Origin of the sequence: Deinococcus sp. Leaf326, assembly GCF_001424185.1 — a bacterium.
Lineage (GTDB): Bacteria > Deinococcota > Deinococci > Deinococcales > Deinococcaceae > Deinococcus.
Genome location: NZ_LMOM01000022.1, coordinates 1 through 49,136 on the forward strand (window position 1 = coordinate 1; position 49,136 = coordinate 49,136).

Here is a 49,136-nt window from a genome sequence, read left to right on the forward strand (position 1 = left end):
GGGAAGAGCAGTGGCTTGATCGGTGGTCATGCGTCAGCTTGCCAGACACGTGTGAAAACCGTCTACAGCGCCAAAATCCGTGTTTAAGTAGTGCTAGGAGGCTAATCGGCTCCAAAAAGAAGACCGTTCAGGATTGAACGAATAAGTTTTTTGTCGAAAATCATACTTTCATCGGTTGCTTCTATGGAAGAGTCTTGGTCCATTTCAATGCCTCTTGGCTCTTTACTCATCTCTAAATCTTTGTCATGATGGGTTTATCTCTATGCCTTCTCTGCTTCTTCCCCTGTCCAGTTCCCCAGTGCCGACCCAGCAGGCCTGCTTCGTCATGGTGGACTTGGTGGGAAGCACAGGGCTAGCCCAGCGCCTGCCGGTCGGGCATTACGCCGCCCTCATGACCGAGTTCGTGCAGCTGTTGTTCCTGAGCTTCGAGGCCCACGGCGGGCACATCCTGCAGCACCAAGGCGACGCCGTCCTGGCGTTCTGGCCCGAGGACCAGGCGGAGTCGGCGGTGCTCGCGGCGCTTGACGCCCACGACCGCGCTGCGCGGCTCAGTCTGGCCGGGCTGCTCGGTCTCTCGCTGCGGCTGCGCGGCGCCGTGACCTCCGGCGAGGTCGTCACCGGGCCGATCAGCGGTCAGCTCACCGCCTACGGCCTGCCGGTCAATTTTGCCCGTCGCCTGTGCGGCGCCGCCGAGCCGGGTCAGACGCTCGTATGTGACACCGTGAAGTCGGGCTGCGCCGGTACCCCGAGGCTGGACTTCACGGCACTGGACGGGCCGCTGGAACTGCGCGATTTCGGCAGTATCTGTGAGGTGTACGGAGTCCGGCGCGTACAGCGCGATAAGCAGATGAAAGTCGGCTAAGCCAGACCGACCGTCTTCTCATGAGAACGCTCTCTAGACTGACGGCATGGAACGCAAGCCGCTGGTCCTCGTCATTGAAGATGAAAAAGACATTGCCCGCTTCATAGAACTCGAACTTGCGGCCGAGGGCTACGCCACCGAGGTGGCCTTCGACGGCGTGACCGGCCTGTCCAAGTTCCGGGAAGTCAATCCCGATCTCGTCATCCTCGACCTCATGCTGCCGGTTCTCGACGGCCTGGAGGTCGCGCGGCGCATCCGCAAGACGAGCAACACTCCCATCATCATCCTGACGGCCAAGGACGGCATTCAGGACAAGGTCGAGGGCCTCGACTCGGGCGCCGACGACTACCTCATCAAACCCTTTTCCATCGAGGAACTGCTGGCCCGCGTGCGCGCCCACCTGCGCCGCGTGAACCCGGCCGTGACCGGTGAGGTGCGCGTCGCCGACCTCGTCATGAACCTCGACGGCCGCGAGATCTTCCGGGGCGGGCGCCGCGTGGAGCTCAGCGCCAAGGAGTTCGAACTGCTCGAACTGCTCGCGCGCAACCCCGGCAAGGTCTTCTCGCGCTTCGAGATCGAGGAGAAGGTCTGGCCCGAATACACGGGGGGCAGCAACGTCGTGGACGTGTATATCGGCTACCTGCGCCGTAAGCTCGAGGAGGGCGGAGAGCGCCGGCTGATCCACACCGTGCGCGGCGTCGGCTACGTGCTGCGCGAGGAGTGAGGACGCCCCCTCACCGCGCCCTGCTCTAGACTGCCGGGCGTGAAGGCATGGCACACAGGCAATGACCGGCGAGACGCCCGTGCGGGGAGGGGATGCACCTGACCCTGCGCTGGCGTCTCACGCTGCTGTATACGGCGCTGCTGGCCTTCTTGCTGGGGTTGGTGGCGGTGGCGGCCCTCCTACTCATGCAGCGCAGCCTGCTGGGCAACGTGGATTCGGCCATCTCGGACTCCTACCGGCAGTTCACCAGCCTCGTCAATCAGCTCGGGCTGGACAATCCCCAGTCGGCCAGCCAGCGCGATGTGGACGGGCTCCTGCCGCGCGCGCGGGTGCTGTTTCCCAACGACGTCATCCAGATCGAGGACCTCGTGTTCTACGACCGCGACTGGCTCATTCAGGCGCTCGGGCCGGCCGGCACCGCCGAGCAGCGCCGGGAGAACCTCACCTATGTGCGCCGCCTCATGGACAGCCGCCGGCAGGTCGTGGCCGGGCTGCTGCCCACCCAGCCGCTGCGGCTGAGCGATGCCGAACTCACGCAGCTCGTCGAGTCGCCGGGCGGGCGCATCACCCTGACCCGCGAGATCCAGAATGCCTTCGGCGCGCAGGCAGACACGCCGACGACCTACCGCGTGCAGGTGACGCTGGGGCCGGTGCAGCTCGACCTCTCGCCGACCGACCCGCTCGCCCTGAACGCGCCGCCGCCCAGTTTCGCCATCACCTACGTGGGCCGCAGCCTCGCGGGCGTTCACGATACGGTCAGTACCCTCCAGAGCGTCCTGGCCCTGCTGTTCGTGACGGGGCTGCTCATGGCGGGGGTAGGGGCCTACGTACTGGCGGGACAGGCGCTGCGCCCGCTGCGGCAGGTGCGCCAGGCGGCCGAGCGCATCGGCGGGCAGACCCTGACCGAGCGCGTGCCGGTGCCGCAGACCCACGACGAGGTCGAGGCGCTCGCCGGGTCGCTCAATGCGATGCTCGACCGTCTGGAAAGCAGTTTCGAGGCCCAGCGCCGCTTCACGAGCGACGCCAGCCACGAGCTGCGCACGCCGGTCACGGCCATCAGTGGGCACGCGAGCTACCTGCTGCGCCGCACGCAGCCGACCGGGCAGCAGCGCGAGAGCCTGGGCATCATCGTGCGCGAGTCCGAAAGGTTGACCAACCTCATCGCCAGCCTGCTGCAACTCGCGCGCTCGGACAGCGGCGTGGTGAACCTCACGCGCCAGCCGGTGTTCTCGGGTCTGTTTCTGGGTGAGGTGGCGCGCGAACTCGCTCCGCTGGCGAGCGGCCAGAACACGGCCCTTACGGCGGCCGGTCCCGACATCCCCTTCGAGGGAGACCCCGACCGGCTCAAGCAGGTCATCATCAATCTCGTGGGCAACGCCCTGAAGGCGGGCGCGCAGAACGTCACCATGTCGAGCAGTGCCGAGGAAGATGGACGCGAGGTGCGTCTGAGCGTGCGCGACGACGGCCCCGGTATTCCCGCTGAGCATCTGGCGCGGCTGTTCGACCGCTTCTACCGCGTCGAGGACAGCCGCAGCCGGGACCAGGGCGGCGCGGGCCTGGGCCTGAGTATCGCCCGCAGCATCGTGGACGCCCACGGCGGCCGCATCTGGCTCGAGAGCGAGGTCGGCCGGGGCACCACGGCCCACGTACAGTTGCCGGTGGGCAACGTGCCGGTGCTGGACGACGACGACGTGCCGTGAAATCACTTGGGGGTTGACCGGAACACCTGACTGCCGGCTCCCTACCCCAGCATCAGCGCGTTGAGTTCCTCCATGAGCGACTCGCCCTCGGTCGTCGTGCGGGCGACCACGAAGATGGTGTCCTCGCCGGCGATGGTCCCCACGATGTCGTCGCGCTGCCAGCGGTCGAGCAGCAGGGCGACCCCGCTGGCGTGGCCCTCGGCGGTGCGGATCACCAGCAGGTTCTCGCCCCGGTCCACGTCCTGCACGAAGTTCTGAAACAGGCGGGTCAGTTGTTCCTCGACGTTGGCGTGCGCGCCGTACTGCGCCAGGGCGTAGCGGTGGCGGCCCTTGCCGATGGGCAACCGGACCAGCCGCAGTTCGTTGATGTCGCGGCTCACGGTCGCCTGCGTCACCTGAATGCCCTCGGCCCGCAGCAGACCCACCAGGTCGGCCTGTGTCGAGACGCTCTCGCGCATGATGATGTCCTGTATCCGTTTCTGGCGCTGGTCCTTGCTGAGCATCGCGCCATGTTATGTATAGAGAGTGAATAAAGCAAACGCCCCGGCCGGCGGAGCCGGGGCTGTGCTGGCCGGTCAGTCCCGTAGGCGCCGCGCCTCACCGAGCAGGCGGCGGGCGACTTCACGCTTGCTCGTGCGTGGCCAGGCCTCGTGGGTGCCGTCGGGGCGCACGAGCGTGACCTCGTTGTCGTCGCCGCCGAACCCCGTTCCCTCGCGGGTGGGGTAGTTCAGCAGGATGAAGTCGGCGTTCTTGCGCGCGGCCTTGGCGGCGGCCCGTTCGATCCCGGCGTGGGTTTCCATCGCAAAGCCGACGAGCAGGCGGTTGCCCTTTTCCCGGCCGAGCTCGGCCAGGATGTCGGGGTTCGGCGTGAGGTGGACCGTCACGTCGCCGGCCACCTTGGCCTGTTTCTCATGGGCCTGTTCGGCAGCGCGGTAGTCGGCCACTGCCGCGGTCATGACCACGAGGTCGGCGCCGCGCGCGGCCTCCAGTACGGCCGTCCTCAGCTCCAGCGCCGACTCGATGGCCACGGTCCGCACCCCGGCGGGCGGCGGCAGATTGACCGGGCCGCTGACCAGGGTCACGTCGGCGCCCCGGTCACGGGCCTCCTCGGCGACCGCGTAGCCCATCTTGCCGCTGCTGGGGTTGCTGATAAAGCGCACCGGGTCGAGGTACTCACGCGTCGGCCCGGCCGAGATGACCACCCGCCAGCCCGCGAGGTCCTGCGCCCTGAGCGGCGCGGCAGGGGAGAGCAGGGCCAGCGCCGCCGCCGCGATGTCCTCCGGCTCGGCCATGCGGCCCACGCCCCGGCCCTCGCCCAGCGTACCGAAGGCCCCGGTTTCCGGCCCCAAAAAGGTGTGGCCCCAGCCGCGCAGCGCCGCCGCATTGGCCTGCACGGCGGGATGGCGCCACATCCGCTCGTTCATGGCGGGCACCCACAGGACCGGCCCGGTGACGCTCAAGAGGGTCGCGGCGGCGAGGTCGCCCGCATGGCCCCCGGCGGCGCGCGCCAGCAGGTCAGCCGAGGCTCCCACGACCACCACAGCGTCCGCGCGGGCCAGCGTGAGGTGCTGGGCGTCGGGACGCGCCGCGAACCAGGTCGCCTCGGTCGCCACGGCGCCCCCCGCCGCCGTGGCGAGGCTCAGTTCGGTGATGAACTCCAGCGCGGCCGGCGTGGCGACGACCTGCACCTGCGCCCCGCGCTCACGCAGCCGCCGGAGCACCGAGGGAGCCTTGACGGCCGCCATGCTGCCCCCCACGATCACCAAGACCGTCGGGGCGGCCTCGGCCGGGGCGTGGGGGCCGGAATCGGGCAAAGACATGGCCGGAGTCTAGCGGGCGACCCGGCCAGGGTGGAGCCGCCCGGCGGGCCGGGGCCGGGTCAGTGGGTCAGGACGGGCCGGAAGAAGGCGCAACGTCCGGCGTATGAAGGTCCAGGGTGTGCGGGTCGAGCGTCTGCGGCCCGGCGCGCACGGCTCCGTGGGGCGAGACGGCCAGCACGCGGCGCTCGGCGAGTGCCCACACGGCGCGGTGCACGGCCATCTCGCGCGTGGGGTCGCCGCCGGGGGCCAGGGTGTCGAGCAGCTCGGTGTAGCGCGGTTCCGGGTCCTCGCCGCCCAGGCGCGGGGTGCCGGCCACGACGCGCAGCAGCACCCGGCTCTCCTCGGGGGTCGTGGCCTGCTCCAGAAAGGCGGCGCGTTCGCGCAGTTGCCGGGCGTGGGCCTCGCGCTCGCGGCGTCGGGCGTCGAGCAGCCCAGCGACCTCGGGCGGTGTGGCCTCGCCCCGGCGCTCACGGCGCGACTCAATCAGGGTTTCGAGCCGGGTGTCGGCGCGCTCACGGCCGCTGGCACGCAGCTCCTCACGGCGGCCCCGCAGGTTCTCGGCTGCCTGCTGCACACGCGGGTCCTGGCGGGCGCGCTCGCTCAGGCGCCGCGCGGCGCCTCGCAGGCCGCTCGGCTCCTCGGCCGGGGTGTCGTCGGGCGCGGGCTTGCGGCGCAGCATCAGCAGCTCACCAGGGAGAAGGCCAGAGGGGAGCAGGGTGCCGTCGTCATGTCTCCACGTTCCCACAGTCCGCGCCTAGCTGCCAGCGCTCCGGCCTGAGCAGAGCTTGAGATGCGGCCTATGGAGGCGAGGCCGGAGGTCGCCCTGGCCCGCCTGGACCGGCCGAGTCTCGGAGGGGGAGATGCTAGGAGGAGAGGAAAGAAGCGGGGTCGCGGCGATCTGGCGACATCTAGGAGGGGAGGAGGCGGGGTGGGCCGGCGCAGGCTGCCCCGCCCGCTACGCTGTGACCATGCCCGCGTCCGAGTCCTCTGCCCGCGCGTTTTGCGTGGTGGCCGTGCAGCCCTGGTGGGCAGCGTCCGATTTCGTCAGCGCCCCCGCTTTTCAGGCCTGGATGCGCGCCCAGCTCGAGGCGGCGCGGCCCCTGATCGCCCCGGACCGGCCCACCCTGGTCGTACTCACGGAGCTCAACGGGCTGCCGCTCGTGCTGCGCGGCGCCGGGTGGGCCACGCGGCTGGGCACCTTCGAGCGGGCGGCGACGGCCCTGTTTCTGGCCCGGATGTTCCGCACGCTGCCTATAGTCCTGCGCGAACGCGTGTCACCCATCCGCGCCCTGCAACTGGCAGGCGCGGACGCGAACACGGCGTTGTATCTGCGCACCTGCCGGGACCTCGCGCGTGAGTACGGGGTCTATCTGTGCTGCGGCTCGGCGCCCATGCCCCGGTACCGCCTTATGGGCGGGCGGCTGCGGCGAACGCCGGGCATCCTCACCAACCAGACGGCGATACTGGGCCCGGCGGGCGAGCTGATCGGGGTGGCTGACAAGGCGCATCTCACGCCCGGCGAGGAGGCGAGCGGCGTGGACCTCAGCTCCGGCGACCTAGAGGAGCTGCGGGTCTTTCCGACCCCGGTAGGCGACCTGGGGGTGGCCATCAGCCTCGACGCCTTCCGCCCCGATGTGATCGGCCGCCTGGAGGCGCAGGGCTGCACAGTGCTGCTGCAACCCGACGCCAACAGCCAGCACTGGACCGATCTGGAGGGACTGCCGCCCGACCCCGCGCGGGTGCGCGACCTGCCGGTCGCGTGGCTCGAATCGAGCTGGACCGCCACCACCACGGGGCACAACATCCGCTACGCGGTCAACCCGATGGTGGTCGGCAACCTGCTGGACCTGACCTTTGACGGCCAGAGCGCCATCACCGGCCGCGCCGAGGACGCCCCCGAGCTGCGCTCCTATGTGCTGACCGAGCCTCGCCCCGGCTTCCTGGCCCTGGCCCCCTGGGCTGCGCAGGGCACGCCGGACGAGTTGCGCCGCGCGGGCCTGGCCCGCGCCGCCGGCAGCGGGCATCCGCTGGAGAACAGCTACCGCACCGACGTCCTGTCGGCTGACCTGCACCTGCCGCCCAGCCGCGTGCCCATGCCGCCGCGCACGCCGCATGAGGAAGCGCTCGCGGCCCTCCTGCGCGGCGAACTTCGGGCCTCGGTCCCCGCGTCCAGCTGGGGGGTAGGGGCCCTAGCGGCGCTGCTTGTGGCCGGGGCCGCCTGGGTCAGATGGCGTAAGCGTTGACAATCCGGGGGGCCGTCCCTATACTTCCTTTCGCGCTCAGGGAGGCACCTGAGAGCGCCCACCGCAAGGGGGGTTGGCCGAGTGGTTGAAGGCAACGGTCTTGAAAACCGTAGTGGGGCAACCTACCGGGGGTTCGAATCCCTCACCCCTCGCCAGGACCCAACCGAGCAGTCGGGGTATGACAATCTGGAGAGATGGGTGAGCGGTTTAAACCAAGCGTTTGCTAAACGCTCGTAGGGGTTATACCCTACCGCGAGTTCGAATCTCGCTCTCTCCGCCAAGCAGTATCCGCCTCAACAATGTGCCCGTAGCTCAGCTGGATAGAGAATCCCTTCGGGCACACCAGACAGAAAGTCCGCCTCACGGCGGGCTTTCTTCTTTTGCTTCATACAACGATTCCCCCGATTTTGGGAGGCTTGCAGCTACCGCACAGCTACCACCGCAGCCGAGAGCCGGAGCAGCCACTCGCCACCCTGAGCCGGAGACGGGACCACTTGAGCTTGAGGGGACTCGGGGATCAACCTCGGCCAAGCAGCCCGATCATCATCGAGCACTGGGCCGTACACGTCCCGCCAGAGCCAGACCCAAAGTTCGCCAGATACGCCCCATGTAAGGCACAAGGAGGCCCCTCGGCTAAGGAACCCGGCCCGGTCCCCGCCTCTGCCACTGCTGACCCATTCCCGCTCGTACCGTTGAAAGATGGCGAAGTGTGCCTGCGCCTGCGGGTCAAGTCGCTGCCACTCCAGTACCACCCGTTCTGCCCATCCATCCCAAGAGTCACGCCAGACCGAATCAACATTCAGGCTGGCGCGATCAAGGCGACGTTTCTGTGTCGCATTCAACTGGTTTCCTCCTGGGCGAGCAGCGCCTCCTCAACCGCAGCGAGACGAGCCTCTTGCTCTCCGACCTCCAGCACCCGCATCAGCGACGAAGCTGCCTGAGTAATCGAGTGGATGGCCTTCAGTCTGTACGCCTTGTCCTCGTCGTCGAGCATCTCCTCAGCTCTGTCTAGCGCCTTATTCAGGACATTGGTGATGCGCTCCAGATCGATCGGCAGCTTGGCACGGTTGGCAATTCGGCCAAGGTAGGTGCGGTGGGTTGGGGTCCCCCCACCTTTCAACCCTGCCATTACTCCAACCCTCCCCGACGTCGGGCTTCTGCACGGCGCGCATCGCGCTTGATGACTTCAAGCCGGTTCGCTTCGTTCACGCGCTCCAGCTCTGCACCCTGAAGTAAGAAAGCAAGGTGCGTGGCAGTAGCAGACTCGATCTGGCTGCGGGAATCTTTGCCAGGAGTGTTCCGCAGCGGGAGAGTGTACGCCTGCTCTGTCTCCCGACGTAATTCCCTGTCCACCGGGGGAACAATCAGCCGCAGAGGAGCAGTCTCCAACTCGGCATTGCCAAGGTGCTTGTTTGCCTGCTCCGGACTCAGGCCCAATTGCGCCAACTGTTGCCATGCCTCGCGGTGCAACTCATCCCACTCAACGCGCAGAGCATCCAGGGCAACCGCTTCGTTAACAACGTGCTGCTGGAGTGCCGAGAGCCTCTGCCCGAACTCACTCTGGATTGTCTCCAAGCGGAGCAGTTGGTTTGTTCCCACAGCCGTGATGCCCAAGCGGAGACGATGTTCTTCTCTGATTGTGTTGAGGTACGCCTCGGTCTTACTGATCTCCACCGCTTGATCTATAAGGGCACTCTTGACCGTGTCCAGCTGAGATTTCACGCGCACCATCGCGTCAAGGTCTTTCTGGCTGCGGCTCTTGCGCCAAGCATTGTCGGCTTCTACGAAGTCCTTCTCGTACTTGTTCCTTAGCTCAAGGAGGAGCGTGTTGTCTTTCTGCAAGCCTTCCAGCTCCTGCTCTACTTGCTTGATCTCTGGGGTGCTCATTTGTTGGTCTCCTTAGGGTTACGGATGACGAGGTTCATGCCGACGAGAATTGCGCTGCCCCAGTTGTCTCCGAAGGCGTCGTTCGCAGCAGAGATGACCTTGTCCGGTAACTGGTCAACGCCCTCATTGGGAATGGGAAAGTTGACGGTAGTGATGACACGGCCATAGGGAGTAAAGAAGCGGACGGGGATGACAGGGTGTCCCATGGGTTAAGCCTCGCGTCTTCCCGTACAAGCAACCGCGCAAACCACGCGAGCGCGTTTGCCAGGCACAGTCCCTTGGCAAGAACGAGGGGGCAGCGCTCCCCGCTGGAGCATTTGCTCGTGCCTCCTTGTGGCAATGACGGCCCCAAGAAGCCAAGAGAAATGGCGCTCCCACTCGGAAGCGCCATAGCCTGTGTGTGCCCTGAGCTTAGAGCTCGTTCCACATGATCCTCTGTGCCTCAGAGGCTCGAATAGCCTCCAGCATTGCCGCGAGGAACATCACTTCCTCCATCGTGTCCTTTGCCAGGGCAACGCGGAAGGCGCGGAGGGTGCTGGTCTGATACCTCAGGAAGCTTCTACCTGGGAGCGGGATCATGTCGGGCAGGTGGTTATGGTTATCACCACCCTCAACCCAGTACACCTGGAGCGTCCGCCACCAGTCCACCAAGGCCGCAGGCAGCCCGTGTTGCTTGGCTAAGCCGTAGCACGTCCCGGTGAAGCCCTCACGTGTTCGCGCATCGTCCAGGTCTGCGTATGCCAGCTCGAATAGTGAGGCCTGCTCAGTGACAAGTGCTTGGAGCTCTATCTCGTGGGGGAGATACAACTCGTCGAAGGTTTGCCATGCCGTCTGCCATTGTTGTGCGCTCATTTGCCCTACCTCCGAGTTAAGCTTCGCGTGCTTGTTCCTCAGTCGATTGCTACTAACCAGTTCGGCTCGATGCCAAAGCGGGCCGCAATGCGGCTGACCTCCTCAGCGGTGAAGTAGCGCCACGAACCAATGTTGTGTTGGGCATAGGACATGTAGCCCCGTCTTGCCCACCCCGCAACGGTGCCTACGGACAGGCCGAGGACATCCGCAGCAGGGCCGATCCGCAGCAGGGAGGGCACACCGTCCGGGACAGTAGAGAGATCAGAGTGGGTCATGGGCGCCTCCTCAGGGCGAAAGAGCGAGTCTCAGGGCGACACAGGGCGACATAGATTTATATTCGCCCTGCCTCTTTCCTGCTCCAGCACGGGTAATTTAGGTAAAAGGGCGATAAGGGCGATATTTTCCCGAAACTTTCTTTCCTTTACAAATTCACAGGTTTAATCGTTACTGCTGCGAATCCTTTAAGGAAAACTTCCTTTATATTCGCCCTTATCGCCCTGTAGAGGGAAAAAGAGCGTCTAGGAGGGGGAAAAGCACAGGGCGAATACGAATTTGTGTCGCCCTGATGTCGCCCTTTCCCTCAGATGTCGCCCTGCCATGAGTCAAGGCGACGAGAGGATCACTCAGTAAGATCAACAACACCCCAAGAAGCGTCAGAGACCATGCGAAGGCGCAGACCTACTCGATAGCGCTTGCCGTTGCTTTTCTGCTCTTCATATCCGCGCCTAGTAAAGTCGCGTGACAACGCTTGCTGCTTTACTGGAGTGCAGCCATTCTGTTCTGCCCAACTTCGGTAGAATGAGTAGAGCGTCCCGACTTCCTCTCTTGCTGCGGCATCAATGATGCATCTATCTTCAATGAACTGGCCGATAAGATCCATTTCGTCTCTGTAGTGCTTGGTTGCTTCACGAATCGTCTGCGGTTCAGAAAGACCATCTTGATTCCATTCGAGTGCTCCTTCCACAGCCCAAGCCAAGATCCCTTCAATTTCTGGCTTGAGACGTTTGTCGAAGAAGTCTCGCTCCTTGTTTGAATCTGGAATGGTCTGATCAAAGGGTACAAGCTTTAGTCTGCGCCAGATGCCCCGATCATTTCCCCGAGTAGTGGGAAGGTGATTTGCACTTAGCACTAGCTTGAATTCCGGCACAAACTCGAAGAACTCCTTGTGAAGGAACCGTGCTGTGACGCGCTCGCCGCTGGATAACTTCTTCATTAGGGCTTCGTCTAACATCGCACCCATATCCGGCTCTGAAGCGTGAGCAAGCCGAACCCCTTGTAGACGTGCCAAGTCATTGTTGATGCCGCCACCTAAGTTATTCTTACTCAAGAGAGTGCGCGAGTCGATTGCAGAGGCATACTCGCCTGCAATCAGTTCCAGAGCGTTGACGAAGGTACTCTTACCGTTCTGACCTTCTCCATGCAGAACGAAGATTGCATGCTCTTGACTGCTACCAGTAAGGATGTAGCCAGCCACTCGTTTGAGATACCGTATCAAGTCCGGATTGTTACCAGTGACTGTGCGTAGAAAGTCAGTCCAGTTGGGACACTGTGCATCTGGGACGTAGTCAATGTTTACAACCCTCGTTAGCATGTCCTCCCTGCGGTGAGGATGCAGTTTGCCAGATTGTAGATCAATAGTCCCATTCTTGACGTTGAGCAGGTAAGGAGAGTTATCAAACTCTTCTGCTCTGACTGCGATACTCTGCTCTGTCTTGGCACACTCCAACATCGCCTTGAGTCTTGGTAGACTCTGGCTGCGCTGTGCATGTTGTACAAGCGCCTTCGCCTCTGTGGTTGCGAAATTTCTTCTTCCCTCGTCCTCAATTGTCTTAGCTTGTTGGCCGTAGTCCAGAGCCTCTTGAGTCATCTTCTTGGCGACGCGCTTGGCTTCCATCATTGGTCCAGAATCGCCACTACCACGCCAGCGCCTGCCATCCCATACCAACCAGCCCTGGGTGTCATTGTGTCGCAGAGTGTCGGCCGCTTCGTGGGCTAGTCGCTCGCCATTGCCAATGTCAGTGGTAGCGAACATGGGTCCGCCCCACGGCTCCCTCGCTGGAGTTTCGTAGGCAACTTCGACCTTACCCAAGGCAGTACCAAGTGTAAATTCATCACGTTGGCCTTTGGTGTCCGTGTCTGGCAGCAGTCTATGAAACCGTTCCATTACACTCAAGGCATCCTCTTTGCTGTGCCTGTTATCGCGGAGTTGTTGAGCTAGCCAGAAACAGGAGTTATCACGCCCACTACTCAATCGAGTGCTCGCTTCTGCTAGCAGGCGATCCACACTTGCACCCTTAATCGCAACAGTAGATGTTGTCGTGGCGCGTTCGTTCGCTAGACCTTTGTACCCATGTTGTAGGATACCTACGAACTTCTCAGGCAGCAGATCTAACTCATATAGATCGGTGGGGTCCCGGAGCTGCTGATAGCTGCCAGTGTCTACCTCGCCAACGAATGCCGCATATCCGCCATCTGCTCGACAGTCAAGTAGACCATACTGCTCTTTGTAGCTTTTGGCGTCATTTCCGTCACTCTGCGGATTGAAGGTTTTGTAACTCTGACCAATACCAGGGTGGCGGAAGTAATAGTGATTGCCGCCAGATGGCGTCTTGACGTGAGGCTCAAGGCCGAGTCCTCGAAGGAAATCATCGGCCTGCTTGTCATCCGTATCAAGAACAATCAGTCCGGATAGTTGACCAGTGACAACACCAAGTGCCGCAGCCTTGGGAAGTTCCGTCTTGATTTCTTCTAAGGTGAACGCTGACCTCTGACGCTCCGCCCACTTGCTCAAGGGCCTCTTATTGCCATTGAGGGCGATGATGCTCCAACCGCGTTCAATAGCGTCTTGTGCCTGCTCTGTTGTAATCATCGCACTACCTCCCAAAGGGGGACAAAGCCCCGGTTCTTCTCCGGAAGGCGAGGCTTAATTACTTCAGCCCTACCTTCTGTAATTGCCTCCATTCGGTCACCTTTGCCCCAGGTGGCCGAACTCATTTGCTGCCTGCCCTGGTAGCTCGCGCTTGGGCCTTCTTCTCTGCGCGTGCCTGCCGTAGCGCCTCAACGCGGAGTTGAGCGTGCGTCTTGTGCTCTGCTCTGGGTCTCCGCACATACGCCTCGCCAGTGCTCTTGACTCGCACAAACTCCGCTTGGAAAGCCTCAAGCTCCTCAGGAAGAATGGCGAACTGGGTCTTGACAGCCTGGAGTTTGTTCAGGCGAATGGAGTTCAGGATCTGCCCGACAGACAATCCCAGCTTGTCGGCGGCTTGCTGAACGGTCATGTAGCTGCACTGCTCCGTCATATCTGCTCCTCTAGGGGGACCTGCGGCCAGCCCTATACCCTAGTAGGCCGTCTTTCTTCCAGACCCCAAACTCCAGACAGGGCTTGCACACCGTCTAGGACGGGATAATTTCGGCTTTGGATTTGCGCGCCAAAGGCGAGATATGCCTTCTGAGTTGTTTCGGAGGCTTAATTACCTCGTTACGTTCTAGACAGAACGTGCGGAGGAAAGTATGGGTAAGAGGGCAAATGGAGAGGGCACCATCGTTCGCAAGGCCAACGGCAAGGGTTGGGCAGGCGCAATCACGGTGGGGCACGACGAGAACGGTAAGCAGGTGCGTCGTTACGTCAGCGGGTCAACTCAGGCAGAGGTTCGGGAGAAGATTGACGCCCTGCGGGTACAGAGAGAGCAAGGTGCCCTGGTGAGGACAGCCCACGACTCGTTCGGGGACTTTCTCGACAAGTGGCTGGCCTACAAGCAACCGCACATTCGGCAGACCACATACGCCGACTACGAAGCGCATGTGCGCCGATTCGTGAAGCCGCTCCTCGGTGGGAACAAGCTTGGGAAGCTCACGCCGATGCACGTTGAGGGGATGGTCGCAACGATGCTGCACAGTGACCGGCCACCTGCTCAGGTCCGGCGCTGTCTCAAGATCACCAGCATGGCCCTTGCCCAGGCGCTTGATTGGGAGTTGGTAGGCCGCAACGCTGCGGAGCGAATCAAGCCGCCAAAGGTCAAGCGCAATGAGATGCGCGTCTGGACGCCAGAGCAGGCACGGGCGTTCCTCTCCGCTGCGGAGGGGCACAGGTACTACGCCCTCTACTACGTGGCCCTTGCCACAGGAATGCGTAGGGGAGAGCTCCTCGCCCTGCGGTGGGCCGACATAGACACTGTGGCTAGGACGGCCAATGTGGGTCGAACGGCGGTGTACGTCGGGGGCAAGCTGCGCGACAGCACGCCCAAGACCGCAGCGGGGAATCGGGTGGTGAGTCTTGGGCAGGACGTGCTGGACATCCTGACAACTCATCGCTTGTCCTTTGGCTACGGAGAGTTGATCTTCGGCTCACGGGCAGGGACGTATCTCAACCCGTCGAATGTGGCTCGCGCCTTTGAGAGGTTCTGTGAACAGGCTGGAGTACCCCGCATCCGCTTCCACGACCTGCGCCACACCTCGGCCAGCCTGTTGATCCGCAGCAACATCTCGGTGAAGGTGGTCAGTGACCGCCTCGGGCACGCCGACAGCTCCTTCACGCTGCGGACTTACGTGCACGTATTTGACGATCAACGCCGTGCAGCGGCTCTCTCGCTCGGGCAGATGCTCAGCGAGGCAGGAGACTAATGAAGCCGGAATACACTGAGCCAATGACTGTTGAGATCCGTCAGGAGCCGCTGCCTTGGACAACAGATGAGGCGCTCCCGGCTGAGCCTGTCAAGCGTAAGCGGGGGCGTCCGAGGAAAGATGCGGTTACGACTAGCACCAAGCCCGTAGAGACGGTAGATGTAACGCCTAAGCGTACGCAGAGAGGAGAGGCGACAAGCGACGTTGTGGTATCGGCTGTAGTTGGGGGAAATGCCACATTATTCGCGGATATTCTGCATTTACACGTCCCACGCGGACAGCGCATTGTAGATGTCACCTACGGCCAAGGCGTGTTCTGGCAACAAGTTCCTGTGAATGCGTACAAACTGCGCTTCTCCGATCTTGACGCCAAATCGGGACGAGACCCAATACATAACACAGCAGTCTCGTCTGGTATTGATGCTCGTAACCTCCCTTTCTCTACGGCAGAAGGATCGAGGGCGGAGCTTGATTGCCTAATCCTAGACCCTCCCTATCAAGAAGGACTGCTCCGGAAGAATAAGGAACACATGGGTGGGCAAGGGACACATAATTCCTTCCGGCATGCATACTCTAATGGGCAGGCTCAACCCTTAGTGAACCGCACTGTAGGAATCTGGCAGTATCAAGCAAAGAGGCAAGTGCCGGTTCTGCTCAGTGATAAGTCAAAATGGCACGATACTGTACTAGATTTGTATATTAAGAGCGGCTTGGAGGCATACAGAGTGCTCCCCATAGACGGCACATTGATTGTTAAGTGCCAGGATGAGGTGAGTGCTAACAAGCAACGTCTTACGCACGTTGAGCTAATTACTGCTTATGAATCAATGGGTTTCTACTGTAAAGACCTGTTTGTTCTTATACGGGACAGCAAGCCGGGTGTGGCGAGGGTTATCGAGCAGCGCCATGCTCGCAAGAATCACTCCTACTTTCTAGTGTTCACAAAAGTAAAGCAGCAACAGATATCCAATACTGTGCGCCTAATGAAAGAAAGTGAGGCGAGTGATATATCACGCGCCTCACAAGGAGATGCTCTGACTTAGTTCTCAGTTGCGATAATAATGTCGCCGTCTGGCTCTTCGATAATGCTTACCTCAGAGGCAGTGCCCCCCGGTGGGGCCTGCCTCTTCTCAATGATCCGATCAAGGAGGCTCTCTAGATCAGTCGTAAAGATATCTTCCTCAGCCAATGGCCACTGTACGGGTACTAGTGTCGCAAGAAGATGCTCTTTCTGCTCAGGCGTGTATTTCTTCGCTTTGCTGCGAGGTAAATCTTCATTGATTGCATATAGAAAGCGCCATGTTCCGTCAAATGCGAAGGCATTTACTACTAGAACGTCAAACTCTCCAGCGACAAGGCAGGTCGTTTCAAGCTGAGACCCATTGGGTAAAGTTACATGGCGACGATCGCTAGCATCAACTTGACTCTTACCCACGAATGTTCCATCACTCAGTTGCTTAACAGAGTTTGTCTGGAGTGACTTAACCTCTATCTTAAACTCCTCGCCTCTATACTGTATGCGACGGTCTCCCTTCTTTTTCCGATCATGATCGTCATCCTTTCCTAGATCGGTAATGCCAGGGATTTCCATCATCTGATTGTGGAACTTGGCTTCAGCAACGTAGCCAAGTACTACACCTCGTAGACTGCCGTTGGCTTCGATCAACCCGCTGAGCATCGCCATATCCACGCCCCACTTTTCCAAGATCGTCTTGCTGTTTGGCACCCGTTCGTCGTTCATTTCGCCTCCGACGTAACGGTACAAGACCAATACAGTCAGGTCAAGTCGGGAGAAAATGAAGATTCGCTAATGTAGAAGCTCTCTGACGTTTACCCCTAGCGCAGTCGCCACCTTGACGATGGTACTGAGTTGGGGGTCTGTCGTTGCGTTCTCCAGCTTGCCAGGGTGGGTGCGGTGGATGCCCGCAGCGGCTGCAAACTCGTCTTGGTTCATTCCCTTAGCCAGACGAAGCTCACGGATGCGCTGACCGAGGCGTTGACGTACCTCCAGGATGTGCGGGTCTACTGATTCTGGCTTGCGAGAGGGCATCTTCCGAGGTTCCAGCGAGAGGATCTTGGAATGCGACTGACACGAATAAGTCTGATCTTGTTATGCACCTTTGAATCAGAGTAATAATTCTGATTGGAGGTAAATCAATGGGTACATTTCTCGCATTGGTCGGCACGCTCCTGCTCTTCGCAGGTGGTATTGGGCTTCTCACAGGCTTGGGACTGAGATTGCTCCGTCGCCCCGTCGCTCGTTGGCTGCGGCCACCGGTCACGCTGACCACAGTGGTGCTTGGGGTTGTTCTAGCTGGGGTAGCAGGGTCAATGTTGCCCAAGCCGGTGCAACCTGTCGTTGTCCCGCAGCCGAAGGTGGACGTGGCAGCTGTTACACCCACTGCTACCCCAAAGGTTGAGCCAAAGCTCGAAGCCGTGGAGAATCAGCCCCAAGAGAGCCAAGATTTGGCTGAGCAAGAGACTGCCCCACCCGCTCCCCCGCAACCGGAGGTGCAGCGCGTTAGTGTGGGTTTATTCCTGGTTAAGTGTCGTGATGCGGTGCGTTCTCAGCTGAAGTCGCCTAGCAGCGCCCGTTTCCCGTCGTCGCTTGATCTCAATGCTGCGGCGCGTGAGATGGACGATGGCAGCTGGGCTCTGGGCAGCTTCGTTGAGGCGCAGAACGCCTTTGGGACAGAGATACGGAGCACCTTCACCTGCACCTACAACCCATCAACCCAAGCGGTCACGGCTCGCATCACTGACTGAGGCGGCGGGAGTTCCTCCCCAGAGGGTGCGCACCTCTGGGGTTGTCAATTCTGGGTACAACATCTTGTACTAAGACAGAGAAAGGATACAAGATGTAGTCGTAATGTGATCCATCATACATCGTAATGACGCATACGCTGTCAATATAACACCAGCGCCCGACTACGTGTTGGGCGTAAGTCGGGCGGTTGCTCTGGTGTTTGTTGAACTCGACAATCAAGAAGTACCACGAGCCAAATCAAGCCGCAAGACTCTGGAGTACAAATGCCTACCCGTTCCTCGCTTCCGTCCGGACTCAAGCCGGGCACTCCTGCACCTGACAGTGGACAGTACAAGCCCGTCGGCCCTCGTGGCGGACATGTTGGCGGCGAGATCACCGCCGTCCAGGGCAAGCCCCTGCCTCCCACGCAGAGGCCGGGACAGACCTACACTCTGGTTGACCCGACCAAGCACAAGTAAGTAGGACTGTCGCAGAGTCAGGGGAGATTCCCCTGACTCTCGCTTTGTTTGCCGTTCTGGTGGGGTAGTAGTTGCAGCTACCGAGCAACTACTCCGCAGCTAGGGCGACAACTTTGGGTATATTCTGGGACGCTCGTAGGGGTTATACCCTACCGCGAGTTCGAATCTCGCTCTCTCCGCCAAGCAGTATCCGCCTCAACAATGTGCCCGTAGCTCAGCTGGATAGACTTCGGGCACACCACCAAGCAGACCTCCGCGAAAGCGGGGGTTTTTGCTTGTGGCCCCATTTCATTTAGAAATCTGCGCCGGGCGAACGGGTCTCCTTGCATGAACGCCGTAAGAACTCGCGTGGCAGGCTATCGGGCACACGGGCCGGTGTCCGGAAGGCCGTTCTGGTCGCCTGCGCCCTTCATCTGCCCCCTCCGCCCCCCGAGGTCTTGACCTGTATGTCTGCTTCTCTCGCCACTGATCCTGCCCTGCACCTTGCCCTGCGCGACCTGATGCGTGTCCATGCTCCGGAGGCCACCCTGCTGGCCTCGGCCGGCGAGGGCGTCGTGCGCGTGGAGGCCGGGGCCGTTCAGGCTCTGCCGCCCGGCGCGGAGCTGTTGCCGCCCGACCACTGGCTCGACCACGGTGAACTCGTGTGGCTGACCCAGGAGGGCGCACTGCTGGGACTGTTGTGGTCGGCCGAACAGGTGGTGTCGCCGGCGGCCGTGCAGGTCCTGACGGTGGTGCTGGCGGCGGCGCGCGGTGGGCAGGCGAGCCGCGAGGCCGACCTCCTCATCACGCAGTTGCCGGCGGCGACCGCGTGGCTGTCCTCGGAACTGACCTTCCGGCAGGTGAGCCGCAGCTTTCTGGAGCTGTTCGGACTCAGCGGCGCGGCCGTGGTCGGAGCGACTCTGGAAAGCGTGTTTCCCTCGGCGCCCGACCTGCGCAGCCAGCTTTCGGGTGCGGCGTCGGGGCACGCGGTGCAGCTGCGGGACGAACTGCTGCTGCGCGGCGAGGCCCGGCGCTGGGTGCGCGGGGAGGCCAAGCCGTACTTCGGCGGCGCGGTGGCCGGCGTGCTGTGGACCGTGCAGGACGTGACGCCCGAGTACGTGCGCGCTGGCGAGGTCTCGGCGCTGCTCGACACCGAGCTGCCCCTGGCGCTGCTGGGACCGGGCGGCGTGGTCGTGCAGGCCAGCCGGGGCTTCATGGCCCTGCGGCCCGGCGGCGCTCCCGCCGAGGAGGACCAGGGCGCGCCGCTGTGGACCTGGCCTTCTTTCGCGTCACAGGCCGAGTCGGTGCTGCGCGGCATGTTGCGCTCGGCGCAGGCCGGCGAGACCGTTCAGGCCGACGTGCCCCTGGTGGGCGGCCAGCGCCTGAGCTTCACGGCCCGGCCCAGTCCGTTTACCCCTGATCTGGTGGTGTTGCAGGGACCGCCTGAGGCCAGCGGAACGTCGAGCGCCGTGGTGTCGCAGGTGCTCAGTCTCAGCGGGGCCGCGACCATCCTGCTCGACGCCGGAGGGCGCGCGCAGCTCATCAGCGAGCAGGCCGCCAGCCTGCTGGACCTCAACGGCGCGCAGCTCACCGGCACGCGGCTGTCGAAGGTGCTGCAGCAGCTCGGCGTACGGTTGGCGACGACCACGGGTCAGCCGCTGCTGCTCGACGACGTCTGTGCGCCCCAGCCTGAACCGCGGGAGATCCTGATCACGCTGCCCGGCGGCGTCACGCGGCAGCTCGAACTGCGCGTCACGGCCGTTGACAGCGCGGGCAAGAAGCCCAGCGTGCTGCTGGCCCTGCGGGACGTGTCGGCGCTGCGCCACGCCCAGGCCAAGCTCCGGCACGCCTCGCAGCACGACCCCCTGACCGGTCTGGCCAACCGCGCCGGCCTGCGCGCCCTGCTGTCCGAGGTGCCAGCCGGCCCCGGCACGGTCGTGTGCCTGGACGTGGACGCCTTCGGGGCCCTGAACGCGGCGCTGGGCCGCACGGCCGGCGACCTGCTGCTCATTCAGGTGGCGGCGCGGCTCAACGACCTCGCGGCGCTGCACGGCGGGCGGGCGGCGCGCCTGGCCGACGATACCTTCGCCCTGTTCCTGCCGGGCGTGAGGGCCGAGGTGGGGGCGCAGAAGGTGCAGGCGGCGCTGCGTGAGCCTCTGCGCGCCGGGCAGCGGGTGGTGCCCGTGACCTTCGCGGTCGGCGCGGCGATGTACGGCGAGGGCGCCACCGAGCAGGCGCTGGCCGACGCCGACGTGGCCCTGCAACATGCCCGCCGCCGGGGACGCGCCCAGACGCTGCTGTTCGCCCCCGAACTGCGCGATGACGAGGCGCTGGATTTCCGGATCGAGGAAGACCTGCGCGGCGCGGCGACCGCCGGCCAGTTCACCCTGCTCTACCAGCCGGTCGTGAGTCTGAAAAACGGCCGCGCCCTGGGGGCCGAGGCGCTGCTGCGCTGGACCCACCCCGAACTGGGCAACATCTCGCCCACGCGCTTCCTGCCCATCGCCAGCCGCAGCGACCTCATCACGGGCATCGGCGAATGGGTCGTGCGCGAGGCGCTCTCGGGCCGCTCGGCCGTGCGCGAGGCGACGGGCCGCAGCGACTGGCGTACCAGCGTCAACCTCAGTCTCGAAGAACTGCGCCGCCCCGGTGCCTCGCAGCGCCTGCTGCCCCTGATGGCCCGGCACCACGCCCTGGACATTGAGGTCAGTGCGGGCAGCCTGACCAACCACAGCGAGGAGACGCTGGGCCTGCTCGGCGGCCTGCGGGCCCGCGGCGCGCAGCTCGTGGTGGATGACTTCGGTGACGGCGCCAGCAGCCTGACCGCCCTGACCCAGTTTCCGCTCAGCGGCCTCAAGCTGCACCCCACCCTGACCGCGCAGCTGCCCGGCGACGAGCGCTCGCTGCGGCTCGTGCAGGGGACGGTGGACCTCGCCCACAGCCTGGGCCTCCAGGTCACGGCGGTGGGGGTCGAGACCTACACGCAGCTCGATATCCTGCGCGACCTGGGCTGCGACGCTGCGCAGGGCTACGCCATCGCCCCGGCGCTGAGTGCCCCGGACCTCGCCGAGTGGGTCCGCTCGCGCTGACCAGTGCGCTCCCGGGAACCCCAGCCCCCGGCCCGGCACTACACTGCCCCCATGCTGCTTTACGGAAGAAACCCGGTGCTCGAAGCCCTGCGTGAGGGCCGCGCCGACGAGGTCCTGCTCGCGCGCGGCGTCGAGCCCGCCTTCACGCGCGAGGTCGAGGCGACGGGCGCGCGCGTGCGCTGGGCCTCACGCATCGAACTCGATCAGATGGTGGGCACCACCCAGCACCAGGGCATTGTCGCGGAGGTCGCCGACCTCGCCTGGGCCTCGGTGGACGACATCCTGGACCGGGCCGAGGCCAAGGGCGAACCGCTCCTGATCGTACTGCTCGACGGCATCACCGACCCGCGCAACTTCGGGGCCATCATCCGCTCGGCCGAAGTGCTCGGCGCGCACGGAGTCGTGGTCGAGGAACGCCGCAGCGCGCCCCTCTCGCCGGTCGTCGCCAAGACGGCGGCGGGGGCCACGAGCTACCTGCCCGTCGCCCAGACCAAGAACCTGCCGCGGCTCATCGACCAGCTCAAGGAGGAGAACGTCTGGGTGTACGGGGCGGCGGGCGAGGCCGCGCAGGATCTGGGCCGCACCGACTTTTCGGGCAAGCTGGCCCTGGTCATCGGGGCCGAGGGCGAGGGCCTGCGCCGCCTGGTGCGCGAGAAGTGCGACGCCCTGGTGCGGATTCCCACGCGCGGCCAGGTCCAGAGCCTCAACGCCTCGGTGGCGGCCGGCATCCTGCTGTACGAGGCCACGCGCGGCCGGGAAAAGCCGTGAGCCTGCGGGTGTTGAGCCTGCGGAACGACCACCTTGAGCTGGACGTGCTGCCGGAAACCGGGGCGAGCGTGCTGAACCTGCGCGCCGCCTCGGGTCGGCCGGTGCTGCGCGCCGTGGACCCGGCCGACGTGAAGAGCAGCAGTCAGTGCGCGAGTTTCTCGCTCGTGCCCTTCAGCAACCGGGTGCGCGACGCCCGCTTTACCTTTGCGGGGCAGGTTCACCAGTTGCGCGTGACCACGGCCGACGGCCTGACCCAGCACGGCGACGTGCGCAACCGCCCCTGGCAGGTCGTGGTCGCCGGTGACGAGAAGCTCAGCTTCACCTTCGACAGCCGTCAGTTCACCGACCTGAACTGGCCCTGGGCCTTCGGGGCCAGCATGGAGTACCGCCTGGACGGCGCGGCGCTGGAGATGACCCTGGCCCTGACCAACCTGGACACCACCGACATGCCCGCCGGGCTGGGCCTGCATCCGTACTTCGTGCGGCGCCGGGACGGTACGGACCCTCAGGTATCGTTCGGCGCGGCCCTGATCTACGACATGGACGGGCGCTCGCTGCCCCTGGAGGCGGCCCGCGCGGTGCACCCAGATGAGGACTTCCGCACGCCGCGTCCGGTGGGGGAGCGCAGCATCGACCAGGTTTACGCGGGCTGGGACGGCGCGGCGCGGCTCGACTGGGGGACGCGGGCGCTGCAACTGCGCGCCGACCCGGTCTTCTCGCATATGGTCGCCTTCACGGCCCCCGACGGGTCACTGGCGCTGGAGCCGGTCAGCCACGCCACCGACGCCCTGAACCTCGCGCCGAAGGGTGTGCCGGGCGTGGACCTGCGGGTGCTCGCGCCCGGCGAGACGCTGAGCGGCGCAGTGAGACTGAGCCTGGAAGGCGACTGGTAGGTCGGCGCCCCCGGCGTCAGGCGGGCCGCTTGAAGTAGTGGTAGGTGCCCATCCAGGAGCCGACGTACAGCCATCCGGCGCCTTCGAGCTCCTGCCGGAGCTTCTGGGTAAAGCGGCCCTGCTGGCGCTCGTAGGTCCAGCGGGTCCGCAGGGCCGCGTCCTCCGGTCTGCGGAAGCTGAGCACCAGGGGACCGAAGCCCGTGAGCTCCCATCCTTCCTCGCCCATCTGTTCGAGCACCGAGATTTCGTTGAAGGCGGTGGCGAGGCGGTCCTGATAGGCCCAGACCCCACCGACGAGTTCAAGACGTTCTTCGGTCGTGACCATAAACAATTCCTCCAGCGAACAGCCGAACAGCCAGGAGAGGCGAAAGGCCAGGAGAAGCGCCGGATCGTTGCGCCCGGTTTCGAGGTTGTTGACCGTCTGGCGGGAAATGGACAGCCGCCCGGCGAGATCGGCCTGGGACCACCCTCGGGCTGCGCGAAACTCTCTAATCCTGTTGTGGATGGCCTCACCCCTATGACGCGCGCTGACACGGCCCCTCCGGTCGTGACCGGTCCGGTCTGGGCCTATGAAGAGAGTACCCGTATTCGGCTGACATGTCAAATATATTTGACATGTCAGCCGATTTGGAGAAACTGGTGTGGTGGCCGGCCTAGGCGCAGGCCAGCAGTTGTCCGTCGCGGGCGCGCAACTCAAAGCCCGCCCCTGGCCGCGCCCGCATCCAGATCAGGGCGCCGATGAGGTCGTCGGTCTCACGCACGACTTCCGGTGCTCCGGGGGCGGGCAGCACCACACGGTACTCGTGGGCCTCGGCGGGGGGCGTCCAGCGCTCGCCGCCGTCTTCCTTGACGAATGCTCTCGACATCTCCGCAGTCTGCGCGCCGCGGCTGCGGTTCAGGTGGGCGAGCAGGGGTCGCCGCTTGAGGGAGTGTTGAGGTCCTGCACGCTGCGCCGCGCCGCCAGCGTGAGCTGCACCTCGCGCCGCTCCTCGCCGCGCAGCACGCTCAGGCGCACCGTGTCGCCGATCCGCCGGCGCTGCACCTGCGTGATGAAGGCGTCGGCGTCGGGAGTGCTCACGCCGTTCACGCTCAGGATGGCGTCGCCCAGCCCCGTCAGGTTGCCCTCGGCGTCGGCCCGGCAGCCGCGCAGGCCGGCGCGCTCGGCGGGGCTGTTGCGGGCCACACGCAGCACCACCGCGCCGGGCGGGTCGGTCAGGCCGCTGTGGTTGGAGTCGAAGACGAGGCCCACGACCGGGGTATCGCGTTGTTCGCCGGCGCGCAGCCCGGCGATCAGGGCGTTGCCCTCGGTGACGGGCACGGCGTAGCTCGTGCGGGTCTGCCCGTTGCTGTCCTGGCGCACGTAGCTCACCACCCCAATGGCCTGCCCGTTGCCGTCGACGATCGGGCCGCCGCTGTCGCCGGGAGCCAGAGGGGCTGTCATCTCCAGCGTGCCCTGCGGAAAGTCGGCGCGCCCGGACGAGACGTTCAGGCGCAGCAGCCGCCCGCGCCGGGGCTGCAGGAAGTCGCCGCCGCTGTTGCCGATGGCCAACACCGTCTCGCGTACGCGCGGCGCGCGGGTGGCAAGGTTCAGGTAGGGAAAATTGCCACCGCCGCGCACCTGGAGCAGGGCCACGTCGGCCGCCGCGTCGAAGGCCGTGACCTGCGCGCGGTATGAGCGGCCCGACAGCGTGGTGATCCGGAACAGCTGGCCGTCGCTGACCACGTGGTAGGCCGTCAGCAGTTGCCCGGCGTCGTTGATGAAAAAGCCGGTGCCGATGCCCCCGGTCCCGGTCCGGGCATTGAGGCTCTCGACCCGCACGGTGGCCGGACGGGTCTTCTCGAATAGCGCCAGCGTCTCGGGAGGCAACTCGCCGGGCAACGCCGGGGCCGCACTGGGGGACGGCAGCCGCAGCAGGTTCGGCACGCTGTCTTCGGGCGCGATCAGGGGCAGCAGGTAGGCCACGCCGGACAGCAGCAGCAGGACGGGAAGCCAGGGCGAGAAGCGGCGCACCCGCAGAGTCTAGGGCGGGTGCCCGCGCGACAACGTGCGGGAAGGCCCAGAGGACATGGCCCCCCAGATGGGTCAACGCTGCCCGAAGACCCGTGAGAAGATCGTGGGCAGAAGACCCTATGAAAAGACTGCCTTCCACTGCACTGCTGCTGGCCCTGCTCGCCCCGGCGCTGAATGCCTGCGCCCCCACCCTGAGCAGCGCCACGCTGGCCCTGTCGCCCGCCTCGCTGCAACTGCGCCAGGGGAGCAGGGCCACAGTGCGGGTGGTTTTCCAGCGCTACGTATACGGCGACGAGGCTCTGGAGGGGTACAGGCTGTTCGTCTTCGGCAGCGGGCAGGGGGGCCTGCGTATCCTCGACGCCACGGCCGCTTTGAAGGCCCGCGACACGGCCACCTTCACGGTCGAGGCGGCGCGCAACGCGGACCTGGGACGGCAACGTGTGGTTGTGATGGTGTCGGACCCCAGGGGCAAAGGCAATCTCCAGAGGACACTGGAACTCAACGTGGTCCCCTGACGCCAGCGCCCGCAGGTGTCCGTCCGGGGGCCGGGCGCGCTAGCCTGGGCGCGTATGGCGTGCTGGCTGCTGAAATCCGAACCCGACGTGTTCGGCTACCCCGATCTTGTGCGTGCCGGGCGCGAAGCCTGGAACGGGGTGCGCAACTACCAGGCCCGCAATTTCTTGCGCCAGATGCGGGAGGGCGACCTGTGTCTCTTCTACCACTCGAACGCCCGCCCCAGCGGCGTGGCGGGCGTGGCGCGGGTGGTACGTGCCGCCTATCCCGACGATCTGCAGTTCGATCCGGGCAGTCCCTACCACGATCCGCGCAGCGACCCCGTCGCCCCGCGCTGGAGCATGGTGGACGTGGTGCCGGTCGCCGCTCTGCCGCGCGTGGTGCCGCTGGAGACCCTGCGCGCCCTGCCGGAGTGGCAGGATTCGCCGCTGGTGCGCAAGGGCACCCGCCTGAGTGTGCTGCCGGTAACCCCCGAACAGGTCCGCGCCGCCCTGAGTGCCGGGGGAGGAGACCCAGACCTGACCTGTCCCTGAACCCGGCTTCAGCAGAGTGTCACGGTTCTGTTAGACCGGGCAGGGCATAGTGGCGTATGGAACTGCTGCTGGCTGCCCTGGCGACGCTCACCGCACTTCTGCTCGCTTCGCGGCAGACTGCTCCCCGCAAGTATGCGCGGGTGCCAGTGCGCCACAACTCCAGACGCTGAACCTCCTCCTGCGGGCCAGTTCCTCCCTCCTTTCTGGTCCGTCCTCCCAAATCGCCGCCGGTCTCCCTCCCAGGGCCGGCGGCTTCTCCTGGCCGCTCCGTGCGGTGTGGGCCTGGAGGGTTCTCCGCGCGGTACAGTGACCGATTGTGACTGACGCCGACCACCCCTCCCTGACGCTCTTTCCCCTGGGTGACGACCTGGGCAGCGTGTCGCTCGTGCAGCACGTGGGCGACGACAAGATGATCGTGAACGCGGCCCGCGTCTCCTTCGGCGGCGACAACCTGGCCCCCCTGGACGGCAAGGACGAGCGGCTGATCCGTTACCTGCTGCGCCATCACCACGGCAGCCCCTTCGAGCACAACCTCGTGACGTTCAAGGTGGTGTGCCCGATCTTCGTGGACCGGCAGATGGTCCGCCACCGGGTAGGGGTCGCCAAGAACGAGATCAGTGGCCGCTACGTCGAGATGCAGGAGCGCAACTTCACGCCGCCCCAGTTCCGCAAGCAGGCGCCCAGCAACCGGCAGGCCAGCGTGGAGGACGACGGCACGCTGGATCAGGAGGCCGCCGCCCGCGTGTGGGCAGACGCGTGGCGCGGGGCATACGGCGCCTATCAGGAGCTGCTGGCGCTGGGCGTGACGCGCGAGCAGGCGCGCGGCGTGCTGCCGCAGTCGCTCTATACCGAGTCGTACTACACCTTCAACGTCCGCAGCCTGCTGCACTTCCTGGGTCTACGCGACCATGCGGGCGCGCAGTTCGAGACCCGGCAGTTCGCCCGCGCGATGGGCGAACTGGCCGAGCCGCTGTTCCCGGTGACCTTCCGCGAGTGGAGAAGCCTGAACGCCGGCGAATAAGGTGTGACGGGAGTGGGGCCAGGGGACCGGATTCCTGGCCCCGCTCTCCGATTACAACTGGCCTTCTACGGCCGCGAGGGCGAAGGCGTACTCCTCGGCCGTCTCGTTCAGCGCGTCGTAGCGGCCGCTGGAGCCGCCGTGGCCCGCGCCCATGTTCGTCTTGAGCACGAGTTCGCCGCTGCCTTCCTGCCTTAGCGTGCGCAGCCGGGCCACGTACTTGGCCGGTTCCCAGTACGCCACGCGTGGGTCGTTCAGGCCGGTAGACACGAAGAGGTGCGGGTAGGTCGCCGCCTTCAGGTTATCGTAGGGCGAGTAGGCGCGCATGTCGGCGTAGGCCGCCGCCTCGTTGGGGTTGCCCCACTCGTCGTACTCGCCCGTGGTCAGGGGGATGGAGTCGTCGAGCATGGTCGAGAGCACGTCCACGAAGGGCACGCCCACGAAGGCCGCCCGGAAGAGGTCGGGGCGCAGGTTCAACACAGTGCCCATAAGCAGCCCGCCTGCGCTGCGGCCCATCGCCACGAGGTCGCCCGCCACCCCCGAGGCGCGCAGGTGTTCGCCCGCCGCCACGTAGTCGGTGAAGGTGTTCATCTTGTGCGAGAGGCGCCCGGCGTCGTACCAGCGCCGCCCGAGTTCCGAGCCGCCCCGGATGTGCGCGATGGCCCACACCCAGCCCCGGTCGAGCAGCGGCAGCCGGGACATGGAAAAGCCGGGGTCCATCGGCGCGCCGTAGCTGCCGTAACCGTACAGGAGGGTGGGGGCGGGCAGGGCCGTGTCCCTGCGCCGCACCAGACTGAGCGGCACACGCTCGCCGTCGGGCGCCGTCGCCCAGACCTGCTCGGCGACGTACTGCGCGGGGTCGTAGTTCGGCACCGGGGTCGCCTTCACCAGCCGGGTCTCCAGCGTCTCCAGGTCGAGGTCGAGGTGCTCGGCAGGGCGCGTCAGGCTCGTGTAGAGGATGCGGGCCACTCCGGTGCCGTACTCGCGGTTCGCCCCGATACGGACCGTGTAGCTCGCTTCGGGAAAGACGACTGCGCGCGCCTCGCCGTAGCCCTGGGGCGTGCGGGGCAGTACCCACAGCCGCGTGAACCCGCCCTCGCGCCCCGCGAGCAGCAGGTGCGAGCGGAACAGGTGAAAGCCGGTGAGGTAGCGCCCGGGGCTGTAGGGCAGCACGGCCTCGGCGTCCGCCAGGGTGGCGCCCTCCCGCTTGGGCAGGCGCATGAGCGCGAACTCGGAGGCGCCGCCCGCGTTCGTGAGCAGCAGCCAGTGGTCGCCGCCGTCGGTCAACAGGGGCACCTCGGTGCCGCGCTCGCGGGCCAGCACGGGGGTGGGCCGGGCCTGGGGGTCGCGGACGCCGAGCGCCCACCACTCCTGCGCCATGTTGGCCTCGCTGGCGATGAGCACCGTCTCGCCGTTTTCCGCGAGGGCTGCTCCAGCGCGGAAGGTCGGGTCGTCCTCGCGGAACAGCAGGTCGTCGCCCGCCTGCGGCTGCCCCAGCCGGTGCCGCCAGACCCGGTCGGGGCGCTGCGTGGCGTCGTCGGTGCCGTAGATCAGGGTGTCGTCGCCTGCCCAGGCCAGGGTCCAGCCGCTCAGGCCCGTCAGCGGGGGCTCGGTCAGTTCGCCGGTCCGGGTGTCGAGCACGCGCAGCTCGAACACCTCCTGCCCGGTCGTGTCGAGGAGGTACGCCCACAGGTGTCCGTCGGGGCTGGGACGCGCGGCGTAGACCCAGACGTTGGCGTGGCCCTCGCGCGCCTTCAGGGCATTGAGGTCGAGCAGCACCTCGTCCTCGCCGCCCTGCGCCGGCCGCCGCAGGAAGATGGGATGCGGCTGTCCCGCCGCCGTCCGGGTGAAGTACAGCCAGTCGCCTTCGCGCACGGGGGGCTGGTCGTCGTCCTCCTGCACATGCGAGAGCAGCTCGGCGTAGATAGCTGCCTGCGTGCCGCGCAGGGGGTCCATGACCCCGGCTAGGTAGGCGTTTTCGCCCTCCAGGTACTCCAGCACCTCGGGGTCGGCCCGGCCCTGCGTCTTGAGCCAGTGGTAGTCGTCGGGCCGGTCCTCGCCGTGAAGGCTGTGCGTGACCGGTTTGCGGGCCGCCTGTGGAGGTGTGGACATGCGCCGAGCGTAGCAGGGGAGGGCCTGTGGAGCGTGACCTGTGGAGAAAAGCGAAGCCCAGCCGGGTCGCTGGGTGAACACGTCAGCGTTTCTACCGCTGCGGTCCCCCCGAAGGCCGTCGTGCGGGGGGCGGACCATGCCAAGTGGAGATCTCCAGCCCCGAACTCAGCCGTCACGCTGCAAAGCAGAGCGGCCCCCTGCTTCTGGAACAACTCCTGCACGGGGTAACGCCAAGCTCCCCCTGGGAGTAGGGAGGGGAGGGAGGAAAACAGATCTAACCCTTCAGGTCAGAAACAACCGGTACGCCGGGTTCTCGCTCATGTCCTCGGCCGGGTAGCCCAGCCCCGCCAGAAAGTCCCCGAACTCGGGTAGCTCGCCGTCGGGGACCTGGATGCCCGCCAGCACCCGCCCGTGCGCCGAGCCGTGGTTGCGGTAGTGGAACAGACTGATATTCCAGGTGCCCTGAAGGTGCGTCAGGAAGTCCAGCAGCGCGCCGGGCCGCTCGGGAAAGGTGAACGAATACACCCGCTCGCCCTCGGCCTCGGGCGCGCGGCCCCCGACCATGTGCCGCACGTGCACCTTGGCGAGTTCGTCGTCGGTGAGGTCGGTGACAGCGTAACCCAGGGCGGCGAGCTGCGCGACGAGTTCGCCCCGCTGCGCCGCGTGGCCGAGCTGCACCCCCACGAAGATCTGCGCGTCGGTCCTGGGGGCGTAGCGGTAGTTGAACTCGGTGATGGACCGCGCGCCGACCACCTCGATGAACTCGCGGAAGGCGCCGGGCCGCTCGGGGATGGTCACGGCCAGGATGGCCTCGCGCCGCTCGCCGATCTCGGCGCGCTCGGCCACGTGGCGCAGGCGGTCGAAGTTCACATTGGCCCCGCAGGTCAGGGCGACCAGCGTCTCGCCGCTCAGTCCGCGCTCGGCGGCGTACTTCTTGAGGCCCGCGACGGCCAGCGCCCCGGCCGGTTCCATGACGGCGCGCGTATCGTCGAACACGTCCTTGATGGCGGCGCACACCTCGTCGGTGTTCACGCGCACCCAGTCGTCGACGTAGCGCCGCGTGAGGTCGAAGGTGTAGGCCCCGACCTGTTTGACCGCCACCCCGTCCACGAAGATCCCCACGGTGTCGAGCCGCACGCGCTCGCCCGCCTGGAGGCTCTGGTACATCGCGTCGCTGTCGTCGGGTTCCACACCTACGATGTGCACGCCGGGCTTGAGGGCCTTGAGGACACTCGCCACGCCCGCGATCAGGCCGCCGCCGCCCACCGGCACGAACACGGTGTACTCGTCGCCCGGCACCTGCCGCAGCAGTTCCAGCGCCACCGTGCCCTGGCCCGCCAGGACAAGGGGGTCGTCGTAGGGGTGCACGAAGGTCAGGCCGCGCTCCTGTTGCAGGGCGAAGGCATGGGTCTCGGCGTCGCTGAAACTGTCGCCGAACAGCACGACCTCGGCGCCGCGTGCCCGGCAGGCCTGCACCTTGATGTCGGGGGTGGTCGCGGGCATCACGATCACGGCCGCGATGTTCAGGGCCTGCGCCGCGAAGGCGACCCCCTGCGCGTGGTTGCCCGCCGAGGCACAGATCACGCCGCAGGCCGCTTCGGCGGGCGTGAGCTGGCTCATCTTGTTGTACGCGCCGCGCAGCTTGAACGAGAAGATGGGCTGCTGGTCCTCACGCTTGAGGAGCACGCGGCTGCCCACACGCGCGCTCAGGCGCGGCGTCTCGCTGACCGGCGTCTCGATGGCCGCGCCGTAGACCTTGCTCGTCAGGGCGAGGCGCAGCACGTCCAGGGCGTCCATCTGGCCGGGTTGAGGAAGGGTCGGGACGGTATGGGTCATGGTCGGGGCCTCCGGGGCGAAAGAAAAACCCCCGCGTCTGGGCGGGGGCAACGTGGCAGCGCGTGGGCCGTCAGGTGAAGTCCCCGAGTCGGCCCGTAATTCGCGCGGCGGTCATGGGGCGCAGCATAGGTCGGGGCCGCGCAGGGAGCGCGCAGCACGGGTAGACAAGGTGCGCGCGGGGCGGCGCTGTCCGGGTCGTCCTCATAAACCTTGACTGGGGTATACTCAAGAGAGGTATGGCCTCCGACGCGAAACAACGCCCGGTGTATGTCATCTCGGTCGCGGCCGAGCTCGTGGACATGCACCCCCAGACCCTTCGCCTGTACGAGCGCAAGGGCCTGATCCGTCCGGGGCGCAGCAGCGGCAAGACCCGGCTGTACTCCGAGCGCGACATCGAGCATCTGCGCGAGATCCGGCGCCTGACCCAGGAACTCGGCGTGNCGGCAAGACCCGGCTGTACTCCGAGCGCGACATCGAGCATCTGCGCGAGATCCGGCGCCTGACCCAGGAACTCGGCGTGAACCTCGCGGGCGTCGAGGAGGTCATGCGCCTGCAGCACGAACTCGACGACATGCAGGGCGAGTTCGAGGCCGAGATCGAGCGTATCGAGGACGAACTGCGCTCGCAGGCCCAGCCGCGCGCCCTGCCCGCGCCCGGCGAGCGCCTGGAGGCCAAGGACCGCCCGGTGTACGTCATCTCCATCGCGGCCGAACTCGTGGACATGCACCCCCAGACCCTTCGCCTGTATGAGCGCAAGCAGCTCATCCGTCCGGGGCGCAGCAGCGGCAAGACCCGGCTGTACTCCGAGCGCGACATCGAGCATCTGCGCGAGATCCGGCGCCTGACCCAGGAACTCGGCGTGNCGGCAAGACCCGGCTGTACTCCGAGCGCGACATCGAGCATCTGCGCGAGATCCGGCGCCTGACCCAGGAACTCGGCGTGAACCTCGCGGGCGTCGAGGAGATCATGCGCCTGCGCCACGAACTCGACGGCGCCCGCTCGCACCTGGAGACCAACGTGCGCCGCATCCAGGACGACATCACGCAGCGCATGACCTCCTGGCGGACCCTGCCGGCCGGCGAGGCCGACTCCGGGGAACCCGGAAACCCGGAGCACCCCGAAGACGCCGATCCGGACCGTGACTGAGGCGTCCGCCCACGCCCTGTGGGTGATGGGCGACGTGCACGGCGCCCTGGGGCCTCTGCGCCGCCTGCTGGAGCGCGCCGGGTTGCTGGGCGCGGCGGGCGAGTGGACCGGCGGTGACGCCGAACTGGTCTTTCTGGGCGACTACCTCGACCGGGGGCCGGACGGCGCGGGTGTGGTGCGGCTGGTCCGCGCGCTGGAGGCCCAGGCTCCGGCGCAGGGGGGCCGGGTCACGGCGCTGCTGGGCAACCACGAGGTCATGTTTCTGGCGGCGGCCCGCTTTCAGGAGCGTGACCCCCGTGACCGCCTGGGATTCGCGCTTCACTGGGAGAGCAACGGGGGACACCCGCATGACCGGGCCGCCCTGGCCCCAGACGACCTCGACTGGCTCGCGGCCCGGCCCGCCCTGGCCCGCCGGGGCCGTTGGCTGCTGCTGCACGCCGACGCGTCCTTCTACGGGGCGCTGGGGCCGGACCTGGACGCCGTGAACGCCGAGGTGAGCCGCCGCCTGAGCGTGGACGATCCGGCTGTATGGGCCGCGTTCTCGAACGACTTCGTCGAGCGCCTGAGTTTCGCCTCGCCGGGTGGGGAGACCCGCGCCGCGGCGCTGCTCGCGCAGTTCGGCGGCGAGTGTCTCGTGCACGGACATACCCCCGTGCCGCTGCTGTGGGAGGCGCTGCTGGGCGACGAGCCCCCACCCGAGCTCTGGAACGCTCCGGTCCTGTACGCGGGGGGGCGCGGTGTGGGCGTGGACGGCGCGCTGGCCTACCGCATAGGTGCGGGCTTCGTGCTGCGGCTGGGCGAACATGCTCCGGCAGAGGCCGTGACGCTGGAGGGACGGGCTGTGCCGGACGGGGCCTGACCCGGCCCCGCGCCGTAGCTGTTCTCCGCGCTCAGTTCATGCGGCGGTGGCGCTCGGCCTCGAAGCGGGCGAGTTCGGCGGGGCTGGACACCTCGCGGGCCACCGACAGCCGCAGCTCCTCGGTGCCGAAGTCGTCCGGGTCGACGTTCAATACGGCGCCGGCCAGCAGCACCACACGGCGTTTCTCTCCCGCCAGCTGCGCGGCCCGCAGTTCGGCTCTCAGGGCCGAGGCGAGGGTGCCCCGCAGCAGCAGGCGCTGGTCGTCGGCCCATTCGCTCTCTTCCAGGCCCGGCAGAAATTCGCCCTTGTAGGCGGCCACGGCGGCGTGCAGCTGCCCCGACGCCACGAGCTGCAGCACGCGCTGGCTGTCCAGAACAACGCTGGCCTTGCCGCTGAGGCGGTATTCCGGGGCCTGGTGAGCGCCCTCGACGAGCACCACATCGGCCCCGACGCTCTCGCGGATGTCCGCGACACATTGCCGGAAATAGTTGGCGGCCTTCTTGGGGTCGCGCTCGGGCCACAGCGCCGTGATGATCTCCTGACGGGTGCTGCGCGGGTGCAGGGCGAGGTAGCACAGCACCGCCACGCTGCCGCGCGTGCGCATGGCGCAGGGCACGCCGTCGCGCAGCGCGAGTTCCTGGCCCAGTGTCATGATCTCTAGGCGCAGCGCGGCCGTGAACAGGTCGTCGCGCAGGCTGCCGCCCAGGTGCGAGGCGTCCTCCAGGGCGGCCTGAAGCAGCGGCGCGAGGTTGGGCTGCAGGCGGGCGTAGGTCAGCATCTCCTCGAGTTCTCGCAGTTCCGGGCCGATGGTCGCCCACGACTGCGGCCGGGGGTGGCCGGCCAGTTCCAGCAGCGCCTCCGCGAGCAGGTCGGCGCAGCGCGGCAGATCGTTCATGCTGTAGGCGCTGTAGGCCGCCAGCAGCAGCGCGCGCGTGGCTTCGAGCACGGAGCCCTGCTCCAGCGCGGCGCGGCGGACCTCGAGCTGCAGCCGCAGGGCGCCCGGAGCGTCGCCGCGCCGCAGGGTCATCATGGCGATCACCAGGCGGCTGTAGAGCGAGAGGTCGCGGACCTGCGCCCGCAGCTGTCCGAGCGTCCGGACCGCCTCGACATGCTCGCCGGTCCGGCTCTGGTGGTCGGCCAGCCGGCTCAGGGCGTATTCCAGGATCTGGCTGTCCTGCACCGCCTGCGCGCGGTCCGCCAGCCCTCCGAGCAGCGCGGCGTAGCCGCCGTAGTCGCCCTGCATCAGCATCAGGTTGGCCTGACGCGCGTCGAGGTGCAGCGCGACATGTGGGTCGTGCAGGGTCTGGTTGAGCTGCCGGGCCCGCTCCAGCGTGTGCGCCGCCTCGTCGAGCTGCCCGCATTCCACCTGCACGTCGATGAGCGTATGAAAGGCGGCCAGCAGGGGGCGGGGATTGCGGTCCTGTTCCAGCAGGGGAATGGCGCTGCTCAGCAGCTTGAGGGCCGCCGTGAATTCGCCGTGGGTCGAGTGGCTGGCCGCCAGCGTGTGGGTGAGTCTCGCGGCCATGCGCCGGTCGCCCAGCGCCAGGTACCCGCGCCGCGCCTCTTCTATGGCCCGCACGGCGCCGGCTTCTCCGAGCTGGTCGAGCGTTACCCCGAACCAGCGCAGGGTGCGGAATTTCAGCTCGCCGCTCAGATGGGGCAGCAGGGCCTGAAAATGCTCGGCGGCCTTGCGGCTCCGGCCAGTGGCCCGCAGGAGATTGCCGAACTCGACCGCTGCCTCCTGGTCGCCCAGCGCGACGGCCAGCTCCAGAGGTTCCTCGGCGGCCACGAACTGCCCGGTCCGCAGAAGCGAGATTCCTACCCAGGCCAGCTCACGCGCGGTCAGGCCCTCCTGATGGCGCAGAGCTGTTAAAAGGCGGTCATACTGCCCAGCCTGATACGCCGCTTCGAACTGTTCCGGCGCGTCAAAACGCTCTTTCACAACCCGCTCCTTAAGCTGTGGCCATGAAAAGCACTCGCGTGGCTGCCGCTTCCCTGCTCGCCCTGGTCGTCACGGTCTTCAGCGTCGCGGGCGCCTCGCCGGTCGGCGGCTACGGGCTCGAGAAGGCCCCCACCTCTGCCCGCGCGGCCGCGTCCGCGAGCTGAGGCCAGGGTCATGTCCATATCTTACCCAGGTTCCAGGAAGTCCGGGCAGAGTTTGCCCGCCCCTCGCCTCCCCGAGCAGTTCCCTCCGGCCACGGTCTCCAATGTCCGCGCCGACGCCCCCGCTCTGCTGACCATCCGTATGGAGACCCTGGCCGTCCAGGGCGGCCGGCTGCACTCCTACGGGCTGGAGTAGCCCGGTGCCCTGGTGGACCGCGCTGCGCTCCCTGCCGGAAGCGGCGCGGCCCGCCAACTTTCAGTTTGAGGAAGAAAGTGGCCTGGCCGCGCAGGAACGCCGCGCGGCGGGTAACTGGCTCGGCACGGTGCTGGGCCGGCCGCCCGAGGACCATGAAGAGTCCACTGCCCGGCTCACTCTGGCCCTGGCGTACTACGCCGGCGAGGTCCAGGACGAGGCCGCCGTGCGCCGCGCCGTGTGGGCCGGCATGCTGCACGATATCGGCAAGTCGGTCGTGGACCCGCGCATCCTGAACAAGCCCGCGCCCCTGACTCCGGCCGAGCGCGCTGTCATGCAGCGTCACCCTTCGGTGGGGCACCGGCTGGCGACGACCGCTGCGCAGATGGACGCCGGAGCGCTGACGGCCGTCTTGTACCACCATGAACGCTGGGACGGAGAAGGCTACCCGGTGGGGCTCATCGGCGAGTCCATCCCGGTGCTGGCGCGCGTCCTGACGGTAGTAGACGTGTACGACGCCCTGAGCCGCGAGCGTCCCTACCGCGCGGCCTGGACTCCAGATGAGGCCGCGCGCTATCTCATGACCCACGCGGGCACCGCCTTTGACCCGCGCCTGGTCGAGCTGTTCGTGCAGTGGGTGCTGCCGCAGACGGTGCCCGCCGGAGCGGGAACAGGCTCCTGAGCCGCCGGGAGCGGGCCACCAACTGGGCCAGAGGGCTCCGGGTACGTCCGGGCGGCCCTGCTATAATGGGGCCATGAAACCGGTGTGTTGCCTGATCCTGCGGTAAGCAGTCCCCACCGGTCTGCCCTGCCGCGCCCCCTTTTTGGACGGCGCGGCTTTTTTTTGTCCCGCACCCTCTCGTTCCCAGGAGCCGTCATGACCCAGCCCGACCCAGCCCACCCCCAGCCCGGCCGCCGCGCGCCCGACCCCGACATCCAGCTCTACGACACCATGCAGCGCCAGAAGGTGCCCTTCGAGCCGAGCACGCCGGGCCGTGTGGGCATGTACCTGTGCGGACCGACCGTCTACAGCGACGCCCACCTGGGCCACGCCAAGAAGGAGGTGGCCTTCGACGTGATCCGCCGGGCCTTCGAGCACTTCGGGTACGCGGTGCGCTACGTCGCCAACATCACCGACGTGGGCCACCTCCAGAACGACGCCGACGACGGCGAGGACAAGATCGCCAAGCGCGCCGTGCTCGAACAGCTCGAACCGATGGAGGTGGCCGACAAGTATTTCTGGTCCTTCACCGACGACATGGCGGCCCTGAACGTCAAGCGCCCCAGCATCAACCCGCGCGCGACCGGGCACATCCCCGAACAGATCCGGCTCATCGAGGAACTCATCTCGCGTGGGCACGCCTACGAGTCGGGGGGCAACGTGTACTTCGACGTGCGCAGCTGGCCCGAGTACGGCAAGCTCTCGGGCCGCAAGCTCGACGACCAGGAGGAAGGCGTGCGCGAGGCCGTGCGCGAGGACAAGCGCGACCCGCGCGACTTCGCGCTGTGGAAAAACGCCGAGGCCGGGCACATCATGCGCTGGGAGTCGCCCTGGGGTGTGGGGTTTCCGGGCTGGCACATCGAATGCTCGGCCATGAGCCTGAAGTACCTGGGCGAGGGCTTCGACATTCACGGCGGCGGCCTGGACCTGCAATTTCCCCACCACGAGGCCGAGATCGCGCAGGCCGAGGCGGCCGGGCATCCGTTCGCGCGCTACTGGATGCACAACAACATGCTGACCATCGGCGGCGAGAAGATGTCCAAGAGCAAGGGCAACTTCACGACCATCCGTGATCTGCTCTCGCAGCACGACCCGATGGTGGTGCGTTTTCTGCTGGTGGGCAGCCACTACCGCAGCGTCACCGAGTTCTCGGAGGAGGCCTTCACCAGCGCCCGCAGCGGGTACCGCCGCCTGACCGAAGCCCTGGGCGAGATAGAGCGCCGCCTGCCCACGGCCCCAGCCGGCAGCGACGCCGCGCTCGACGCCAGAATCGCCGTGCACGTCCTGGCATTCGAGGACGCCCTGCGCGACGACTTCAACACGCCCAAGGCCGTCGCAGCGCTGTTCGGCCTGACCACGGACGTCAACGCTGCGCTGGGTAAGGGGGAGGTCGGCCGCGAGACGCTGGACCGTGCCCGCGCGGCCTACCTGGGCCTGGGCGGGGGCGTGCTGGGCCTGTTCGCCGGCCGCACCGAGAGCCGCCAGGACGACACCGAGGTTGTCTCGGCGCTCATGGAACTCGTCCTCAAGGCGCGGCAGAACTACCGCCTGCAAAAGCAGTACGCCGCCGCCGACGAGCTGCGCGACACCCTCACGGCCGTCGGCGTGACCGTCGAGGACACCAAGGAGGGCGCGCGCTGGCGCCGGTAGCCTCCCCGCGAATGAGGCTGGCGACCCCCTCCCGTATGCGGCGGGGGCCGCCGCTTCTGTTGTGGGCCGAACCCGGCAGCAATGGGGGAGGCCGGCGGGGGGGTAGAATGTTCGGCACGTCACAGATGCCGACCTCAATCTTTCGTTAATCTTCTCGAACTTAAGTTCTCACGAAAGCGAGGTCATTGCATGCGTTCCCTCCTCCGCCAGCTGTTTCCCCGTCCGGTATCTTCCGTCTCCGCTGCCCAGAGTGCGGTGCCCCAGAGTGGTGGCCTCCAGATCGTGGTGCCGGTCATCCGCGTCGGCGACCTGCCGCGCCGCTGATTTCCCCCTGCCCTGAACGCCCCGCCCTGCGCGGGGTTTTTCGTATCCGGCCTGCCTCCTATTGGGCCTCGCCTCACTGCCCACCTGCGGCCCCGCCGCTATGCTGCCGGGCGTGATGGTGGCGGCGCAGGTCTTGAAAGGAACGGGGTCGGGCGCCTTGCCGCCGATGCTCGAACAGTACGTGCGGATGCGGGACGAGGTGGCGGCGCAGCTTCCGCACGCCATCTTGCTGTTTCAGGTGGGGGACTTCTACGAGACCTTCGGGGAGGACGCCGAGCGCGCCGCCCGGATGCTGGGGATCGCCCTGACGCACAAGAGCAGCCGGGACTTCTCGACGCCGATGGCCGGCGTGCCGCTGCGCGCACTGGACCAGAACGTCGAGCGGCTGCTGGCGGCCGGGGTGTGCGTGGCCGTCGCCGATCAGGTCGAGGAAGCGGGGTCGGGCCTCGTCGAGCGCAAGGTCACGCACCTGTTGACCCCCGGCACCGTGACCGAGGAGCGGCACCTGAGCGCCGACGAGAACTATCTCGCGGCGGTGGCGACCGGCGACGGCTACGCGCTGGCGCTGCTTGACGTGTCGACCGGCGAGTTCCGCTGCGCCGCCTTCCACACCCGCTCGGCGCTGTACGACGAACTGGCCCGCTGCCGCGCCCGCGAGGTGCTGCTGGCGCCCGAGATGTCGGGCAACGCCGCGCTGCTGGCCGACTTCCAGACCCGCTTTCCGGTGATGCTCTCGCCGGCCAACTTCGACGAGGCGGTGGGCCGCGCCGAGCTCAGGGCCGTGCTCAGCGAGGTGCCGGGGTCGCTGAACTCAGCTGCGCTCGTGCGGGCCTGCGGGGCGGTGCTGGGCTACGCCCGGTTGACGCAGCAGGGAAGGCTGGAAATGGTACGCCGGGTGGTGCGTTTCGAGCCCGGCGCGCACATGCGCCTGAGCGACGCGGCGGTACGCGCCCTGGAACTGTTCGTGCCCCAGTCGCCGCAGGGCGTGACATTGATGGACGTGCTGTGCCAGACCCGCACGGCGGGCGGCAAGCGGCGGCTGCGGGCGTGGCTGCGCGCGCCGCTGCTCGACGACCTGAGCATCCGCGCGCGGCTGGGCGGCGTCGAGGCCCTGACCCGCGCGCCCGACCTGCGCGGCGGCGTGCGGTCGCTGCTGTACCGCGCCCACGATCTCGAACGCCTCGCCGCGCGGGTTGCCACCCGCCGCGCCACCCCGCGCGAGGTCGCCGCACTGGCCCGCACCCTGGACCTGCTGCCCGAGGTGGTGGCCCTGCTCGCGGCCCAGGACGGCCTGCTGGGCACCGTGCGCGCCCGCCTGGGCGGCCTGCCCGAGGTCGTGACCCGGATCCGCGCCGCGCTGGTGGACGACCCGCCCATCCGTGTGGGCGACGGCGGCCTGATCCGTGACGGCTTTCATGAGGAACTCGACGGCCTGCGCCGCGAGGCTCTGGGCCACCGCGAGTGGCTGGCGCACCTGGAACTCAGCGAGCGCGAGCGCACCGGCATCGGCAGCTTGAAGGTCGGGTACAACAACGTCTTCGGCTACTACCTGGAGGTCACGGGCGCGCATCTGGGCAAGGTGCCCGCCGATTACCGCCAGATCGCCACCCTCAAGGACCGCGCCCGCTTTACCCGCCCCGACCTGCGCGAGCGCGAGCGCGAGATCGCCCGGCTGGAGGCGGCGGCGGGCCGGCTGGAGCTGGAGGTGTTTACCGAACTGCGCGACAGCCTCGCGGCCCACGCCGAGGCGCTGGGCGAGGCAGCCGGCGCCCTGAGCGACCTCGACGTGCTCGCCGGGCTGGCCGAACTGGCGACCGAACATGGCTGGGTGCGGCCGGTCACGCGGGCGGCGGGCGAGGACGCGCGGCTGACCCAGGCGCGGCACCCAGTGGTCGAGGGGGCGACCGGCGGGCGGTTCGTGCCCAACGACGCCGACCTCGGGCGCGGGCGGCACGTGCTGCTGCTCACCGGACCGAACATGGCGGGCAAGAGCACCTACCTGCGCACCGTCGCCATCTGCGCGCTGCTGCACCAGATCGGGTCGTTCGTGCCGGCCGTCAGTGCCGAGCTGCCCATCTACGACGCCGTGCATACCCGCATCGGCGCGTCGGACGACCTCGCGGGGGGGCGCAGCACCTTCATGGTCGAGATGTCCGAACTCGCGGGCATCCTGCACGGCGCGACTGCGCGCAGCCTCGTGATCCTTGACGAGGTGGGGCGCGGCACCTCGACCCTCGACGGCCTCGCCATCGCGCAGGCGGCCCTGGAACACCTGCACGCGACCGGCGCCCACACACTGTTCGCCACGCACTACTTCGAGCTGACGCGGCTGGAGGGCGACTACCCCGGCCTCGTGAACCTGCATGTCGCCGCCGAGGAGGACGAGGCCGCCGGGGGCCTGACCTTCTACCATCAGGTCGTGCCGGGGGCCGCCCGCCAGAGCTACGGCGTGGAGGTCGCTCGCCTCGCGGGCCTGCCCGCCCCCGTGACCGGCCGCGCCGCCCGGCTGCTCGGTGCGCTGAATACCCAGGGCGACGACGCCCGGCTGCGGCGCGACCTCGCCGCCCTGGACCTGGGCCGACTGACCCCCCTGGAAGCCCTGGAACTGCTGCACCGCTGGCAGCGCGGCCTGCTGAGCGGTGAATAACGGCCGCCGGAAGGGGCAAGAGTAAGCGTGCCAGTCGGCTTTTTCTGGACCGACTTGCTGGACTTGACCCCGCATGCATAGCGCGCTATAGTTTTCCCATCACCGTCCGAGAGGACGGCTTTTTTTATTTCCTCTCCTCTACCGGTCTCTGCTCCAGTCGGCGGGCATGTTCAGCAGGTCGGGGCCGAGCTCGTCCAGGCTCGTCTTGCCGCACAGCGCCATCGCCAGATGCAGCTCGGCGCGCAGGAGTTCGAGCGTGTGGCGCACGCCCGCCTCGCCAGCCAGCGCCAGCCCCCAGAAGGCAGCGCGCCCCAGAAAGACTGCCCGCGCTCCCAGGGCCAGCGCCTTGAGCACGTCGGTGCCACGTGTGACGCCGCCGTCGAGGTAGATCTCTCGCTCGCCCGCCACGGCCTGCGCGATCTCGGGCAGGGCTTCGAGGGCCGAGACGGCCGTGTCGAGCTGTCGCCCCCCATGGTTGCTGACCCAGACGTGCGCGCCGTGGGCCACGGCCAGCGCGGCGTCCTCGGCTGTCAGGATGCCCTTGAGGACGATGGGCAGCCGGGTCACGCCCGCGAGCCAGTCGAGGTCCCGCCAGCTCAACGAGGTGTCGAGCAGGCTGTCGAAGTGCGCCAGTTCCGAGAGGTGCTCGGTGCCGGGTCGCCGCGCGCCCACGTTGGGCAGCGTGACCCCCGGCGGCAGGTGGAGGGGTCGGCGCAGGATGGGTTCGCGGCGGCCCAGCCGGGGCGCGTCCACCGTGAGGACCAGGGCCCGCGCGCCCGCCGCCTCGGCCCGCAGGACGAGTTCGCGGCTCAGCTCGCGGTCGCGGTACAAGTAGAGCTGGAACCACAGCCGTCCCTGCGCCGCCCCCGCGACCTCCTCCAGCGGGCGGTGGCTCATGGTGCTCAGGCCCATCAGGGACCCGGCCCCGGCCACCGCGCGGGCGGTCGCGGCCTCGCCGTCCGGGTGGGCCAGCCCGTGCATGGCGCTCGGAGAGATACCCACCGGCAGCGAGACGGGCAGCCCCAGCACCGTGGTCGAGAGGTCGGTGTGCGACACGTCCACGAGCACGCGGGGCCGCAGGCGCACGCGCGCGTAGTCGGCGCGGTTGGCGCGCAGGGTGTGCTCGTCGTTCGCGCCGCTGACGTAGTAGTCCAGTGCGGCGGGCTGCTGCGCGAGCGCCGCGCGCCCGGCAGCCTCCATTTCCGCGAGATTGAGCAGGGCCGAGAGTTCGGGTCCGGTCATGTCAGGTACCTCCGCAGGGCCCGGCCCAGCCGCGCCGCGCCCTCGCGCAGCTCGGCGGGCTCGTAGTAGGCGAAGCACAGCCGCGCGTGGGCGCCCTGGGTCCCGGCCGGCGAGAAGCGGTTGCCCGGCTGGAAGCGCACGCCCTCCTCGACCGCCACCGCCAGCAGTTCGGCGCTCTGGACGCCCGGCGGCAGCGTGAGCCACACGAAATACCCGCCCTGGGGCCGCGTGAACTCCACTCCCAGCGGGCGCAACTCGTCGAGCGCGCTGCACAGCACCCCGGCGCGCTCCCCGAAGGTGCGCCGCAGCCCCGCGAGGTAGCTCTCCAGCGTGCCGAGTTCCAGCAGGCTGCGGATCACTCCGCCGCCCAGCGGGCTGAAGCCCCCGCCGCTGGCGACCACGCCGTTGCGGGCCAGGGTGTCCAGGCGCTCCGGGTGCCCGTGAATCCAGCCCAGGCGGGTGCCGGGGGCCAGGATCTTGGAGAAGGACCCCAGGCTCAGGACGTGCCCGGTGCCGACGTGGGCCGAGAAGGCAGGCGGCGGCGGCGCGCCGTAGGTCAGCAGGTGGTAGACCTCGTCGGCCACCACGAGAAAGTCGTGGGCCTGCGCCAAGCGCACGAGCTCTTCCCGCCGCGCCGCGCTGAGGGTCGTACCGGTGGGGTTCTGGTGGGTGGGGATGGTATACACCAGCCGGGGCCGGTATTGGGCAACCAGTTCGGCCAGCACGTCCAGGCGCAGGCCGTGAGCGTCCAGCGGTGCGGGCACGATGTTCAGGTCGTGGTCCCGGAAGATGTCCAGCGCCAGGAAGTAGGTGGGGTCCTCGACGATCACCGTGTCGCCGGGCCGGGTGAACATCTCGCAGATCAGGCCCAGCGCCTGCGAGACGCCGCCGGAGATGAACAGGTCGGCCTCGTGGACCGGCAGGCCGTAGCCGCGTGCCAGGAAGGCGGCGAGTTCGCGGCGCAGGTGGCCGTCGCCCCACTCGGCGCCGTATTGCAGGAAGCTGGGGTCGGCCTGAGCAAAGCGGTGCGCGGCGGCCTCCCGCATCTCGTTCAGGGGCAGCATCTCCAGGCTGGGGTGTCCCACGCCGAGTTCGATGACGCCTGCGGTCAGGGTGGTCTGGGCAGTTTTCAGCATGTCAGTGGTGGGCCACGCGCTGGAGAAAGGTGCGGGTGCGTTCCAGGCGCGGGCGGGAGAAGAAGTCGGCGGGCGGGGCGTCCTCAAGGACCTCGCCCCGGTCCATGAACAGCACGCGGTCGGCGACCTCGCGCGCGAAGCCCATCTCGTGCGTCACGACGATCATGGTCATGCCGCTGCCGGCGAGGCCGCGCATCACGTCGAGGACCTCCCCGACCATCTCCGGGTCCAGCGCCGAGGTCGGTTCGTCGAAGAGCATGATGCGCGGCTCCATCGCCAGAGCTCGGGCAATCGCCACGCGCTGCTGCTGCCCCCCCGAGAGCTGGGCGGGCGATTTGGCGGTCTGCTCGGCGATGCCTACCCGTTCGAGCAGGGCCATCGCCCGCGCGCGCGCCTCGGCCTCGCTCAGGCCACGCAGTTTCATGGGCGCGAGCATCACGTTGCGCAGCACGTTCATGTGCGGAAACAGGTTGAAGCTCTGGAAGACCATCCCGACCTCGCGCCGCACCGCTTCGAGGCGGCGCAGGCCCGAGAGCGCGTGACCGTCCACCACGACCTCGCCGCCCTGAAAGGGTTCGAGGCGGTTGATGCAGCGGATCAGGGTGCTCTTGCCGCTGCCCGAGGGGCCGATCACGACGACCTTCTGGCCCGCCGGAATAGTGAGGTTGATATCGCGCAGAACCTGATGCGGGCCGAACCACTTGTTCAGGCCGCTGATCTGGATGATGTCGGTCATGGGGCAGGCCTCACAGAAAGGGACTCGTGACCCACAGCACGTCGGCCGCCTCGTCGCCGGGGTTGCGCCAGTTGTGGGGAATGCGCGACGAGAGCGTGATCGAGTCGCCCTCCTCCAGAAAGTAGTGGGCGTCTTCCACGATCATCTCCAGGCGCCCGCGCAGCACGGTCACGAAGGACACGTCGGCGTCGAGGGTATACAGTTCCTCGCCGCCGTGCCCGCCGGGGTCGATGCGCGAACGCAGCACCATCAGCTCGCCCGCGAGGCCCTGCGAGAGCAGGCGCTCGTTCAGGCCCACGCCGCCGAAATTGACGAGCGGGGCCTGCTCGGCGCGCACCAGCCGGGTCTGCGGCGGGTCGAACAGCTCGCCGGGGCGCACCCCCAGCGCCTCGCACACCCGCACCAGGGTGGCGACCGAGGGGGTGGCCAGGTCGCGTTCCAGCCGGCTGAGGTACGACTTGTCCAGGCCGCTTTTCTGCACGACCTGTTCCAGCGTCAGGCGTTTTTGCTGCCGGATGGCCCGCACCCGCGCGCCGATGTGGGCCTCGGTCTTCTCGCGGACGTCCTTAATCTTCACGGCCGGACCTGCCAGCGTTTTTCCAGGCGGTTGGCGACGAAGCTCAGGAGCAGCGTCATGGCGAGGTACAGCAGCGACACGGCGAGGTACATCTCGAAGGGCCGGAAGGTGCGGCTGGCGACGAGCTGCCCGCTGCGGGTCAGTTCCACGATGGAGATGGCCGAGAGCAGCGAGGAGTTCTTCAGGAGGCTGATGGCCTCGTTGACCAGCGGGGGCAGCGTGCGCGTGAAGGCCTGGGGCAGCACGATATACCGCAGCGTCTCGGTCGGCGAGAAGCCCAGCGACAGCGACGCCTCGGACTGGCCGCGCGCCACCCCCTGAATCCCGGCGCGCACGATCTCCGCGACGTAGGCGCTGGAATTGATCGAGAAGGCGATCACGCCCGCCGCGAACTCGTTGATGGGCCGCTCGAGCAGTTGCGGCAGCCCGAAAAAGATCAGGAAGATCTGAACGAGCAGCGGCGTGCCCCGGATCAGCTCGATGTACGCGACCGCCAGTGCCGAGAGCCAGCGCAGCGGCGAGAGCCGGGCCAGCGCGACCAGCGTGCCCAGCACCACCCCGGCCACGAGCGAGAGCGCCGTGATCTTGACCGTCATGCCTGCCCCCTGAAGCAAAAAGGGCAGGTTGTCGCGGATCAGACTGAAGTCCACCGGTCTACTTGAACCACTTGTCGACCAGGCGGTCGAGTTCGCCGGACTTGCGCACCTGGATCAGGGCGGCGTTCATGCGGTTGGACAGGTCGGCGCAGTCCTTACGCACCGCGAAGGCCGTGTTCAGTGAGCCCAGGGTCGCCACGATCTTGAGGTCGGGGTACACCTTCACGAAGCTGTTGGCGACCACCTTGTGCAGCACCAGGGCGTTGGCCTGCCGGGTCTGTACCGCCAGCGCGGCGTCAGTGTAGAGGTTGAAGGCCTTGACGTTGGCGCCCTTCACGCCGCTCACCAGCTTTTCCTGTGCGGTGCCGAGCTGTACGGCGACCGTCTTGCCCGCGAGGTCCCCGAGCTTCTTGATGTCGTTGGTTTCTTTGCGCACCACGATGGCGTTCGGCCCCGAGATGTAGGGCAGCGTGAAGGCCACGCTCTTCTTGCGCTCCTCGGTGATCGTCAGGCCCGAAGCGACCACGTCGGCCTTCTTGGCGAGCAGGCTGGGAATCAGGCCGTCGAAGCTCTGTGAGACGAGGTTGACCTTGACGCCCATCTGGCGGGCCACCGCCCCGATCAGGTCGATGTCGAAGCCGACCACCTTGTTGCTGCTGTCCAGCGTCTCGAAGGGGGGGTAGTCGGGGCTGGTCACGACCGTCAGGCCGTTCGCCTTGGCATTGGCGACGCAGCTCTGGGCCTGCGCGGAGGTTAGCAGCGCCGGGGCGAGGAGGGCGAGAGCGGTCAGGGCAAGGGTCTTGTTCATGGAAAAACCTCCGGGAGCGCCGCGCGAGCGGGCCAGCGCCGTGCAAACTTATGCGGCAGCGTAAGACGAGGTTGCATAGAAATCAACCCAGTGGACTCCGGGTGGCCTATACTGCCCTACCGTGACTGCCCCCCTGAACCCTGGCCTGACCCCCGCCGCCCTGGGCGCCCTGCAAGCCCGTTTCGGAGAGGCGCTCTCAACCGCGCCCGCCGTCCTGGAGGCGCACGGCCGCGACGAGAGCCGCCTGGACTTCGCCCTGCCGGGGGCGGTGCTGTTCGCCGCCTCGGAGGCCGACGTGGTGGACGCCCTGGGGCTGGCGCGGGGGTACGGTTTTCCGGTCGTGGCGTTCGCGGCGGGCAGCAGCCTGGAGGGCCAGGTCGTCCCGGTCGCGGGCGGCCTCTCGCTGGACGTCACGGGCCTGAACCGCGTGCTGGAGGTGCATCCCGGCGGCTTTCAGGCGACGGTGCAGCCGGGCGTGACCTACCCGGAACTCAACCGGCAGGTGCGCGCCCAGGGCCTGTTCTTTCCGGTGGACCCCGGCGCGGAGGCCACGCTGGGCGGCATGGCAAGCACCAACGCCTCCGGCACGGCGGCCGTGAAGTACGGCACCATGCGCGACAACGTGTTGGAGATGCGCGTGGCCCTCATGGACGGCCGGGTCATCCGGGTGGGCAGCAAGGCGCGCAAGAGCAGCGCCGGCTACGACCTGCGCCACCTGTTCATCGGGGCCGAAGGCACGCTGGGCATCATCACCGAGCTCACGGTCAAGCTGCACCCCCTGCCGGCACATCTGGTCGTGCTGCGCTGCAATTTTGAACGCATCGAGGACGCGGCGGCCTGCGCGGTGGGCATCATGGGGGCGGCGCTGCAACCTGAGCGGCTCGAACTCATCGACGAGCACGAGATCCATGCGGTCAACGTGCATAAAGGTGCAAGCTACCCCGAGGCCCCGACCCTGTGGATCGAACTCGCTTCGCCCAGCGAGGTCGCCCTGGCCGAGGCGCTGGAGCTGTGCGCCGAGCTGTGCCGGGACGCCGGGGGGCGGGGACTGGCGACGGCCCGCAGCGCCGCCGAGCGCGCCGAGATCTGGGAGGCCCGCCACCACGCCTACTACGCGATGTGCGCGCTGTACCCCGACCACGCCCGCCTGAACACCGACCTGTGCGTGCCGCTGCACCGCCTGCCCGAGATCATCGCCTTCACGCGCGCCGAGGCCGACGCGGCGGAGCTGCACGCCAGCATCCTGGGCCACGTCGGGGACGGCAACTTCCATGTGCTGTTCCACGCCCGGCCGGACAACGAGGCCACCTGGGCCCGTATCCGGGACGTGTACGACCGCATGACCGCCCGCACGCTGGAGCTGGGCGGCACCTGCAGCGGCGAGCACGGTGTGGGCCTGCACAAGCGCGCCTACGTGGCGCAGGAACACGCCGGCGCGCTGGACCTCATGCATGACCTCAAGCGCCTGCTCGACCCGCAGGGTCTCCTCAATCCCGGAAAGATTCTGTAAGGAAGCTAGCTCCCCAGCCGTTCACGCAGCCCCGTGATCTGCGCCGTGTGGTGGCAGCCGTGCCACGCGTACATGGCGAGCAGGGTGTCCAGCGTCCACCGGCCGCTCGCGGGGTGGGTCCAGGGCCGCGCCCAGTCGGTGACGCCCGCAAAGACCGGGACCAGGCGAGTATGCAGCGCGTCCAGCAGGTCCAGGCTGACCGCGGGCGCCAGGGCCGAGTCGGGCAGCTCGGCCCACAGGCTTTCCTCGTAGGGCTTGATGACGGGGTCGTCCTCGGTCAGCGCCAGCTTGAGCCGGATGTGGGCATTCATGTGGCTGTCGGCGACGTGGTGCACGACCTGCCGGACCGTCCAGCCGCCCTCGCGGTAGGGGGTATCCAGCCCGGCATCGTCCAGGCCCGCCACGGCGGCGCGCAGCTCGGCGGGCAGGGCGCGCAGGGCGTTCAGGGCGGCGGCGCGTTCGTCTGGGGACAGGGCCAGTGACGTGGGCATCGGCCCCAGGGGGAAGCGCTCTGGGGGGAAGTGCTCCAGGGGGTGGCGGGGGTCGGGGGCGCTCACTCGGCCACCTCCTGCACGTCTTTGCGGGTCCAGCGGTCGGCGTCACGGGTCTCGACCTTGGCCATCATGCGCGCGAAGCCGCGTTCCAGGCTCACCCCGCGCTCGTTCGCCATGCACAGCATCACGAACAGCAGGTCGGCGAGTTCGAGTTCAAGATCGCCCACGTCCTCGCCGGGCTTGGGCGTCTTGCCGTTCTGGTGGGCGATCACCCGCGCGATCTCGCCAGTCTCCTCGGTCAGCCGGGCCAGCATGAGGAGCGGCGGAAAGTATCCCTCCTTGAACTGCGAGATGTAGGTGTCCACCCGCTGCCGGGCCGCCTCGAAGGTGAGGGGAGTGGGATCGGGGGAAGGCGTCATGCGCACAGGGTAGCGCCCGGAAAAAGGCAGACCCCCGCCGGAAGGGTCGGGGGTCTGCCGCGGGGGCCGGCTGCGGGCGGGGCTCAGCGGATGTAGAGGTAGGTCTCCTGCACGTCGCGGTCGGCGACCGCATAGGGGCGCAGGTAGGAGTCAGTTGCGCCGTTCCAGCGCTGGCCGTCGTACACGCCGCTGAACACGAGGTCGGTGGTGGGGCGCACGCGGGTGAAGATGGCGCGCACGCGCTGGAGGCCGCGCGGCGCGGCCACGTTGTAGGTCGCGCCGTCCTGCACGCGCGGGAAGGTGGTGGTACCTGCTCCGACATACGCGTTCTGGACGAGCGGCGAGGCGTAGCCGCCGGGGTTCAGCGCCACCAGGGTCAGGTAACCGGGGGTGCGCACGGTCACGCTGAACTGCACCGGCTCGCCGACCGCGTAGGTCGCGCCCTCGCCCCGGTCGGGAGACAGGCGGGTGATGAGATTGCTGCCGCTGCCGCTCAGACCGCTGTTCGAACGGACGTTCACCGTACACGCGCTCAGGCCCAGGGAGCCGAGCAGCAGGACCGACACAAAGGCGCTACGCATACCCGGAGTGTACCGGCGGGGCCTGACGGAACTCTGAGGGTCGCCCGCCTCACAATTCACGAAGGGCAGGGTCCAGGGGCGGGCGAGACAACCCGCCGCCGCGCACGGTTGTGCCCGCATGGGCGGGGGTAGCATGACGCATGACCACCCGTCTCGCCCGGCCACTGTTGCTCGGGGCGCTGCTGCTTTCAGTTTCGGCGCTGGCCCAGGTCGGTGCTCCGTCGGGGAACGCCGCGTCGGGGGCGGCTGGCCCGGCGGCGGCCTCGCCCGTGACCTCGGCACCCGGCGCGGTTCCCCCCGGGCCCTACACCACCAACCAGTTTTTTCAGAATCTCCGGGACGCCCAGGTCACCCAGGTGACGCTCGACAGCGCCGGCAACGCGCAGGTCGTCGTGCGCGGAGCCCTGCGGCCCCGCACGCTGGTGTTGCCCACCGACGCGGCGACCATCGAGCGCATCCGCGTGGCGGGGGTGCCCCTGCGGGTCGTCGCGGGGGGCTCGGCCTTCGGGTGGGTGGGCCAGGTGTTGCCGCTGATCCTCACGGGCTTGCTGCTGCTGCTGCTGTGGCGCAGCCTGCGCGGTCCCCAGGGCGGCGCGGGCGGCCCCGCCACCTTCGGGAAGTCGAAGGCGGCGATCATCAACGAGGGACAGATCAAGCTGTCGTTCGCCGATGTGGCCGGCTGCGACGAGGCCAAGCAGGACCTGCAGGA

At 67.2% G+C, this 49,136-nt stretch carries 48 protein-coding genes, 2 tRNA genes and 4 pseudogenes; 26 read left to right on the forward strand and 28 right to left on the reverse strand.

Going from position 1 to position 49,136, the window contains the following annotated elements:
• The first annotated feature begins 262 nt into the window (after positions 1–262).
• The 3 genes from ASF71_RS09050 to ASF71_RS09060 all read left to right on the forward strand — a co-directional run bounded on the left by ASF71_RS09050 (position 263) and on the right by ASF71_RS09060 (position 3,286).
• Positions 263–862 (forward strand): adenylate/guanylate cyclase domain-containing protein, encoded by a 600-nt coding sequence (locus ASF71_RS09050; protein WP_056298450.1) that lies wholly within the window; start codon positions 263–265, stop codon positions 860–862.
• A 46-nt stretch (positions 863–908) separates the two neighbouring features.
• The gene (locus tag ASF71_RS09055; protein ID WP_010887388.1) at positions 909–1,586 is read left to right on the forward strand and encodes a response regulator transcription factor; all 678 of its coding nucleotides are present in this window, start codon (positions 909–911) and stop codon (positions 1,584–1,586) included.
• A 92-nt stretch (positions 1,587–1,678) separates the two neighbouring features.
• On the forward strand, positions 1,679–3,286 hold the full coding sequence (locus tag ASF71_RS09060; RefSeq protein WP_056298453.1) for a cell wall metabolism sensor histidine kinase WalK: 1,608 nt from the start codon (positions 1,679–1,681) through the stop codon (positions 3,284–3,286).
• Positions 3,287–3,327: 41 nt separating this feature from the next.
• Here ASF71_RS09060 and argR read toward each other — a convergent pair whose 3' ends face one another.
• The 3 genes from argR to ASF71_RS09075 form a co-directional block, all read right to left on the reverse strand.
• Positions 3,328–3,789: an arginine repressor gene (gene argR, locus ASF71_RS09065; RefSeq protein ID WP_056298455.1), complete on the reverse strand. Its 462-nt coding sequence runs from the start codon at positions 3,787–3,789 to the stop codon at positions 3,328–3,330.
• A gap of 72 nt (positions 3,790–3,861) precedes the next feature.
• Complete coding sequence (gene coaBC, locus ASF71_RS09070) at positions 3,862–5,106, reverse strand: bifunctional phosphopantothenoylcysteine decarboxylase/phosphopantothenate--cysteine ligase CoaBC (RefSeq protein WP_056298458.1); 1,245 nt, start codon at positions 5,104–5,106, stop codon at positions 3,862–3,864.
• Positions 5,107–5,173: 67 nt separating this feature from the next.
• Positions 5,174–5,785 (reverse strand): hypothetical protein, encoded by a 612-nt coding sequence (locus ASF71_RS09075; protein ID WP_056298461.1) that lies wholly within the window; start codon positions 5,783–5,785, stop codon positions 5,174–5,176.
• A 289-nt stretch (positions 5,786–6,074) separates the two neighbouring features.
• Between ASF71_RS09075 and ASF71_RS09080 the strand changes: the two genes are divergently transcribed.
• The 3 genes from ASF71_RS09080 (at position 6,075) to ASF71_RS09090 (ending at position 7,629) form a co-directional block, all read left to right on the forward strand.
• Positions 6,075–7,349: a nitrilase-related carbon-nitrogen hydrolase gene (locus ASF71_RS09080; protein ID WP_056298554.1), complete on the forward strand. Its 1,275-nt coding sequence runs from the start codon at positions 6,075–6,077 to the stop codon at positions 7,347–7,349.
• A 67-nt stretch (positions 7,350–7,416) separates the two neighbouring features.
• Positions 7,417–7,504: transfer RNA gene (locus tag ASF71_RS09085), tRNA-Ser, on the forward strand.
• A 33-nt stretch (positions 7,505–7,537) separates the two neighbouring features.
• Positions 7,538–7,629, forward strand: a tRNA-Ser gene (locus ASF71_RS09090).
• A 558-nt stretch (positions 7,630–8,187) separates the two neighbouring features.
• Here the strand turns inward: ASF71_RS09090 and ASF71_RS09095 are convergent.
• From ASF71_RS09095 to ASF71_RS09120, 7 genes are all read right to left on the reverse strand, one after another.
• Positions 8,188–8,478, reverse strand: a complete 291-nt coding sequence (locus ASF71_RS09095; protein WP_056298464.1) for a hypothetical protein — start codon at positions 8,476–8,478, stop codon at positions 8,188–8,190.
• Complete coding sequence (locus ASF71_RS09100; protein ID WP_056298467.1) at positions 8,478–9,236, reverse strand: hypothetical protein; 759 nt, start codon at positions 9,234–9,236, stop codon at positions 8,478–8,480. The genes ASF71_RS09095 and ASF71_RS09100 overlap by 1 nt, the downstream gene beginning before the upstream one ends.
• Positions 9,233–9,442: a hypothetical protein gene (locus tag ASF71_RS09105; protein ID WP_056298468.1), complete on the reverse strand. Its 210-nt coding sequence runs from the start codon at positions 9,440–9,442 to the stop codon at positions 9,233–9,235. The genes ASF71_RS09100 and ASF71_RS09105 overlap by 4 nt, the downstream gene beginning before the upstream one ends.
• 205 nt (positions 9,443–9,647) lie before the next feature.
• Positions 9,648–10,088, reverse strand: a complete 441-nt coding sequence (locus tag ASF71_RS09110; protein ID WP_056298473.1) for a hypothetical protein — start codon at positions 10,086–10,088, stop codon at positions 9,648–9,650.
• Between the two features lie 38 nt (positions 10,089–10,126).
• Positions 10,127–10,363: a hypothetical protein gene (locus tag ASF71_RS09115; protein ID WP_056298477.1), complete on the reverse strand. Its 237-nt coding sequence runs from the start codon at positions 10,361–10,363 to the stop codon at positions 10,127–10,129.
• Positions 10,364–10,707: 344 nt separating this feature from the next.
• On the reverse strand, positions 10,708–12,957 hold the full coding sequence (locus tag ASF71_RS22470; RefSeq protein WP_082505763.1) for a phage/plasmid primase, P4 family: 2,250 nt from the start codon (positions 12,955–12,957) through the stop codon (positions 10,708–10,710).
• Positions 12,958–13,078: 121 nt separating this feature from the next.
• Positions 13,079–13,387, reverse strand: coding sequence for a hypothetical protein (locus tag ASF71_RS09120; RefSeq protein ID WP_056298478.1), 309 nt, complete (start codon positions 13,385–13,387; stop codon positions 13,079–13,081).
• Between the two features lie 211 nt (positions 13,388–13,598).
• Here ASF71_RS09120 and ASF71_RS09125 point away from each other — a divergent pair, with 211 nt between their 5' ends.
• Positions 13,599–14,708 (forward strand): site-specific integrase, encoded by a 1,110-nt coding sequence (locus ASF71_RS09125; RefSeq protein ID WP_056298482.1) that lies wholly within the window; start codon positions 13,599–13,601, stop codon positions 14,706–14,708.
• 23 nt (positions 14,709–14,731) lie between these two features.
• Entirely contained in the window at positions 14,732–15,751 is a 1,020-nt protein-coding gene (locus tag ASF71_RS22475) for a site-specific DNA-methyltransferase (protein ID WP_156372696.1), read from the forward strand.
• Here ASF71_RS22475 and ASF71_RS23590 read toward each other — a convergent pair.
• Positions 15,748–16,449 carry a restriction endonuclease gene (locus ASF71_RS23590; protein ID WP_156372697.1) on the reverse strand — a complete coding sequence of 234 codons (702 nt, stop codon included), beginning with the start codon at positions 16,447–16,449 and terminating at the stop codon, positions 15,748–15,750. The genes ASF71_RS22475 and ASF71_RS23590 overlap by 4 nt on opposite strands.
• Positions 16,450–16,515: 66 nt before the next feature.
• Positions 16,516–16,758, reverse strand: a complete 243-nt coding sequence (locus ASF71_RS25695; RefSeq protein ID WP_082505764.1) for a helix-turn-helix transcriptional regulator — start codon at positions 16,756–16,758, stop codon at positions 16,516–16,518.
• A gap of 1,621 nt (positions 16,759–18,379) precedes the next feature.
• On the opposite strand from ASF71_RS25695, the gene ASF71_RS09130 reads away from it, so the two are divergent.
• From ASF71_RS09130 to ASF71_RS09140, 3 genes are read left to right on the forward strand one after another with little or no spacing between them, the layout of a single operon-like run.
• Positions 18,380–21,001, forward strand: a complete 2,622-nt coding sequence (locus tag ASF71_RS09130; protein ID WP_235514280.1) for an EAL domain-containing protein — start codon at positions 18,380–18,382, stop codon at positions 20,999–21,001.
• Between the two features lie 51 nt (positions 21,002–21,052).
• Positions 21,053–21,769: a 23S rRNA (guanosine(2251)-2'-O)-methyltransferase RlmB gene (rlmB, locus tag ASF71_RS09135; protein ID WP_056298485.1), complete on the forward strand. Its 717-nt coding sequence runs from the start codon at positions 21,053–21,055 to the stop codon at positions 21,767–21,769.
• 11 nt (positions 21,770–21,780) lie between these two features.
• Complete coding sequence (locus ASF71_RS09140; protein ID WP_235514281.1) at positions 21,781–22,662, forward strand: aldose 1-epimerase; 882 nt, start codon at positions 21,781–21,783, stop codon at positions 22,660–22,662.
• Positions 22,663–22,678: 16 nt separating this feature from the next.
• Here the strand turns inward: ASF71_RS09140 and ASF71_RS25010 are convergent, their stop codons facing one another.
• The 4 genes and pseudogenes from ASF71_RS25010 to ASF71_RS09155 all read right to left on the reverse strand — a co-directional run bounded on the left by ASF71_RS25010 (position 22,679) and on the right by ASF71_RS09155 (position 24,673).
• Positions 22,679–22,987: a DUF2812 domain-containing protein gene (locus tag ASF71_RS25010; RefSeq protein ID WP_056298492.1), complete on the reverse strand. Its 309-nt coding sequence runs from the start codon at positions 22,985–22,987 to the stop codon at positions 22,679–22,681.
• 12 nt (positions 22,988–22,999) lie between these two features.
• Positions 23,000–23,359 (reverse strand): annotated as a pseudogene (locus tag ASF71_RS25700) (helix-turn-helix transcriptional regulator); the annotation flags it as partial.
• Positions 23,316–23,528 (reverse strand): hypothetical protein, encoded by a 213-nt coding sequence (locus ASF71_RS09150; RefSeq protein WP_056298497.1) that lies wholly within the window; start codon positions 23,526–23,528, stop codon positions 23,316–23,318. The pseudogene ASF71_RS25700 and the gene ASF71_RS09150, both read right to left, overlap by 44 nt.
• 29 nt (positions 23,529–23,557) lie before the next feature.
• Positions 23,558–24,673 (reverse strand): S1C family serine protease, encoded by a 1,116-nt coding sequence (locus ASF71_RS09155; protein WP_056298500.1) that lies wholly within the window; start codon positions 24,671–24,673, stop codon positions 23,558–23,560.
• Positions 24,674–24,792: 119 nt separating this feature from the next.
• Here ASF71_RS09155 and ASF71_RS09160 point away from each other — a divergent pair, with 119 nt between their 5' ends.
• From ASF71_RS09160 to thyX, 3 genes are all read left to right on the forward strand, one after another.
• Positions 24,793–25,188 carry a hypothetical protein gene (locus ASF71_RS09160; protein WP_056298503.1) on the forward strand — a complete coding sequence of 132 codons (396 nt, stop codon included), beginning with the start codon at positions 24,793–24,795 and terminating at the stop codon, positions 25,186–25,188.
• Between the two features lie 54 nt (positions 25,189–25,242).
• Complete coding sequence (locus tag ASF71_RS09165) at positions 25,243–25,719, forward strand: EVE domain-containing protein (protein ID WP_056298508.1); 477 nt, start codon at positions 25,243–25,245, stop codon at positions 25,717–25,719.
• A 316-nt stretch (positions 25,720–26,035) separates the two neighbouring features.
• The gene (thyX, locus tag ASF71_RS09170) at positions 26,036–26,740 is read left to right on the forward strand and encodes an FAD-dependent thymidylate synthase (protein ID WP_056298511.1); all 705 of its coding nucleotides are present in this window, start codon (positions 26,036–26,038) and stop codon (positions 26,738–26,740) included.
• Between the two features lie 51 nt (positions 26,741–26,791).
• On the opposite strand, the gene ASF71_RS09175 is transcribed toward thyX, so the two are convergent.
• A complete protein-coding gene (locus ASF71_RS09175) occupies positions 26,792–28,849 on the reverse strand; it encodes a S9 family peptidase (RefSeq protein WP_056298515.1) in 2,058 nt (685 codons plus the stop codon).
• A gap of 282 nt (positions 28,850–29,131) precedes the next feature.
• Positions 29,132–30,685 carry a threonine ammonia-lyase, biosynthetic gene (gene ilvA / locus ASF71_RS09180; RefSeq protein WP_056298518.1) on the reverse strand — a complete coding sequence of 518 codons (1,554 nt, stop codon included), beginning with the start codon at positions 30,683–30,685 and terminating at the stop codon, positions 29,132–29,134.
• 236 nt (positions 30,686–30,921) lie between these two features.
• On the opposite strand from ilvA, the gene ASF71_RS25020 reads away from it, so the two are divergent.
• The 4 genes and pseudogenes from ASF71_RS25020 to ASF71_RS09190 all read left to right on the forward strand — a co-directional run.
• A partial coding sequence (locus ASF71_RS25020) for a MerR family transcriptional regulator (RefSeq protein WP_235514282.1) occupies positions 30,922–31,125 on the forward strand: 204 nt, incomplete at its 3' end.
• Between the two features lies 1 nt (position 31,126).
• Positions 31,127–31,547: pseudogene (locus tag ASF71_RS25025) on the forward strand (MerR family transcriptional regulator); the annotation flags it as partial.
• Position 31,548: 1 nt separating this feature from the next.
• Positions 31,549–31,831: pseudogene (locus ASF71_RS25030) on the forward strand (MerR family transcriptional regulator); the annotation flags it as partial.
• The gene (locus tag ASF71_RS09190; protein WP_369814983.1) at positions 31,824–32,690 is read left to right on the forward strand and encodes a metallophosphoesterase; all 867 of its coding nucleotides are present in this window, start codon (positions 31,824–31,826) and stop codon (positions 32,688–32,690) included. The pseudogene ASF71_RS25030 and the gene ASF71_RS09190, both read left to right, overlap by 8 nt.
• Positions 32,691–32,721: 31 nt before the next feature.
• Here ASF71_RS09190 and ASF71_RS09195 read toward each other — a convergent pair whose 3' ends face one another.
• The gene (locus ASF71_RS09195) at positions 32,722–34,632 is read right to left on the reverse strand and encodes a hypothetical protein (RefSeq protein WP_056298521.1); all 1,911 of its coding nucleotides are present in this window, start codon (positions 34,630–34,632) and stop codon (positions 32,722–32,724) included.
• 23 nt (positions 34,633–34,655) lie between these two features.
• On the opposite strand from ASF71_RS09195, the gene ASF71_RS23600 reads away from it, so the two are divergent.
• The 6 genes from ASF71_RS23600 (at position 34,656) to mutS (ending at position 40,328) form a co-directional block, all read left to right on the forward strand.
• Entirely contained in the window at positions 34,656–34,796 is a 141-nt protein-coding gene (locus ASF71_RS23600; RefSeq protein ID WP_156372698.1) for a hypothetical protein, read from the forward strand.
• Positions 34,797–34,848: 52 nt separating this feature from the next.
• Entirely contained in the window at positions 34,849–34,989 is a 141-nt protein-coding gene (locus ASF71_RS09200; protein ID WP_156372699.1) for a hypothetical protein, read from the forward strand.
• Positions 34,990–34,993: 4 nt separating this feature from the next.
• Positions 34,994–35,668, forward strand: a complete 675-nt coding sequence (locus ASF71_RS09205) for an HD-GYP domain-containing protein (protein WP_056298527.1) — start codon at positions 34,994–34,996, stop codon at positions 35,666–35,668.
• Positions 35,669–35,863: 195 nt separating this feature from the next.
• Complete coding sequence (gene cysS, locus ASF71_RS09210) at positions 35,864–37,357, forward strand: cysteine--tRNA ligase (RefSeq protein ID WP_056298532.1); 1,494 nt, start codon at positions 35,864–35,866, stop codon at positions 37,355–37,357.
• A 189-nt stretch (positions 37,358–37,546) separates the two neighbouring features.
• The gene (locus ASF71_RS25535) at positions 37,547–37,681 is read left to right on the forward strand and encodes a hypothetical protein (RefSeq protein ID WP_255354725.1); all 135 of its coding nucleotides are present in this window, start codon (positions 37,547–37,549) and stop codon (positions 37,679–37,681) included.
• Between the two features lie 115 nt (positions 37,682–37,796).
• Entirely contained in the window at positions 37,797–40,328 is a 2,532-nt protein-coding gene (gene mutS / locus ASF71_RS09215) for a DNA mismatch repair protein MutS (RefSeq protein ID WP_056298567.1), read from the forward strand.
• Between the two features lie 138 nt (positions 40,329–40,466).
• On the opposite strand, the gene ASF71_RS09220 is transcribed toward mutS, so the two are convergent.
• Genes ASF71_RS09220 through ASF71_RS09245 form a run of 6 tightly spaced genes read right to left on the reverse strand, consistent with a single transcriptional unit; the run spans position 40,467 to position 45,423 of the window.
• On the reverse strand, positions 40,467–41,570 hold the full coding sequence (locus ASF71_RS09220) for an alpha-hydroxy acid oxidase (RefSeq protein WP_056298534.1): 1,104 nt from the start codon (positions 41,568–41,570) through the stop codon (positions 40,467–40,469).
• Positions 41,567–42,706 carry a PLP-dependent aminotransferase family protein gene (locus ASF71_RS09225; RefSeq protein WP_056298538.1) on the reverse strand — a complete coding sequence of 380 codons (1,140 nt, stop codon included), beginning with the start codon at positions 42,704–42,706 and terminating at the stop codon, positions 41,567–41,569. Before ASF71_RS09225 ends, ASF71_RS09220 begins: the two co-directional genes overlap by 4 nt.
• Position 42,707: 1 nt before the next feature.
• The gene (locus ASF71_RS09230) at positions 42,708–43,442 is read right to left on the reverse strand and encodes an amino acid ABC transporter ATP-binding protein (RefSeq protein WP_056298541.1); all 735 of its coding nucleotides are present in this window, start codon (positions 43,440–43,442) and stop codon (positions 42,708–42,710) included.
• 10 nt (positions 43,443–43,452) lie between these two features.
• Positions 43,453–44,019, reverse strand: coding sequence for a helix-turn-helix domain-containing protein (locus tag ASF71_RS09235; RefSeq protein ID WP_082505767.1), 567 nt, complete (start codon positions 44,017–44,019; stop codon positions 43,453–43,455).
• Positions 44,016–44,669, reverse strand: a complete 654-nt coding sequence (locus ASF71_RS09240) for an amino acid ABC transporter permease (protein WP_014685810.1) — start codon at positions 44,667–44,669, stop codon at positions 44,016–44,018. Before ASF71_RS09240 ends, ASF71_RS09235 begins: the two co-directional genes overlap by 4 nt.
• Positions 44,670–44,673: 4 nt before the next feature.
• Positions 44,674–45,423 (reverse strand): basic amino acid ABC transporter substrate-binding protein, encoded by a 750-nt coding sequence (locus tag ASF71_RS09245; protein ID WP_056298544.1) that lies wholly within the window; start codon positions 45,421–45,423, stop codon positions 44,674–44,676.
• Between the two features lie 145 nt (positions 45,424–45,568).
• Between ASF71_RS09245 and ASF71_RS09250 the strand changes: the two genes are divergently transcribed.
• Positions 45,569–46,933 carry an FAD-binding oxidoreductase gene (locus ASF71_RS09250; protein WP_056298574.1) on the forward strand — a complete coding sequence of 455 codons (1,365 nt, stop codon included), beginning with the start codon at positions 45,569–45,571 and terminating at the stop codon, positions 46,931–46,933.
• Positions 46,934–46,938: 5 nt separating this feature from the next.
• Here the strand turns inward: ASF71_RS09250 and ASF71_RS09255 are convergent, their stop codons facing one another.
• From ASF71_RS09255 to ASF71_RS09265, 3 genes are all read right to left on the reverse strand, one after another.
• Complete coding sequence (locus ASF71_RS09255) at positions 46,939–47,490, reverse strand: YfiT family bacillithiol transferase (RefSeq protein ID WP_255354726.1); 552 nt, start codon at positions 47,488–47,490, stop codon at positions 46,939–46,941.
• Positions 47,487–47,846, reverse strand: a complete 360-nt coding sequence (locus tag ASF71_RS09260) for a nucleotide pyrophosphohydrolase (protein WP_056298547.1) — start codon at positions 47,844–47,846, stop codon at positions 47,487–47,489. The genes ASF71_RS09255 and ASF71_RS09260 overlap by 4 nt, the downstream gene beginning before the upstream one ends.
• 83 nt (positions 47,847–47,929) lie before the next feature.
• A complete protein-coding gene (locus ASF71_RS09265) occupies positions 47,930–48,427 on the reverse strand; it encodes a DUF4384 domain-containing protein (protein WP_056298550.1) in 498 nt (165 codons plus the stop codon).
• A gap of 140 nt (positions 48,428–48,567) precedes the next feature.
• On the opposite strand from ASF71_RS09265, the pseudogene ASF71_RS09270 reads away from it, so the two are divergent.
• Positions 48,568–49,136: pseudogene (locus ASF71_RS09270) on the forward strand (cell division protein FtsH); the annotation flags it as partial.

What these genes read in the sequence shown, in the direction of transcription:
- ASF71_RS09105 (WP_056298468.1), bottom strand. Translation starts at nt 9,442, where the DNA reads ATGGGACACCCTGTCATCCCCGTCCGCTTCTTTACTCCCTATGGCCGT.
- ASF71_RS09055 (WP_010887388.1), top strand. Translation starts at nt 909, where the DNA reads ATGGAACGCAAGCCGCTGGTCCTCGTCATTGAAGATGAAAAAGACATT.
- ASF71_RS25695 (WP_082505764.1), bottom strand. Translation starts at nt 16,758, where the DNA reads ATGCCCTCTCGCAAGCCAGAATCAGTAGACCCGCACATCCTGGAGGTA.
- ASF71_RS09260 (WP_056298547.1), bottom strand. Translation starts at nt 47,846, where the DNA reads ATGACGCCTTCCCCCGATCCCACTCCCCTCACCTTCGAGGCGGCCCGG.
- ASF71_RS25535 (WP_255354725.1), top strand. Translation starts at nt 37,547, where the DNA reads ATGCGTTCCCTCCTCCGCCAGCTGTTTCCCCGTCCGGTATCTTCCGTC.
- ASF71_RS09095 (WP_056298464.1), bottom strand. Translation starts at nt 8,478, where the DNA reads ATGGCAGGGTTGAAAGGTGGGGGGACCCCAACCCACCGCACCTACCTT.
- ASF71_RS23590 (WP_156372697.1), bottom strand. Translation starts at nt 16,449, where the DNA reads ATGAACGACGAACGGGTGCCAAACAGCAAGACGATCTTGGAAAAGTGG.
- ASF71_RS23600 (WP_156372698.1), top strand. Translation starts at nt 34,656, where the DNA reads ATGAAAAGCACTCGCGTGGCTGCCGCTTCCCTGCTCGCCCTGGTCGTC.
- ASF71_RS22470 (WP_082505763.1), bottom strand. Translation starts at nt 12,957, where the DNA reads ATGATTACAACAGAGCAGGCACAAGACGCTATTGAACGCGGTTGGAGC.
- argR (WP_056298455.1), bottom strand. Translation starts at nt 3,789, where the DNA reads ATGCTCAGCAAGGACCAGCGCCAGAAACGGATACAGGACATCATCATG.
- ASF71_RS22475 (WP_156372696.1), top strand. Translation starts at nt 14,732, where the DNA reads ATGACTGTTGAGATCCGTCAGGAGCCGCTGCCTTGGACAACAGATGAG.
- ASF71_RS09150 (WP_056298497.1), bottom strand. Translation starts at nt 23,528, where the DNA reads ATGTCGAGAGCATTCGTCAAGGAAGACGGCGGCGAGCGCTGGACGCCC.
- ilvA (WP_056298518.1), bottom strand. Translation starts at nt 30,685, where the DNA reads ATGACCCATACCGTCCCGACCCTTCCTCAACCCGGCCAGATGGACGCC.
- cysS (WP_056298532.1), top strand. Translation starts at nt 35,864, where the DNA reads ATGACCCAGCCCGACCCAGCCCACCCCCAGCCCGGCCGCCGCGCGCCC.
- ASF71_RS09110 (WP_056298473.1), bottom strand. Translation starts at nt 10,088, where the DNA reads ATGAGCGCACAACAATGGCAGACGGCATGGCAAACCTTCGACGAGTTG.
- ASF71_RS09225 (WP_056298538.1), bottom strand. Translation starts at nt 42,706, where the DNA reads ATGCTGAAAACTGCCCAGACCACCCTGACCGCAGGCGTCATCGAACTC.
- ASF71_RS09230 (WP_056298541.1), bottom strand. Translation starts at nt 43,442, where the DNA reads ATGACCGACATCATCCAGATCAGCGGCCTGAACAAGTGGTTCGGCCCG.
- ASF71_RS09265 (WP_056298550.1), bottom strand. Translation starts at nt 48,427, where the DNA reads ATGCGTAGCGCCTTTGTGTCGGTCCTGCTGCTCGGCTCCCTGGGCCTG.
- ASF71_RS09075 (WP_056298461.1), bottom strand. Translation starts at nt 5,785, where the DNA reads ATGCTGCGCCGCAAGCCCGCGCCCGACGACACCCCGGCCGAGGAGCCG.
- mutS (WP_056298567.1), top strand. Translation starts at nt 37,797, where the DNA reads ATGGTGGCGGCGCAGGTCTTGAAAGGAACGGGGTCGGGCGCCTTGCCG.
- ASF71_RS09060 (WP_056298453.1), top strand. Translation starts at nt 1,679, where the DNA reads ATGCACCTGACCCTGCGCTGGCGTCTCACGCTGCTGTATACGGCGCTG.
- rlmB (WP_056298485.1), top strand. Translation starts at nt 21,053, where the DNA reads ATGCTGCTTTACGGAAGAAACCCGGTGCTCGAAGCCCTGCGTGAGGGC.
- ASF71_RS09160 (WP_056298503.1), top strand. Translation starts at nt 24,793, where the DNA reads ATGAAAAGACTGCCTTCCACTGCACTGCTGCTGGCCCTGCTCGCCCCG.
- ASF71_RS09220 (WP_056298534.1), bottom strand. Translation starts at nt 41,570, where the DNA reads ATGACCGGACCCGAACTCTCGGCCCTGCTCAATCTCGCGGAAATGGAG.
- ASF71_RS09130 (WP_235514280.1), top strand. Translation starts at nt 18,380, where the DNA reads ATGTCTGCTTCTCTCGCCACTGATCCTGCCCTGCACCTTGCCCTGCGC.
- ASF71_RS09050 (WP_056298450.1), top strand. Translation starts at nt 263, where the DNA reads ATGCCTTCTCTGCTTCTTCCCCTGTCCAGTTCCCCAGTGCCGACCCAG.
- ASF71_RS09245 (WP_056298544.1), bottom strand. Translation starts at nt 45,423, where the DNA reads ATGAACAAGACCCTTGCCCTGACCGCTCTCGCCCTCCTCGCCCCGGCG.
- coaBC (WP_056298458.1), bottom strand. Translation starts at nt 5,106, where the DNA reads ATGTCTTTGCCCGATTCCGGCCCCCACGCCCCGGCCGAGGCCGCCCCG.
- ASF71_RS25010 (WP_056298492.1), bottom strand. Translation starts at nt 22,987, where the DNA reads ATGGTCACGACCGAAGAACGTCTTGAACTCGTCGGTGGGGTCTGGGCC.
- ASF71_RS09125 (WP_056298482.1), top strand. Translation starts at nt 13,599, where the DNA reads ATGGGTAAGAGGGCAAATGGAGAGGGCACCATCGTTCGCAAGGCCAAC.
- ASF71_RS09100 (WP_056298467.1), bottom strand. Translation starts at nt 9,236, where the DNA reads ATGAGCACCCCAGAGATCAAGCAAGTAGAGCAGGAGCTGGAAGGCTTG.
- ASF71_RS09080 (WP_056298554.1), top strand. Translation starts at nt 6,075, where the DNA reads ATGCCCGCGTCCGAGTCCTCTGCCCGCGCGTTTTGCGTGGTGGCCGTG.
- ASF71_RS09165 (WP_056298508.1), top strand. Translation starts at nt 25,243, where the DNA reads ATGGCGTGCTGGCTGCTGAAATCCGAACCCGACGTGTTCGGCTACCCC.
- ASF71_RS09115 (WP_056298477.1), bottom strand. Translation starts at nt 10,363, where the DNA reads ATGACCCACTCTGATCTCTCTACTGTCCCGGACGGTGTGCCCTCCCTG.
- ASF71_RS09175 (WP_056298515.1), bottom strand. Translation starts at nt 28,849, where the DNA reads ATGTCCACACCTCCACAGGCGGCCCGCAAACCGGTCACGCACAGCCTT.
- ASF71_RS09120 (WP_056298478.1), bottom strand. Translation starts at nt 13,387, where the DNA reads ATGACGGAGCAGTGCAGCTACATGACCGTTCAGCAAGCCGCCGACAAG.